At 61.6% G+C, this 54745-nt stretch carries 56 protein-coding genes and 2 pseudogenes (1 of these 58 cut by a window edge); 25 read left to right on the top strand and 33 right to left on the bottom strand.

Features of this window, described 5'->3' with window-relative positions; all coding sequences use genetic code 11:
- Positions 1 to 745: the 3' portion of a LysR family transcriptional regulator gene (locus INQ47_RS22755; protein WP_252459236.1), read on the top strand. 143 nt of this gene lie to the left of the window's left edge; only the last 745 of its 888 coding nucleotides appear in the window; its start codon lies beyond the left edge, outside the window; the stop codon is at positions 743 to 745.
- Positions 746 to 811: 66 nt separating this feature from the next.
- Here INQ47_RS22755 and INQ47_RS22750 read toward each other — a convergent pair whose 3' ends face one another.
- The 4 genes from INQ47_RS22750 to INQ47_RS22735 form a co-directional block, all read right to left on the bottom strand.
- On the bottom strand, positions 812 to 1741 hold the full coding sequence (locus INQ47_RS22750; RefSeq protein WP_404702643.1) for a LysR family transcriptional regulator: 930 nt from the start codon (positions 1739 to 1741) through the stop codon (positions 812 to 814).
- Between the two features lie 98 nt (positions 1742 to 1839).
- Positions 1840 to 2349, bottom strand: coding sequence for a flavin reductase family protein (locus tag INQ47_RS22745; protein ID WP_252459237.1), 510 nt, complete (start codon positions 2347 to 2349; stop codon positions 1840 to 1842).
- A 25-nt stretch (positions 2350 to 2374) separates the two neighbouring features.
- Positions 2375 to 3409 (bottom strand): methionine synthase, encoded by a 1035-nt coding sequence (locus tag INQ47_RS22740; RefSeq protein ID WP_104961955.1) that lies wholly within the window; start codon positions 3407 to 3409, stop codon positions 2375 to 2377.
- Between the two features lie 26 nt (positions 3410 to 3435).
- The gene (locus INQ47_RS22735; RefSeq protein WP_404702642.1) at positions 3436 to 4419 is read right to left on the bottom strand and encodes a DUF1852 domain-containing protein; all 984 of its coding nucleotides are present in this window, start codon (positions 4417 to 4419) and stop codon (positions 3436 to 3438) included.
- Between the two features lie 231 nt (positions 4420 to 4650).
- Between INQ47_RS22735 and INQ47_RS22730 the strand changes: the two genes are divergently transcribed.
- Both INQ47_RS22730 and INQ47_RS22725 read left to right on the top strand, forming a co-directional pair.
- The gene (locus tag INQ47_RS22730; RefSeq protein WP_209966588.1) at positions 4651 to 5151 is read left to right on the top strand and encodes a peroxiredoxin; all 501 of its coding nucleotides are present in this window, start codon (positions 4651 to 4653) and stop codon (positions 5149 to 5151) included.
- A gap of 86 nt (positions 5152 to 5237) precedes the next feature.
- The gene (locus INQ47_RS22725) at positions 5238 to 6176 is read left to right on the top strand and encodes a LysR family transcriptional regulator (RefSeq protein ID WP_176684083.1); all 939 of its coding nucleotides are present in this window, start codon (positions 5238 to 5240) and stop codon (positions 6174 to 6176) included.
- On the opposite strand, the gene INQ47_RS22720 is transcribed toward INQ47_RS22725, so the two are convergent.
- A complete protein-coding gene (locus INQ47_RS22720) occupies positions 6153 to 7283 on the bottom strand; it encodes a porin (protein ID WP_404702641.1) in 1131 nt (376 codons plus the stop codon). The genes INQ47_RS22725 and INQ47_RS22720 overlap by 24 nt on opposite strands.
- 373 nt (positions 7284 to 7656) lie before the next feature.
- Between INQ47_RS22720 and INQ47_RS22715 the strand changes: the two genes are divergently transcribed.
- Together INQ47_RS22715 and INQ47_RS22710 are read left to right on the top strand one after the other, a co-directional pair.
- A complete protein-coding gene (locus INQ47_RS22715; protein WP_103462399.1) occupies positions 7657 to 8958 on the top strand; it encodes an MFS transporter in 1302 nt (433 codons plus the stop codon).
- A gap of 1 nt (position 8959) precedes the next feature.
- Positions 8960 to 10144, top strand: coding sequence for a M20 aminoacylase family protein (locus INQ47_RS22710; protein ID WP_404702640.1), 1185 nt, complete (start codon positions 8960 to 8962; stop codon positions 10142 to 10144).
- 170 nt (positions 10145 to 10314) lie between these two features.
- On the opposite strand, the gene INQ47_RS22705 is transcribed toward INQ47_RS22710, so the two are convergent.
- The gene (locus tag INQ47_RS22705) at positions 10315 to 10866 is read right to left on the bottom strand and encodes a GNAT family N-acetyltransferase (protein ID WP_252459242.1); all 552 of its coding nucleotides are present in this window, start codon (positions 10864 to 10866) and stop codon (positions 10315 to 10317) included.
- Between the two features lie 180 nt (positions 10867 to 11046).
- Between INQ47_RS22705 and INQ47_RS22700 the strand changes: the two genes are divergently transcribed.
- From INQ47_RS22700 to INQ47_RS22665, 8 genes are all read left to right on the top strand, one after another.
- Positions 11047 to 11304: a hypothetical protein gene (locus tag INQ47_RS22700; protein ID WP_404702639.1), complete on the top strand. Its 258-nt coding sequence runs from the start codon at positions 11047 to 11049 to the stop codon at positions 11302 to 11304.
- Positions 11305 to 11523: 219 nt separating this feature from the next.
- Positions 11524 to 12204 (top strand): thermostable hemolysin, encoded by a 681-nt coding sequence (locus tag INQ47_RS22695; protein WP_404702638.1) that lies wholly within the window; start codon positions 11524 to 11526, stop codon positions 12202 to 12204.
- Positions 12194 to 13663 (top strand): AMP-binding protein, encoded by a 1470-nt coding sequence (locus tag INQ47_RS22690; RefSeq protein ID WP_404702637.1) that lies wholly within the window; start codon positions 12194 to 12196, stop codon positions 13661 to 13663. The genes INQ47_RS22695 and INQ47_RS22690 overlap by 11 nt, the downstream gene beginning before the upstream one ends.
- 8 nt (positions 13664 to 13671) lie before the next feature.
- Positions 13672 to 14352, top strand: coding sequence for a TenA family transcriptional regulator (locus tag INQ47_RS22685; protein ID WP_103462401.1), 681 nt, complete (start codon positions 13672 to 13674; stop codon positions 14350 to 14352).
- Positions 14339 to 15145: an SDR family oxidoreductase gene (locus INQ47_RS22680; RefSeq protein WP_404702636.1), complete on the top strand. Its 807-nt coding sequence runs from the start codon at positions 14339 to 14341 to the stop codon at positions 15143 to 15145. Before INQ47_RS22685 ends, INQ47_RS22680 begins: the two co-directional genes overlap by 14 nt.
- Positions 15142 to 15783, top strand: a complete 642-nt coding sequence (locus INQ47_RS22675; protein WP_404702635.1) for a hypothetical protein — start codon at positions 15142 to 15144, stop codon at positions 15781 to 15783. The genes INQ47_RS22680 and INQ47_RS22675 overlap by 4 nt, the downstream gene beginning before the upstream one ends.
- Before the next feature lie 2 nt (positions 15784 to 15785).
- Positions 15786 to 16448, top strand: a complete 663-nt coding sequence (locus tag INQ47_RS22670) for a response regulator (protein ID WP_404702634.1) — start codon at positions 15786 to 15788, stop codon at positions 16446 to 16448.
- Entirely contained in the window at positions 16445 to 17809 is a 1365-nt protein-coding gene (locus INQ47_RS22665; RefSeq protein ID WP_021782269.1) for an ATP-binding protein, read from the top strand. The genes INQ47_RS22670 and INQ47_RS22665 overlap by 4 nt, the downstream gene beginning before the upstream one ends.
- A 12-nt stretch (positions 17810 to 17821) precedes the next feature.
- Here the strand turns inward: INQ47_RS22665 and arsH are convergent, their stop codons facing one another.
- Genes arsH through INQ47_RS22645 form a run of 4 tightly spaced genes read right to left on the bottom strand, consistent with a single transcriptional unit; the run spans position 17822 to position 20688 of the window.
- On the bottom strand, positions 17822 to 18523 hold the full coding sequence (arsH, locus tag INQ47_RS22660) for an arsenical resistance protein ArsH (RefSeq protein ID WP_404702633.1): 702 nt from the start codon (positions 18521 to 18523) through the stop codon (positions 17822 to 17824).
- A 13-nt stretch (positions 18524 to 18536) separates the two neighbouring features.
- A complete protein-coding gene (locus INQ47_RS22655) occupies positions 18537 to 19007 on the bottom strand; it encodes an arsenate reductase ArsC (RefSeq protein ID WP_404702632.1) in 471 nt (156 codons plus the stop codon).
- 28 nt (positions 19008 to 19035) lie between these two features.
- Positions 19036 to 20319 carry an arsenic transporter gene (locus tag INQ47_RS22650; RefSeq protein ID WP_404702631.1) on the bottom strand — a complete coding sequence of 428 codons (1284 nt, stop codon included), beginning with the start codon at positions 20317 to 20319 and terminating at the stop codon, positions 19036 to 19038.
- 21 nt (positions 20320 to 20340) lie between these two features.
- Positions 20341 to 20688, bottom strand: coding sequence for a metalloregulator ArsR/SmtB family transcription factor (locus tag INQ47_RS22645; protein ID WP_021782273.1), 348 nt, complete (start codon positions 20686 to 20688; stop codon positions 20341 to 20343).
- 214 nt (positions 20689 to 20902) lie between these two features.
- Here INQ47_RS22645 and INQ47_RS22640 point away from each other — a divergent pair, with 214 nt between their 5' ends.
- Positions 20903 to 21076, top strand: a complete 174-nt coding sequence (locus INQ47_RS22640) for a hypothetical protein (RefSeq protein WP_021782274.1) — start codon at positions 20903 to 20905, stop codon at positions 21074 to 21076.
- A 119-nt stretch (positions 21077 to 21195) separates the two neighbouring features.
- On the opposite strand, the gene INQ47_RS22635 is transcribed toward INQ47_RS22640, so the two are convergent.
- Both INQ47_RS22635 and INQ47_RS22630 read right to left on the bottom strand, forming a co-directional pair.
- Positions 21196 to 22203 carry a zinc-binding alcohol dehydrogenase family protein gene (locus INQ47_RS22635; protein ID WP_021782275.1) on the bottom strand — a complete coding sequence of 336 codons (1008 nt, stop codon included), beginning with the start codon at positions 22201 to 22203 and terminating at the stop codon, positions 21196 to 21198.
- A 151-nt stretch (positions 22204 to 22354) separates the two neighbouring features.
- On the bottom strand, positions 22355 to 23152 hold the full coding sequence (locus INQ47_RS22630; RefSeq protein ID WP_404702630.1) for an SDR family NAD(P)-dependent oxidoreductase: 798 nt from the start codon (positions 23150 to 23152) through the stop codon (positions 22355 to 22357).
- A 109-nt stretch (positions 23153 to 23261) separates the two neighbouring features.
- Here INQ47_RS22630 and INQ47_RS22625 point away from each other — a divergent pair, with 109 nt between their 5' ends.
- Entirely contained in the window at positions 23262 to 24203 is a 942-nt protein-coding gene (locus INQ47_RS22625) for a GlxA family transcriptional regulator (protein ID WP_404702629.1), read from the top strand.
- Here the strand turns inward: INQ47_RS22625 and INQ47_RS22620 are convergent.
- From INQ47_RS22620 to INQ47_RS22610, 3 genes and pseudogenes are all read right to left on the bottom strand, one after another.
- Complete coding sequence (locus INQ47_RS22620) at positions 24145 to 24453, bottom strand: hypothetical protein (RefSeq protein ID WP_404702628.1); 309 nt, start codon at positions 24451 to 24453, stop codon at positions 24145 to 24147. The genes INQ47_RS22625 and INQ47_RS22620 overlap by 59 nt on opposite strands.
- A gap of 75 nt (positions 24454 to 24528) precedes the next feature.
- Positions 24529 to 24660: pseudogene (locus INQ47_RS22615) on the bottom strand (hemerythrin domain-containing protein); the annotation flags it as partial.
- A gap of 37 nt (positions 24661 to 24697) precedes the next feature.
- Positions 24698 to 25555 carry a glucose 1-dehydrogenase gene (locus tag INQ47_RS22610; protein ID WP_339533774.1) on the bottom strand — a complete coding sequence of 286 codons (858 nt, stop codon included), beginning with the start codon at positions 25553 to 25555 and terminating at the stop codon, positions 24698 to 24700.
- A gap of 193 nt (positions 25556 to 25748) precedes the next feature.
- Between INQ47_RS22610 and INQ47_RS22605 the strand changes: the two genes are divergently transcribed.
- Complete coding sequence (locus INQ47_RS22605; RefSeq protein WP_021782281.1) at positions 25749 to 26273, top strand: hypothetical protein; 525 nt, start codon at positions 25749 to 25751, stop codon at positions 26271 to 26273.
- A gap of 56 nt (positions 26274 to 26329) precedes the next feature.
- Here INQ47_RS22605 and INQ47_RS22600 read toward each other — a convergent pair whose 3' ends face one another.
- The 4 genes and pseudogenes from INQ47_RS22600 to INQ47_RS22585 all read right to left on the bottom strand — a co-directional run bounded on the left by INQ47_RS22600 (position 26330) and on the right by INQ47_RS22585 (position 29089).
- On the bottom strand, positions 26330 to 26869 hold the full coding sequence (locus INQ47_RS22600) for a type 1 glutamine amidotransferase domain-containing protein (protein ID WP_404702627.1): 540 nt from the start codon (positions 26867 to 26869) through the stop codon (positions 26330 to 26332).
- A gap of 92 nt (positions 26870 to 26961) precedes the next feature.
- Positions 26962 to 27653 (bottom strand): annotated as a pseudogene (locus tag INQ47_RS22595) (DUF421 domain-containing protein).
- Positions 27654 to 27748: 95 nt separating this feature from the next.
- Positions 27749 to 28519, bottom strand: coding sequence for an SDR family NAD(P)-dependent oxidoreductase (locus INQ47_RS22590; RefSeq protein ID WP_404702626.1), 771 nt, complete (start codon positions 28517 to 28519; stop codon positions 27749 to 27751).
- A gap of 78 nt (positions 28520 to 28597) precedes the next feature.
- Positions 28598 to 29089: a DUF1543 domain-containing protein gene (locus INQ47_RS22585; RefSeq protein WP_404702625.1), complete on the bottom strand. Its 492-nt coding sequence runs from the start codon at positions 29087 to 29089 to the stop codon at positions 28598 to 28600.
- A 159-nt stretch (positions 29090 to 29248) separates the two neighbouring features.
- Here INQ47_RS22585 and INQ47_RS22580 point away from each other — a divergent pair, with 159 nt between their 5' ends.
- The 5 genes from INQ47_RS22580 to INQ47_RS22560 are packed head-to-tail and all read left to right on the top strand — an operon-like array spanning position 29249 to position 32340.
- Complete coding sequence (locus tag INQ47_RS22580) at positions 29249 to 29785, top strand: chalcone isomerase family protein (protein WP_404702624.1); 537 nt, start codon at positions 29249 to 29251, stop codon at positions 29783 to 29785.
- Between the two features lie 2 nt (positions 29786 to 29787).
- Positions 29788 to 30324 (top strand): DUF3833 domain-containing protein, encoded by a 537-nt coding sequence (locus tag INQ47_RS22575; RefSeq protein WP_019751189.1) that lies wholly within the window; start codon positions 29788 to 29790, stop codon positions 30322 to 30324.
- Positions 30321 to 30626 carry a DUF6482 family protein gene (locus tag INQ47_RS22570; protein ID WP_021782287.1) on the top strand — a complete coding sequence of 102 codons (306 nt, stop codon included), beginning with the start codon at positions 30321 to 30323 and terminating at the stop codon, positions 30624 to 30626. The genes INQ47_RS22575 and INQ47_RS22570 overlap by 4 nt, the downstream gene beginning before the upstream one ends.
- 8 nt (positions 30627 to 30634) lie before the next feature.
- A complete protein-coding gene (locus INQ47_RS22565) occupies positions 30635 to 32161 on the top strand; it encodes a cryptochrome/photolyase family protein (protein ID WP_404702623.1) in 1527 nt (508 codons plus the stop codon).
- Positions 32158 to 32340 (top strand): DUF2256 domain-containing protein, encoded by a 183-nt coding sequence (locus INQ47_RS22560; RefSeq protein WP_404702622.1) that lies wholly within the window; start codon positions 32158 to 32160, stop codon positions 32338 to 32340. The genes INQ47_RS22565 and INQ47_RS22560 overlap by 4 nt, the downstream gene beginning before the upstream one ends.
- Here INQ47_RS22560 and INQ47_RS22555 read toward each other — a convergent pair.
- The 7 genes from INQ47_RS22555 to INQ47_RS22525 all read right to left on the bottom strand — a co-directional run bounded on the left by INQ47_RS22555 (position 32278) and on the right by INQ47_RS22525 (position 37785).
- On the bottom strand, positions 32278 to 32766 hold the full coding sequence (locus tag INQ47_RS22555) for a DUF2878 domain-containing protein (protein ID WP_404702621.1): 489 nt from the start codon (positions 32764 to 32766) through the stop codon (positions 32278 to 32280). The two genes, INQ47_RS22560 and INQ47_RS22555, sit on opposite strands and share 63 nt — an antisense overlap.
- Positions 32766 to 34028, bottom strand: a complete 1263-nt coding sequence (locus INQ47_RS22550) for a class I SAM-dependent methyltransferase (protein WP_404702620.1) — start codon at positions 34026 to 34028, stop codon at positions 32766 to 32768. The genes INQ47_RS22555 and INQ47_RS22550 overlap by 1 nt, the downstream gene beginning before the upstream one ends.
- Positions 34003 to 34812 carry a DUF1365 domain-containing protein gene (locus INQ47_RS22545; protein WP_404702619.1) on the bottom strand — a complete coding sequence of 270 codons (810 nt, stop codon included), beginning with the start codon at positions 34810 to 34812 and terminating at the stop codon, positions 34003 to 34005. The genes INQ47_RS22550 and INQ47_RS22545 overlap by 26 nt, the downstream gene beginning before the upstream one ends.
- Positions 34809 to 36056 carry an NAD(P)/FAD-dependent oxidoreductase gene (locus INQ47_RS22540; protein ID WP_404702618.1) on the bottom strand — a complete coding sequence of 416 codons (1248 nt, stop codon included), beginning with the start codon at positions 36054 to 36056 and terminating at the stop codon, positions 34809 to 34811. Before INQ47_RS22540 ends, INQ47_RS22545 begins: the two co-directional genes overlap by 4 nt.
- Positions 36057 to 36062: 6 nt before the next feature.
- Complete coding sequence (locus tag INQ47_RS22535) at positions 36063 to 36815, bottom strand: SDR family NAD(P)-dependent oxidoreductase (RefSeq protein WP_404702617.1); 753 nt, start codon at positions 36813 to 36815, stop codon at positions 36063 to 36065.
- A complete protein-coding gene (locus tag INQ47_RS22530) occupies positions 36812 to 37234 on the bottom strand; it encodes a nuclear transport factor 2 family protein (protein WP_325950872.1) in 423 nt (140 codons plus the stop codon). Before INQ47_RS22530 ends, INQ47_RS22535 begins: the two co-directional genes overlap by 4 nt.
- Before the next feature lie 104 nt (positions 37235 to 37338).
- Entirely contained in the window at positions 37339 to 37785 is a 447-nt protein-coding gene (locus INQ47_RS22525) for a PAS domain-containing protein (protein WP_274101562.1), read from the bottom strand.
- A 153-nt stretch (positions 37786 to 37938) separates the two neighbouring features.
- Between INQ47_RS22525 and INQ47_RS22520 the strand changes: the two genes are divergently transcribed.
- On the top strand, positions 37939 to 38826 hold the full coding sequence (locus INQ47_RS22520; protein ID WP_404702616.1) for a MerR family transcriptional regulator: 888 nt from the start codon (positions 37939 to 37941) through the stop codon (positions 38824 to 38826).
- A gap of 159 nt (positions 38827 to 38985) precedes the next feature.
- Here INQ47_RS22520 and INQ47_RS22515 read toward each other — a convergent pair whose 3' ends face one another.
- The 3 genes from INQ47_RS22515 to INQ47_RS22505 all read right to left on the bottom strand — a co-directional run bounded on the left by INQ47_RS22515 (position 38986) and on the right by INQ47_RS22505 (position 41640).
- Positions 38986 to 40623: a mechanosensitive ion channel family protein gene (locus INQ47_RS22515; protein ID WP_404702615.1), complete on the bottom strand. Its 1638-nt coding sequence runs from the start codon at positions 40621 to 40623 to the stop codon at positions 38986 to 38988.
- A gap of 67 nt (positions 40624 to 40690) precedes the next feature.
- The gene (locus tag INQ47_RS22510) at positions 40691 to 41050 is read right to left on the bottom strand and encodes a cupin domain-containing protein (RefSeq protein WP_404702614.1); all 360 of its coding nucleotides are present in this window, start codon (positions 41048 to 41050) and stop codon (positions 40691 to 40693) included.
- On the bottom strand, positions 41047 to 41640 hold the full coding sequence (locus INQ47_RS22505) for a GNAT family N-acetyltransferase (protein ID WP_021782299.1): 594 nt from the start codon (positions 41638 to 41640) through the stop codon (positions 41047 to 41049). The genes INQ47_RS22510 and INQ47_RS22505 overlap by 4 nt, the downstream gene beginning before the upstream one ends.
- Before the next feature lie 408 nt (positions 41641 to 42048).
- Here INQ47_RS22505 and INQ47_RS22500 point away from each other — a divergent pair, with 408 nt between their 5' ends.
- A complete protein-coding gene (locus INQ47_RS22500; protein ID WP_021782301.1) occupies positions 42049 to 42366 on the top strand; it encodes a helix-turn-helix domain-containing protein in 318 nt (105 codons plus the stop codon).
- Positions 42359 to 43633 (top strand): type II toxin-antitoxin system HipA family toxin, encoded by a 1275-nt coding sequence (locus INQ47_RS22495; RefSeq protein WP_404702613.1) that lies wholly within the window; start codon positions 42359 to 42361, stop codon positions 43631 to 43633. The genes INQ47_RS22500 and INQ47_RS22495 overlap by 8 nt, the downstream gene beginning before the upstream one ends.
- A 189-nt stretch (positions 43634 to 43822) precedes the next feature.
- Here the strand turns inward: INQ47_RS22495 and INQ47_RS22490 are convergent, their stop codons facing one another.
- Genes INQ47_RS22490 through INQ47_RS22475 form a run of 4 tightly spaced genes read right to left on the bottom strand, consistent with a single transcriptional unit; the run spans position 43823 to position 53956 of the window.
- Positions 43823 to 45175 (bottom strand): hypothetical protein, encoded by a 1353-nt coding sequence (locus INQ47_RS22490; protein WP_404702612.1) that lies wholly within the window; start codon positions 45173 to 45175, stop codon positions 43823 to 43825.
- Positions 45172 to 51471, bottom strand: coding sequence for an AAA domain-containing protein (locus tag INQ47_RS22485; RefSeq protein ID WP_404702611.1), 6300 nt, complete (start codon positions 51469 to 51471; stop codon positions 45172 to 45174). Before INQ47_RS22485 ends, INQ47_RS22490 begins: the two co-directional genes overlap by 4 nt.
- A gap of 14 nt (positions 51472 to 51485) precedes the next feature.
- Positions 51486 to 52121, bottom strand: coding sequence for a 4Fe-4S single cluster domain-containing protein (locus INQ47_RS22480; RefSeq protein WP_404702655.1), 636 nt, complete (start codon positions 52119 to 52121; stop codon positions 51486 to 51488).
- Positions 52122 to 52123: 2 nt separating this feature from the next.
- Positions 52124 to 53956: an AAA family ATPase gene (locus tag INQ47_RS22475; RefSeq protein ID WP_404702610.1), complete on the bottom strand. Its 1833-nt coding sequence runs from the start codon at positions 53954 to 53956 to the stop codon at positions 52124 to 52126.
- 252 nt (positions 53957 to 54208) lie between these two features.
- Here INQ47_RS22475 and arfB point away from each other — a divergent pair, with 252 nt between their 5' ends.
- Positions 54209 to 54622, top strand: coding sequence for an alternative ribosome rescue aminoacyl-tRNA hydrolase ArfB (gene arfB / locus INQ47_RS22470; RefSeq protein ID WP_021782324.1), 414 nt, complete (start codon positions 54209 to 54211; stop codon positions 54620 to 54622).
- Positions 54623 to 54745: the final 123 nt, after the last annotated feature.

Raw genomic sequence — 54745 nt, 5'->3', positions numbered from 1 at the left:
GCAGGCACTGGTCGAAAAGGGCGGTGGTCGGGTAGAACTGACGCCATTTGGCGAGCATTGCCTACCGCTGTTTCGTGGCTTGATGGAGCACCATGACCGTATTGCCCGTGAAGCCATGCTGTTTGCCCGGCATGAAATTGGCCAGGTCAGTATCGCCACCGTGCCTTCTGTGGCCAGCCGAATGCTGCCAGGGCCGCTGGCCCGCTTCGTGGCCGCGCACCCCAATGTGCAGGTCAGCATTCAGGACGGTACGGCCGAACGTGTGCAGCAGTTGCTCGCTCAAGGGCAGGTGGATTTCGGCATCAGCAGCCTGTGGGTGGACGATGACCAGCTCGAATTCGCCCCCATCGTGAATGATCAGGTTGGCGTGGTGTGCCGCAGCGACCACCCACTGGCGCAGGCGGGGGGGCAGCTGCATTGGGCGCAGTTGCTGGGCGTGCCGATGATCCGCAACGGTACCTCGCAATTACTGGCGGGTACCGAGGCCGAGGGTTTGCTGGCCGATAGCCGGCTGTTCATTTCCAACATGATTTCGTTGATCGCCATGCTGGAGGAGGGGGTAGGGATCAGTACCTTGCCGTACCTCGCTTTTCCGCAGGAGAACGAAAAACTGGCGTTCGTACCTCTTGTGGAGCCCAAGGTAGAACGGCATATCGGCATGCTCACCCGCAAAGGGCGCAGCTTGTCACCTGTGGCGGGGGCACTGATGGCGTTTCTGCAAGTGCAATTGGCGAAGGCTAGCTGATTCGTTGGCCGTAGGGGCATGGCGCGCCATGGCCGGCACAGAGGTTCGCAAACGCACGCCCGGCTTTCAGAGAACCGGGCCTGAAGGCACGCTGACACCTGCCAGCGTGGTGAACGAGATGTCCTTGGCCGTCAGCAGAAAATCACTCACGTACGGCACCTCCAGCATGTCACTGCGCAGTGCCGCATAGAGGTTTGCCTGCAGGCCGTGTTCGCCAAGGCGCTTGGCGGTTACATAGCCGCGCGAACTGTATTCGTGCACGGCCCAGTTGGGCAGGCAACAGACGCCGCGCCCGGACGCAACCAGTTGCATCATCATCACGGTAAGTTCTGAGGTACGGACCTGTGCGGGCTCGACGTCGGCGGGGTCGAGGAAGCGGGTGAAGATGTCCAGGCGGGTGCGTTCGATCGGGTAGGTGATCAATGTCTGGCTGGCGATATCGGCGGGCTCCAGGTACGGCTTGTAGCGCATGGCGTGGTGGTTGTCGATGGCCAGCAGCGCCTCGTAGCTGAACAACGGCACATAGCTGATACCCGGCAGTGTCACCGGGTCGGAGGTCACCACCAGGTCCAGGTCGCCGCGCTCCAGGGCTGGCAGTGGCGCGAAGGAAAAACCGGAGGCGAGGTCCAGTTCCACCTCAGGCCAGGCGCTGCGGAACTCATCCACAGAAGGCATCAACCACTGGTAGCAACTGTGGCACTCGATGGCGATGTGCAGCCGTCCGGCGCAGCCCCCGGCCAGTTTGCCCAGGTCCCGTTCGGTATTGCGGATCTGAGGCAGCACCTGATCGGCCAGCTGCAGCAGCTTCAGCCCGGCGCTGGTGAAGCGCACCGGCCTGGATTTGCGCACGAACAGTGGCATGCCGATGCGCTCTTCCATATCGCGGAACTGGTGCGACAGGGCTGATTGTGTCAGGTGCAGGCGCTCGGCGGCCTCGTGCAGGCTGTCGGTTTCACGCAGCGCGTGGAGGGTTCGCAGGTGGCGTAAATCGATCATGAGTAAAATGGCGGATCAACGCAGTAATGGCGGGTTTTCTTCACTGCTGCGTGATCCTGACAATTCCTTTGATGGGTTTTCCGTGAGTGGGGTGAGGCTCAAGCCGCGTGAGGCGCGGCGAGGTTGCAGTACTGCCCCTTGAAATACAGCAGCGGCTGCGTGGCAGCAGTGGCCTGCAGGTTCAACGCTTTGACTTCGCCAATCACGATCAGGTGGTCTCCGGCGGCATGTTCGGCGTGAATTTCGCAATCAAGCCAGTGCAGGCTGCCGGCAATGATCGGGTTGCCCAACGGCGATGCTTGCCATTCGACGCCGTGCCACTTGTTGGCGCCGCGCCGTGCAAACTGGTTGGAAATGCCGACCTGCTCACCTGACAGGATGTTGACCGTGAAGCGCCCAGCCTGGCGAATTTTCGGGTAGCTGGCCGAACTGGACATCACACTGAATGACACCAGCGGCGGGCTCATCGACACGCTGTAGAACGACTGGCAGGTGAAGCCGATCGGCTCGCCCTCAAGGTGCGATGTAATCACCGTGATGCCGGATGCGTAGTGCCCGAGTGCCTGGCGAAAAGTCGACGGCTCGATCGCCGTACCGGAAAGCAACATGGTAGGTCCTGTGGCTGCATTCATTTCAGCGTGCGTTAGCGAGTTCCTGGCGGACAATTGCCGCGCCTGCACTCAATGCCTTGAGCTTGCCGCTGGCTACCTGGCGAGGCAGGGGCGCCATGCCGCAGTTGGTGCAAGGGTAGAGCTTGTCGGCATCGACGAATTGCAGGGCCTTGCGCAGGGTGGCAGCGACCTGTTCGGGTGTTTCAATGACATGGGTGGCCACATCGATGGCGCCGACCATGACTTTCTTGCCACGAATCAGCTCGAGCAAGTCCATCGGAACATGCGAGTTATGGCATTCCAGCGAAATGATATCGATGCTGGACTGCTGCAGTTTGGGGAAGGCCTGTTCATATTGCCGCCATTCTGAACCGAGGGTCTTTTTCCAGTCGGTGTTGGCTTTGATGCCATAGCCATAACAAATATGGACGGCCGTTTCGCACTTGAGGCCCTCGATGGCCCTTTCCAGGGTAGCTACGCCCCAGTCATTCACGTCGTCAAAGAAAACATTGAATGCCGGTTCGTCGAACTGAATGATATCTACGCCCGCAGCTTCCAGTTCTCTGGCTTCCTGATTGAGAATCTTGGCGAACTCCCAGGCCAGCTTTTCGCGGCTTTTGTAGTGATTGTCATACAGTGTGTCGATCATGGTCATGGGGCCGGGCAGCGCCCACTTTATCGGCTGTGTGGTGTGCTGGCGGAGGAACTTGGCATCTTCGACAAACACCGGCTTTTGTCGAGCGACAGCACCCACCACCGTCGGTACGCTCGCATCGTAGCGATCACGGATTCTGACGGTTTTCCGTTGCTCGAAATCAACGCCGCTGAGATGCTCGATAAATGTGGTGACAAAGTGCTGCCGGGTTTGTTCACCGTCACTGACGATGTCGATACCGGCGTGTTGTTGTTCTTGCAAGGCCAGGCGCAAGGCATCCTGTTTGCCTTCGATCAGTTGCTCGTCTTGCAACTTCCACGGTGACCAAAGTGTTTCGGGTTGAGCAAGCCAGGCGGGTTTAGGCAGGCTGCCGGCCGTGGAGGTGGGTAGCAATGTGTTCATGAACAGTGACCTTGTGCTTTGAATGTTCAACGTGCGTATTGAGCGGACCATTGCGCCAGCGTGGCCTGGTAGGGTTTGACAAATTGCTCCTCGGCAAATTTGCCCTGCTCGATTGCCAGGCGGCTGCGCTCTTCCCGGTCGTAGACAATGCGCGTGAGCGAGTAGTCCTGGTTGTTCAGGCTGGGCTGGTAGGCCTTGCCTGCAGGAGAATTGGCGTTGTAGATCTCGGGGCGGTAGATCTTCTGGAAGGTGTCCATGGTGCTGATGGTGCTGATCAGCTCAAGGTCGGTGTAGTCAGCGAGCAAGTCACCGGCAAAATAAAACGCCAGCGGGGCGACGCTGTTCGGCGGCATGAAATAGCGCACCTTCAAGCCCATTTTCTTGAAGTATTCATCCGTCAGCGAGTATTCATCCTGCTGGTATTCAACACCTAGCACAGGGTGCTGATTTTCGGTGCGCAGGTAAGTCCTGCTGCTCGATACGCTCAGGCAGATAACCGGTGGTTTGCTGAAATGCTCCTGGTAGGTTTGCGAGTTGACGAAGCACTTGAACAGGTTGCCATGCAGCTCGCCGAAATGCTCGGGTGTGCTGAAGGTCGACCGATGCTTGTTATGCTCCAGTAACACTACGCTGAAGTCGTAATCGCGTACGTACGAGGAGAAGTTGTTGCCTGCCATGCCTTCGAGGCGAGTATTGTTTTTGCGATCGACAATATAGGTTTTCAAGATTTCGATCAGCGGCAGGGCATTGCCGTGCTGCGCGTTTTCAAGGTTCATTTCCACCGATATGATATCCAGCTCTACGCGGTAGCGATCATGTTCGGGGTTGTCCCAGTGCGCCAGCGCATTGAAACGGTTATTGATCATCGTCAAGGTGTTGCGCAGGTTTTGCTGGCGGTTTGCACCCCGTGCCAAATTGGCGAAGTTGGTCGTGATGCGGGTATTTTCGGCAGGACGATAATGTTCGTCGAACGCAATGCGCTTGACGGTGAATATTGGCGCTTTATTCATGGTGACGGCTTCCAGGTGCCTGAGTGTGAGCAACTCAGTGCTTGTCAGTTGCGTAGGCTGAGTCGTTCACAGCGTAATCTTGATGTGTTTGATTGAGGTGTATCCTAGGCGGGGCGCTGCATGAATGATATTGAAGTTATTTCACAGGTTTTTTAGCCCTGCTCATGATGCGTTGCTTGGTCGACTGCGGCATCATGGCTGCCTGGCCTTCACCTCACCCAGGAGACAGCGATGATCAAAACCGGCGATCAATTGCCCGACGTTACCCTTTATCAATACAACAGCGACGCAGGCGCCTGCGCGATCGGCCCAATGGCCTTTTCCATTCGCGAGCGTTGCAAGCACAAGAAGGTGCTGATCTTCGCGTTGCCGGGCGCGTTCACGCCGACTTGTTCTGAACGTCACGTTCCCGGTTATGTCGCGGCGGCCCCTGCGTTGTTCGCGGCTGGCATTGACGAAATCCTGTGCGTTTCGGTGAACGATGCCTTTGTCATGAACGCCTGGGGCAACAGCTTGCAGGTCGGGGATGCGGTCAAGATGATCGGCGATGGCAATGGCGAATTCAGCGAGGCGCTGGGCCTGACCCAGGACCTTTCGGCACGCGGTTTGGGGCGGCGCTCGCAGCGGTATGCGATGTTGGTCGACGACCAGGTAGTCCAGTACATTGCGGTTGAAAGCCCCGGCAAGTTCGAGGTCAGCGATGCGGCCAGCCTGCTGGCTGTGTTGCGCTAGCCATACCTTTCAGGCCTTGCCGACAACGGTTGTCAGGGCTGCCAGAACACCTTTCGAACCGGCCGCTAACAACAAGGTACAGACGGTTGAAACTTCACCAACTCAGGGCGCTGGTCGCCATTCATAACGCAGGCAGCATCCTCGAAGCCTCCAAGCTCATGCACATTACTCAGCCCGCACTGAGCCGTTCGATCAAGGAGCTGGAGCGAGAGGTGGGGTTTACCTTGTTGCAGCGGTCGCACAAAGGCATGGCCCTTACCGAGGAAGGCAAGCGTGTCATCCGCCATGCCAACCTCGTGGTAGAGAGCATACGTCGCCTGCAGATCGAAGCGGCGAGCATTCAGGATGCGGCGCTGGGCGCCGTGTCGATCGGGGTTACGTCGTTGACGGCGATGCTCGATGGCGTCGATGAAAGCATTCTGGCCTTTCGGCGCAAGTACCCGCGGGTGAAGATCACCATCACCGACTTGCGCCCCAGTCAGATCCTGCAGCGCTTGCGCGATGGCAGCCTGGACTTTGCCATTACTTCGCAGCAACCGCTGAGTCGGCTGAGCCTGGACTGGGAGGCACTGGGCAGTATCAAGGGCACGGTGATTTGCCACGCGTCGAATCGGCAGAAGTTCAGCCAGTCACTGCGCACCTTGCAATACGCCCCCTGGATCAGCCTGGACGAGTTGTCCGATCAGGCTTCGCAGTTTCACCAATTGTTCGAAGCCAACGGCCTTCGGGTGCCACAGAACACCGTTGAATGCACGTCAGTGATGATGGCGCTGAAGCTGTTGAAGAACACGGAATCGTTGATGACCATCAGCGAACTGGCGGTGGACCAAGGGTTTACCTACGGTATCGATTGCGAGTTCGTAGCCATGGCGGTGCAGGAGTTGATTCCGGATTACCCCATCAACCTGGTCTGCATTGACCGCCACAGCCTCACGGCGCCTGCCCAGGAGCTGTTCCACAGCTTGCGCGGGCAGGTGCTCAAGCAGACCCGCCCCGTTGGGTCAGAAGTGGTAGTACATGCCTAGCGAGATGTTGCTCGGGTTATCGCCAGCCTGGTCCACCGGGGTGCCGGCGTAGGTGACCGACGAGGCGCGCTGGTTGGCGATCATGCCGAGGCGTCCATAAATGGCCCAGCGGGGGTTGATGAAGTGGTCATAGCCGATCATCACACCCCACGCGTCCTTGTCGCGGGCACTGACCTGGCGTTGCATTACAGCCAGGCGCAGCACGTCCAGCTCGCCCACCGGCGTCATCATGCCGAATGTGTACAGTGTGGTGCTGGGTGTGCCGGCCTGGTCCACGTCCTGGCGTTGCCAGGTGAGGCTGGTGGCCAGCGGGCCGAAATCGTAGAACGCCGACAGGCTCTTGAAGTCGTTGGCGGTCTGGCGTGAGACGCCGCCGTCGTCCCATGGGTCGCTGTAGTAGCGGTTGTAGGAGGCCAGCGCAATCACCCGGCTGTTGCGGTATTGCAGCCGGGCGCCACCGCCACGCACGGTGCGCCCCGAGCTGGCGGCATCGTCGAAGCCGAAACTTAGCGCGGTACCGAGGCTGAAGCCGCTGAGGGTCGGGCTGGTGTAGGCCAGGGTGTGCTTGGGGCGCAGGTCAAGGTAGAAGGCGCCCTTGCCGGCGGCAGGCAGGGCCAGGTAGGTGTAGGGCGAACCATAGGTGGCCAGGAACGGGTCGGCGTAGGTGGGGGTGGCCATGCCGTAGGTCTTGCCGAACTCGAGCTTGCCCAGGGTGCGCGAGCGTAGGGCGACCGTCGCCAGGCGCAGGGTACCGACGGTGTCCCAGGTGCCCTCCAGGGCCTTGCCATTGAGGTTGAAGCCCTCCTCGACGTCAAGTTCCACGACGGTATCGGGGCCAAGCCCCTTGCGCGCGTACAGCCCGAGCTTGTTGGTCCAGGCGCCGCCACCGGCCAACTTGAAACCCGTGTGGTGCTGCGAATCGTGATAGCTGGCGAATGCATCCACGGTGCCGTAAACCTTGAGCTTGTCATCGAAGCCGTGATCCAGCCCGTAGTAACCAAAGCCCGGTGCTATCCGAGCGATCGTTGGAAAACCCTCTGCCTGTGCCTGCGCAGCAAGGCAAGCCCCTTGGATCATCAACAGCAACGACGTAGTGCGAGTGTTCATTCACGACTCCTGGCCAGCACAGTGATGTGGTGGCGCTAGCGTCGGTGAACAGAACGTTGCAGCGTGATTGCTTATTCGGTCAGGTCATGCCGTTTGGTTAATCAAGGACCGGCGCGGCATGTGGATTGGCGAGCGCATCCGCTTTAGACAGGCTTTGAACAAGCGTCAACGCTGCGCTACGGCTGCTGATTTGTGAGCGTTATTGGGGCCGCGCGCGGAGCGAGGGCGAACTGTGCGCCAGCGCAGGGCAATTTGGCCAACGATCGTTCCGGTTAATTAACTATTGGTTATCCCTATGCCGAAACTGCAAGTGTATTGAGTGCCCGATTGGCTGATATTCGCTGCACGCCGCGATTTGCCAACGGAGATAACAATGATCAGACCGCTCCCCACATCGCCGAGCCTGCAAAAGGGTGCGCATTCAGCCGCGCAGGTATCGTCCTCCCGTAAAACCTTGATCGCCTGCTCGCTGGGCAATGCGCTGGAAATGTACGACTTCACGATCTACAGCTTCTTCGCTGTACTGATCGGCAAGCATTTCTTTCCCTCCGACTCGGCCATGGCGTCGTTGTTGATGTCGCTGGCCACCTTTGGCGTCGGTTTCCTGATGCGGCCGGTTGGGGCGATGGTTATCGGTCGCTATGCTGACCGGCATGGACGCAAGGCAGCACTGAGCCTGACCATCGGGCTGATGACCCTGGGCACCGCAATGATTGCCTTTGCACCCACATATTCACAGATCGGTATTTTCGCCACGCTGTTGCTGGTGACCGGCAGGCTCATCCAGGGCATGTCGGCAGGCGGGGAGGTCGGTACCGCGTCGGTGTTCCTGATGGAATCCAGTGCGGTTGGCAATCGCTGCCAGAGCGTCAGCTGGCAGGCCGCCAGCCAGGGCTATGCCGCCTTGGTGGGGGCCGGCTTTGGCCTGGCCCTCAGCCAACTGCTCGACCCCGCGGCGCTGGAAAGCTGGGGATGGCGCATACCGTTCATCTTCGGCCTGCTGATCGGGCCGGTGGGTTGGTATATACGCACGCGTTTGCCGGAAACCCATGAGGCCGCACCGGCGCAGAAGGGGGAGCAGGGGCTGGATGCCGAGCTGCTCAAACGCATCGCCCAAGGCATAGGTCTGATGGCCAGCTCGACCATTGGCATGTACCTGTTCGTGTTCTACATGCCGACCTACCTGACCACGGCCTTGCATTACCCACCCGGCAGCGCGATGGCGATTGCCTGTATCAGTAGCGGTTGCATGGCAGTCATCTGCCCGTTGGCCGGCAAATTCGCCGACAAGTATCAGCTCAGAAAACGCCTGCTGGTGTGGACGGTCGCCGCGCCGGTGGTGTTGACCCTGCCAGTGTTCTATCTGCTTGGGCACGTGCAGCACATGGGCCTGGCCATGATGGGCGTGGCGATCCTGATCTTGCCGACTTGCATCGGTGCCGGTGCGTTCTTCGCGCTGATCATGGAGGGCTTCCCGAAAGCCAGGCGGTCCTTCGGCACCTCGGTCAGCTACAGCCTGGGTGTGACCTTGTTCGGTGGTTTTTCGCCGCTGGTGGCTACCTGGCTGATTGCAGCGCTGGGCACGCCGTTGGCGCCAGCCTACTTCCTGCTGGCCGGCGGTGTTGTCAGCCTGGCCTGCCTCAGATACTTCCCCGAGAACAAAGGATGCGAGTGATATGGGTATTTTGCAGAGCAATCAACCACGGAGTTCAGCAGCCGAGGTGGATGAGTTCGTCATGCTGCGCCGGCAGATCCACGCTGCGCCGGAAATTGGCGGCGACACCCCCGATACGGCGGCCCTGGTAGCCGATAAGCTGCAAGCGTTGGGCTATGAAGTGCATCGCAATGTGGGCGGGCATGGAGTGGTCGGCGTGCTGAAAGTGGGCGACAGCCCGCGCAGCATCGGTTTACGCGCCGACATGGACGCACTGCCCATGGGCGAAAAGAATGCGTTTGCGCATGCCAGCAAGATCCCCGGCCGCATGCATGCCTGTGGCCATGACGGGCATACCGCGATCCTGCTGGCAGCCGCTGCGCAACTGGCGACTACACGCCAGTTCAATGGGACGTTGAACGTGATATTCCAGCCCGACGAGGAAGGCCTGGCGGGGGCCAAGGCGATGATCGACGACGGCCTGTTCGAGCGCTTTCCGTGCGACTCGGTGTATGCGCTGCATAACATGCCCGGCCTGCCGGTGGGCACTTGCGTGGTGCAGGCGGGGCCTACCATGGCGTCTTCCGAGCGTGTCAGCATTCGGATTACCGGCAAAGGCGGGCATGGGGCGATGCCGGAGCTGTCGGTCGACCCGGTGATGGCGTTGAACAGCCTGATCAGTGGCATCCAGACCATCAAGTCGCGCAACCTCAGCGTCGAGGACTACGCCGTGATCAGCATCGGCATGATCCAGGCCGGCACTGTCTACAACATCATCCCTGACGAGGCCTGCATGTTGCTGAGCGTGCGCACCGACACGGCCCAGACCCAGCAGAAGATCAACAACCGCATTGACGCCCTGGCCAAGGGGCACGCAGAAAGCTATGGCGTGGAGATCGACGTGCAATTCACCCAACTGGCGCCCGCCTTGTGCAACAGCAATGACGAAAGTGCATTGCTGCGTGACAGCCTGAGGCCGTTGTTCACCGACGGCGCGCTGCTGGACAAGATGCCAAAGAAGGTCATGGGCACCGAAGACTTTGCCTACATGTTGCAGGCGCGGCCTGGCTGTTACTTCATGCTGGGCAATGGCACGGGCGAGTTCCATGGTTGCTCGGTGCATAACCCCCACTACGATTTCAATGATGCGTTGGTGAAGATTGGCGCTGATTGTTGGGTGAAGTGGGTTCAGGACTATCTGCGTTGACCCCTTCGTCGGGGCTTGCCGGGGGCTTCCACAGCTGCGGCAAGCGCCGCCTTTGCCGTGGAGGATGCCTTGCGGTGCATGGCACCGGTTTCGCCGGTGTTCGGGGCAAGCCCGCGCCAGCAGGCGGGACTGCCTTTTGACCCTGCATCATCTGCGCAGGCCGAGACAGGTCAGGTTTGCGTCCTGTCGAGCCAGGCACTGCGTGTCATCTCCCATACCTCTACCCGCATCTGGCCAGAGACAAAATGCCCATCTCGCGTTGCCACCTTGCGCATGCCCTCATACTCCGAAACCCTGCGTGAAGCGTGGTTGGCAACCGCTTTGGGAACCTGCATGACCGGACGCGACAATGTCTCGAACCAGTATGCGTTGATGACCCGACATGCTTCGCGCATATAGCCTTGCCCCCACCACTGCGGTGCAAGCCAGAAGCCTCGGTTGTTCCCAGGCTGTTCATACAGGCTGATGCTGCCAATGGTGTTCTCGGTTGCATCGCGCAGCCGGATCATCCAGTGCCACTCGCGGCCCGCCACCATGGCCGGCAGGGCGATATCGCGCACATAGATCAATGCGCCGTCTTCCGGGTAAGGCCACGGCACACGACGGTCCAGATAACGGACGATCTCCCACTGGGGGAACAGTTTCTGAATGGTTGCTGCATCTCCCAACTGAAGGGGGGTGAGAACAAGACGGTCTGTGAACAGCGTTGGAAGGCAATCCATGGCACTCGCTCCTGAGCTTGCGGATAATGCGTCTGAGACTTGTGAAACCTGGTATCCATGCGTCTGCGCCGTAATAGTCTACGCTCTCAGCCGAAGCGCGTCGTTACAGGCTTCATCCCGTTATCGTCGCTCTGGCGATTCACACCGACGGACCAGGCTCGGTCCAAAGAGGGTGCAGCAATGGCGACTATCGAAACCGAGAACCTTGCAAAGGGGCTGCAGCAGGTTGAAGCCTGCTGGCAGGCGTATACCTCGTCACAGCGGCTTGTAGAAGGCCTCGAGGGCAGCGACCTGAGCAGTGCCATTGAAACCGCCAACCGCGATTTCACCAGGTTTCAGAACCAGTGCCAGCTTTTTTATGCCGAAGTGCGCAAGAGGGCAGCGGATGCGGACAAACTGGAGAGCGACATGGCACTGTATCCCCATTATTTTCAGTGACGCCCTGATTGAACGTCGCGCTGTGCCCCGGTTCTGACAAGCAAAAGGTACAGCGAGGACGCTTTCATGAGCATCGAACGCAGCACCCGCAATAGGGTAAAGACCGCTGATTGTCATGCGTGAGCGCCAGGCTGAGGCGTTCCGACGGTAGCAGACTTCAGATTGCATTCAGATTCGGCCCTGATAATTCCCTCCGTCGCACCCAGGCGGGGAAATTTCATGACTCAGTCTCATCAATGGCACAGTTTGCTTCCGTTACCCATCGGTAGCCATGCCGATCATCAGGCGCATCTTTCTCTTCACCTCAGCGGCGATCAAGGGCGCGGCGAACTGGAGCACTTCATACACGAGCGCTTTGCCAGCGTGCACCAGGCGGATGTGCAGCATTACCTGCCGGAACTGCTTGCCTTGCAGGGTAGCCATGGTCGCCTGATCGCGGCGGCAGGCATGCGACCGGCCAGCGAAGGGCCGCTCTTCCTTGAGCGGTATCTGGACGAGCCTCTGGAATCTGCTGTTTCACGGGTAACCGGTGCCTCTCCGGATCGCAACTGCATGGTAGAAGTAGGCAACCTGGCCTCGCTCAGCGCCGGCAGCGCTCGAATAATGATCATCGCCGTGACGTGGTTGCTGGCCATGCGCGGTTTGGAGTGGGTGGCATTCACGGGCGCCGCGACACTGTTCAACAGTTTCCAGCGACTGGGGCTGGTGCCCACTGTTCTGGCCTCAGCGGATCCTGCGCGCCTGCAGGGCCAAGTGGACCAATGGGGGACCTACTACGACCAGCGACCGCAGGTATTTGCCGGCAACATAGGCTTTGGCTTCGATGCCCTGAAGCAGGCGGGCATGTTCGAGCGGCTTGGGTTTCCCATGTTAGCCCTGGAGACCGGCCATGCGGCATGAACTGACAGCCTTTCAGGCACTGTTGCGCCAGCACGCCGTGGAACATCCTGACGCCGTGGCCGTCCAGGGAGATGCGCAGCGTTACACCTACCAGCAACTGCTCGACGAAGTCGAATCTCGCGCGGCCAGCCTGCGCAACCAACCTGCGGGAACCTTCGCCGTGGTGCTGGATAACGGGCCCGAAGCGCTATTCTGGGATCTGGCGGCGCTGTTCGCTGAACGTGCCAGTGTGATAGTGCCGTCGTTTTTCAGCGCAGCCCAGTTCCAGCACTGCTTGCAGCAAAGCGGAGTCACGGCGGTCGTGTGCGAGGCGCAGTGGGCTGATCAGCTCACTGCGCTTGGCTTTGACCGGCAGGCACCAGCTAATGTCTGGCTGCGTGACCGTGTTGTCGCCCCGGCGCTGCCTGAGGGCACTGCCAAGATCACTTACACCTCCGGTAGCACCGGTACGCCCAAAGGCGTGTGCCTGAGCGCTGAAACCATGCTGCGTGTGGCGCATGAGCTGGAGGCTGCCAGCCGCCCAGCCGAGCCGCAGCGATACCTGGCGGTACTGCCACTGGGGGTTTTGCTGGAAAACCTGGGCGTCTACGCCGCGCTCATGGCTGGCGCTTGTGTGCAGCTCTACCCGCAGCAGCAGTTGGGGATGGGAGGGGCAAGCCAGGTCGACTTCAAGCGCCTGCTGGGCGCAATCGCCCTCAGTGGTGCGCAGAGCCTGATCCTGGTGCCGCAACTGCTGATGGGGTTGGTGACAGCGATCGAGCGTGGCCTGATGCGGGTCGGCCCTCTGCGTTTGGTGGCGGTAGGCGGTGCTCGGGTATCGCCAAGCCTGCTCGCGCGGGCCGAGGCGGTCGGTTTGCCGGTGTTCGAAGGTTACGGCTTGTCCGAGTGCGCCTCGGTAGTGGCGCTCAACCGCACAGGGGCTGTACGCCCGGGGAGCGTTGGCAAGCCGTTGCCGCATGTGCAGGTGCGCATCGCCGAGGATGGCGAAGTTCTGGTGGCCGGCTCGATATTGCTGGGCTACCTGGGAGAGCCGCCTGTAACCGGGCAGTGGTGGGCAACAGGCGATGTAGGCCACCTCGATGAGGAGGGCTACCTGTATCTGGATGGCCGCAAGAAGCACCAGTTCATTACCAGCTTCGGGCGCAACGTCAACCCGGAGTGGGTGGAAGCCGAGCTGAGCCAAAGTGGCGTGATCGCCCAGGCTTTCGTGCATGGCGAAGCCCTGCCAAACAACCTTGCCTTGCTCTGGCCACTGGATCCCGGCATCAGCGACGAGGCCATCGAACAGGCCATACAGCAATGCAACGCGCGGTTGCCCGATTACGCCCGGGTGCACGCCTGGCGCCGTTTACCTGTGCCTCTGAGCACGCTTGACGAAACCCTGACTGCCAATGGCCGCCCGCGACGTGAGGCGATCTTGCAGCGTTACCACACCCTGTTATCCGACATCTCGTTGTGAGGTTCACAATGTCCTTTTTCGACACCCTGCAAGTACAAACCGCCCAAGAGCGTCAGGCGCTGTTCGCCGTACCGGTGATCCGCGAGGCCCTGGCCGGCCAGGTCAGCCTGGACAGCTACGTCGCGTTCCTGACTCAGGCTTATTACCATGTGCGCCATACCGTGCCGCTGATGATGGCCTGTGGCGCACGATTGCCGCTACGGCTGGAGTGGCTGCGCGGCGCGGTCTGCGAATACATCGAGGAGGAATACGGCCACGAGCAGTGGATCCTCAACGACATCAAAGCGTGCGGCGGTGACTGGGAGGCCGTGCGCGATGGCCAGCCGGTGCAATCCATCGAGCTGATGGTCGCCTACCTGTACGACCTGATCGCCCGCGGCAACCCGGTCGGGTTGTTCGGCATGGTCAACGTGCTCGAAGGCACCAGCATCGCCCTTGCCACCCAGGCGGCGGGCGTTATCCAGAACACATTGGCACTGCCTGACCAGGCGTTCAGCTACCTTAGCTCGCACGGTGCGCTCGATCAGGACCACATGGTGACCTACAAACAGTTGATGGACCGCCTCGACGATGCCGGTGACCAGCAGGCCGTCCTCCACGCGGCCAAGGTCGTCTACCGCTTGTATACCGAGATGTTCCAGGGCTTGCCGCGTGCCGGGCAGCAAGAGGTGCACCATGCGTTTGGCTGAGTCCGTGGTGATCCTCACCGGCGCCAGTGGGGGCATAGGCCTGGAACTGGCTGAACAGCTCTGCGCTGCCGGTGCCCAAGTGTTGGCGGTCAGCCGGCATATGGGCAAGCTGGCTAGCCTGATGAATCGGTACCCCGACCGGCTGCGCTGGCAGGAAGCCGACCTGCGCAGCCCGTCAGGGCGCGAACACGTCATCGAGCGGGCACGCGAGATGGGGGCTGTCAATGTGCTGATCAACGCGGCTGGCGTGAATCGCTTCGCTCTGCTCGACCAGCTGGATGAGCATGCGCTGGACGAGCTATTGGACATCAATCTGAAGGCGCCCTTGCAACTGACACGCGCCTGCCTGCCGTTGCTGCGCGCTCAGCCCAAGGCGTTGGTGGTGAATGTCGGGTCGACCTATGGGTCGATCGGCTACCCCGGCTACGCCACTTACTGCGCCAGCAAGTTTGCGCTGCGTGGTTTTTCGGAAGCGCTGCGCCGCGAGTTGGCCGATACCACGGTGAACGTGCTGTATGCCGCCCCACGGGCAACCCGTACAACGATGAACAGCAGCGCCGCGACTGCGCTCAATCAAGCGCTGAAAGTTGGCATGGACGACCCTGCGGACGTCGCTCGTGCTGTGCTTCAGGCGGTGCAATCCGAGCGCACCGAGCTTTATCTGGGGTGGCCGGAAAAGCTCTTCGTGCGTATCAACGGCATGTTGCCGGGCATGGTCGATCGTGCACTGCGCAAGCAACTGCCTGTCATTCGCCGCTATATCGGCAGCCATTCCAAGGAGTCGAACAAATGAAGCGTCTGTTCATTGCCAGCTTGCTGGCATTCGCACCCTTCACCTGGGCTTTGGACCAGGCAGGCAGCCAGCGCCTGAGCGATTTGCAGCAGCGCTGGGCGCAGATTCAGTACCAAATGCCCAAGGACACGCGTGCCGACGCCTTCGAAAAGCTGGCAGGCGATGCCGCAACATTTGTTCGTCAGTATCCCGGCACACCTGAACCCTTGATCTGGGAGGGCATCATCAACAGCAGTTGGGCGGGGGCGACGGGTGGCCTCAGTGCACTGGGCAAGGTCAAGGCGGCGAAAGCCAGCCTGGAGCAGGCCATGAAGCTGGAGCCCAACGCGCTGCAAGGTTCGGCCTACACCAGCCTGGGTACGCTGTATGATCAGGTGCCCGGCTGGCCTATCGGTTTCGGTGATGCCGAAATGGCCGACAAGATGCTGCGCAAAGCCTTGCAGATCAACCCCAACGGTATCGACAGCAACTATTTCTGGGCTGATCATCTGTATCGGCAGAAGCGCTACCCTGAAGCTACCGCAGCCCTGCAGAAAGCCTTGCAGGCACCGCCCCGGCCGGGGCGTGAGTTGGCTGACCAGGGCCGGCGTGCCGATATCGATGCTTTACTCAAGGCCATCAAGGACAAACAGGACTGAACATGCGGCTGTTGCTGGTTGAGGATGACATTGCACTGGGGGAAGGGATCTGCGACGGCTTGCGCCTGGAGGGGTACACCCTCGACTGGTTGTGTGACGGTGTCAGTGGCTTGCATGCGCTGCAACACGAGACCTTCGACCTGCTGATCCTGGATCTTGGATTGCCCCGTTTGGATGGCATCGAGCTACTCAGGCGATTACGCGCCGGCGGCGACAGCTTGCCGGTGCTGATCCTCACCGCGCGGGATGCTCTCGATGATCGCATTGCCGGCCTGGATGCCGGTGCCGATGATTACCTGGTCAAGCCTTTCGACCTCAACGAGCTCAAGGCGCGCTTGCGCGCCTTGCTGCGGCGCAGCGTCGGGCGCGCCAAGGTGCTGATCGAGCATGCCGGGGTCAGCCTGGACCCGGCCACCCAGCAAGTGCACTACAATGGCGTCGAAGTTGTGCTCACCCCCAAAGAGTATGTGCTGTTGCATGAATTGCTGGCACATCCCGGCAAGGTATTCACGCGTGAACGCCTGACTCAACTGCTGTATGGCTGGGATGAAGAACCGGAGAGCAACACGCTGGAGGTGAACATCTACCACCTGCGCAAGAAGCTGTTCAACGGCCTGATTCGCACGGTGCGCGGCATTGGCTATCTGGTCGAGGTCAAGGCATGAGCTCGCTACGCCAGCGTACGCTGTGGCGCGTGATGCTCTTGCTGCTACTCGGCACCGGCCTGCTCGCGCTCTATAACTACCATGACAGCAGCCACGAAATTAACGAGGTGTATGACGCGCACCTGGCCCAGAATGCGCGTTTGCTGCAAGGTGTAATGAGCATGCCGGTACAAGAGGGCTCGCGTGAGGCGCTGTATCAGGCCTTCAACGATGCCTTGGGCAAAGCAGGGCGCCATCAGGTGGGCCACCCTTACGAAAGCAAGCTGGCGTTCCAGGTCTGGGGTGAAGGCATGGCGTTGCTGGTACATACACCCAGTGCGCCGTCAATTGACCCACCACCCACTGCTCCAGGGTTCTACGACTTTTCCAGTGGTGGTGAACAATGGCGCGGTTTCGTTTTGCCGGTGCCGGAAAAACACTGGCTTATCTGGGTGGGTGAGCGTGATGATGTGCGCTACGACCTGATCGACCGCATCGTTCGCCACACGCTGTTCCCGTTCCTGCTTGGCAGCCTGGCATTGGCACTGTTGGTGTGGGCTGCGATCGGCTGGGGGCTACGGCCACTGCAGAACATGGCCAATGTCATCCGCAGGCGCCATGCCGATTCGCTGGAGCCGCTGCAACTGGTACCGCTTCCCACTGAACTGGAGCCCATGCAGGCGGCCATCAATCGCCTGCTGGCGCAGATCGACGATCTGCTGCGACGTGAACATCGCTTCATTGCCGATGCTGCCCACGAAATGCGTACGCCTCTGGCCGTACTGCGGCTGCACGCGCAGAACGCGCTGGCCGCCAGCAATGATGCCGAGCGCGAGAAAGCCCTGGGCTTTCTTGTGGGCGGGGTCGATAGGCTGACACGGGTGGTCAACCAGTTGCTGACATTGGCCCGCGTTGAGCCAAAACTGGGGCAGCGAGCCAGCACCCGGGTCGACCTTGCCGAGGTCGTCACCGAAACCCTGGCTGAACTGGCGCCATGGATACTGGACCGTGGCCTGGAACCCTCGCTGGACATCGACGAAGGGGACCACCACCTGCAGATCGACGCTGGCGCGCTGGGCATTGCGCTACAGAACCTTGTGTCCAACGCGGTAGAACACTCACCGCCTGGTGGGCGCATAGCCGTGTCACTGCGGCGCCTGGACAGCAGCGTCGAACTGGTCGTCGAGGATGAAGGGACGGGTATCGATGAGGAGAGCCTGTCCCGTGTATTCGAACGCTTTTATAGCCGCAATAGCCCAAATGGTGCTGGCCTCGGGCTCTCCATCGTCGCGACCATCATCGGCCGCATGGGTGGGCAGGTACGTCTTGAAAACAGATCGGCTGGCGGGCTGGCCGCTACCCTGTCGTTTCCACTGTCTTGAACCGAGGTTGCTTCAGATTGATCGCTGATTGACCCGCTCAGATAGCTGCTCGGCGCTTTCCTTGCGTTCTGAATATCGGTCCACCAGGAATGCCTGACGGTCGCGTAGCAGGACGGTGAACTTCACCAGCTCCTCCATGACATCAACCACCCGATCGTAGTAGGGCGAAGGCTTCATCCGTCCGGCGTCGTCGAACTCCAGATAAGCCTTGGGAACCGAAGACTGGTTCGGGATGGTGAACATCCGCATCCAGCGGCCCAGCACGCGCAACTGGTTGACCACGTTGAACGACTGCGAGCCGCCGCACACCTGCATCACGGCCAGGGTCTTGCCTTGGGTGGGACGCAGCGCACCCAGCGCCAAGGGAATCCAGTCAATCTGTGCCTTGAACACCGCCGACATCGCCCCATGGCGCTCCGGCGAGCACCACACCTGGCCTTCTGACCACTGCACCAGGTCACGCAGCTCCTGCACTTTGGGATGCTCCACGGGTACATCGTCAGGCAGCGGCAGGCCCGACGGGTCGAAGGTGCGGGTTTCGGCACCGAAGTGCTCCAGTAGGCGTGCGGCTTCTTCTACCAGCAAGCGACTGAAGGAGCGTTCTCGGGTTGACCCGTACAGCAGCAGGATGCGTGGTTTGTGTTCGCTGGTCGGGGTTGCCGAAGGCGGCAGATCGAACAGCGTGAGGTCGAGGTTAGGCAGTTGCTCGGACATGTATTTTTCCTGTTCAAAGCGAGCCGATGCGATCCAGCGCGTGCTTGAGCTGCTCGCGGTCGAGTTGATCGAACGGCAGTGCGAAGAAGGCCTGGCAGCGGGATTCGATGCGGGCCAGTGTGGCCCGGAACGCCGCATCGACCAAAGCTTCGTCACCCACGACATCGGACGGGTCTTCCAGCCCCCAATGCGACTTCAGGGCAGGGCCGAAATACACCGGGCAGGCTTCGCCCGCGGCCTTGTCGCAGACGGTGATGACGATGTCTGGCGGGTTGTCCTCGAACGCATCGTTGCCTTTGCTGCTCAGGCCCTTGGTCGAGATATTGGCCTGCTGCAACGTGCTCAGGCTGCGTGGCAACACCTGGCCCTTGGGGAAGCTGCCAGAGCTGACTGCCTCGAAACCGGGCGGTGCCAGGTGGTTGAACATTGCTTCGGAAAGGATGCTGCGGCAGCTGTTGGCCGTGCACATGAACAGGACTCGCATGGAGGGCTCCTCCGCTGGGTGGCGAACTTCAGAGGCTCAGGCGCAGTGCCAGAGCAGAAAGGGTGATCAGCAAAACCGGTACCGTGAGCAGCAGGCCGACCTTGAAGTAGTAACCCCAGGTGATGCGCATGCCTTTACGCGCCAGCACATGCAGCCAAAGCAGCGTGGCGAGGCTGCCGATCGGGGTGATCTTCGGGCCAAGGTCGCAGCCGATGACATTGGCGTAGATCATCGCCTCACGTACCAGGCCCTCTGCGCCACTGGCCTGGATCGACAATGCGCCGATCAGCACGCTGGGCATGTTGTTCATGACTGAGGACAGCAGCGCGGAGATCAACCCGGTGCCAATGGCCGCGCTCCACAGTCCCTGCCCGGCAAGCCAGTCCAGCAGATGGGTGAGCATGTTCGTAAGGCCGGCGTTCTTCAGACCGTACACCACCAGGTACATGCCCAGAGAAAAGATCACCACCTGCCACGGCGCTTCCCGCAGCACGCGACGGGTTGAGATGCGGTGACCACGAGCGGCCACGGCAAAGAGGATTGCGGCGCAGACGGCGGCCACCGCACTGATCGGGATGCCCAGAGGTTCCAGTACGAACAGGCCTGCAAGCAACACCAGCAGCACCCACCAACCGACTTTGAAGGTGGCGGGGTCATGAATTGCCTCGCTCGGCGCCTTCAGCGCATCGAGCGCGTACTGCTTGGGGAGATCACGACGGAAAAACAGGAAAAGCACCAGCAGGGTGGCCGCCACGCTGGCGATATTCACCGGCACCATCACCGATGCGTATTCGGCGAAGCCCAGGCCGAAGTAGTCGGCCGAGACGATGTTGACCAGGTTGGAGACCACCAGCGGCAAGCTTGCCGTGTCGGCAATGAAGCCTGCTGCCATGACAAAGGCCAGTGTCGCTGCAGGTGAGAAGCGCAGCGCGAGCAGCATCGACATGACGATGGGGGTGAGGATCAGCGCCGCACCGTCGTTGGCGAACAGGGCCGATACAGCGGCGCCGAGCAGTACGCAGAAGGCGAACAGGCGGTAGCCGCCGCCGTTGGCCCAGCGCGCCACATGCAATGCGGCCCATTCGAAGAAACCCGCCTCATCCAGCAGCAAGCTGATGATGATGATCGCGATGAACGTGGCGGTGGCGTTCCAGACAATGGCCCATACGGCAGGGATGTCATGCAGCGAAACTACGCCTGTAGCCAGGGCAATGATGGCGCCTAGCGCGGCGCTCCAGCCGACCCCGAGCCCCTTGGGTTGCCAGATGACCAATATGAGGGTGAATACGAAGACAGCAATGGCGGGCAGCATGAATATCTCGCTTGGTGATGATCAGCAGCAGGCCGAATCACGAACGGGGCGGCCGTCCATGTTCTTCAGCCGAAGGGCGTTGTCTGCCAGCCATTGCGAATTGGCTTGCAAGGTGACCTGCAGCATCTCGTGAACCCAGGAAGGCAGCTCCGGATTCAGGCGGTAATACACCCACTGGCCCTGACGGCGGTCCAGCAGCATGCCATTGCTGCGCAGTTGTGCCAGATGGCGACTGATCTTGGGCTGGCTGTCGTCCAGCGCGCACATCAGTTCGCAGACGCACAATTCGCCAAGGCTGGCGATAAGCAGAGTGGCGCGAGCGCGGGTTTCGTCAGAGAGGCTCTTGAAGACATCGGGCGGAGTGATCATGGGTGCGCCTGAACATATGGAAAACCGAATATACGTATTACCATATGTTCAGGCAAGCATTCTTGGGCGTGGGCACATGCAGCCCAGCATAGCCATGGCCCCTCCGGTCGACAAAAGCAGGGTTTTGGCAGGCTTCAGGCCCTGATGGCAATGCAGGGTGTATAGTGCCTGCTCGGGTGACTGTCGTTCAGTGGCTCATAACCGAGATGCCAACATGTCCCAGACGTACCCCAACGCGGCCCAAAAAGCCCATGTGCGCATCTGCGAGCAGGTCGAGGCCTTCCTTCAGCATGGCGGCCGCATTCAGCAGGTAGCGATCGGTGTCACCGGTTACTCTGAAGGTGTCTCCAGGGCGCAATGGAAAAAAGGGCGCACTGCAAAGCCTTGAGAATGCCGGCAGCCGCCGTGAAACGTTCCTTTCAGGTAATCGTTCACGGCTTGTGCATTCGCGAAGCGGAGTACGGGGTGGTCATGAAAGCTGAGCCTTGCCTCGGAACCGGAACGCGATCAGAAACCTTCCAGAACAATCTTGCCGCGTGCTTTCCCGCTCTCGATCAAGGCGTGAGCGCGTTTGAGGTGCTCGGCGTTGATGGTGCCGTAGTGCTCGCCGAGGGTAGTCTTGAGCACCCCATCATCCACCAGCTGTGAAATGCGATCGAGTAGTTGATGCTGCTTGATCATGTCCTCGGTCTGGTACAGCGAACGGGTGAACATGAGCTCCCAGTGCAGGGAAAGGGATTTGCGCTTGAGCGGCATGACATCCAGTTGTGCCGGGTCGTCGATCAGCGCGAGCTTGCCTTGTGGACGAAGCACTTCGACCAGTTGGGGGAGGTAGGTGTCGGTATGGGTCAGGCTGATTACATGATCGACCGGGTTCAGCTTCAGCGCTTCCAGTTGATGGGGGATCGGTTTGGTGTGATCGATGACATGATGTGCCCCCAGTTCCTTGACCCAGGCCTGGGTTTCAGGCCTTGAAGCGGTGCCGATGACAACCAGCTGTGTGAGTTTGCTGGCGAGCTGGACCAGGATCGAGCCCACCCCGCCGGCGGCTCCGATCACCAGAAGGCTTTGGCCTTGGCCCCCGTTTTCCTCAATACCCAGGCGGTCAAACAGTAGCTCCCATGCGGTGATGGAAGTAAGGGGCAGGGCTGCGGCACTGGCGTTGTCCAGGCTGCGGGGCTTGTGTCCGACGATACGCTCGTCCACCACATGGCGCTCGCTGTAGCTGCCAGCACGGTCGATGGCACCGGCGTAGAAAACCTCATCGCCAGGTTGGAACAACGTGACCTCTGGCCCAACCTCGCGAACAACGCCAACCGCATCCCAGCCGAGAACCTGTGGTTGCTCACCGCCGCGGCTCGCGCGGATTTTCGTGTCGACCGGGTTGACAGCAATGGCCTTTACCTCGACCAGCAGATCCCGGGCTCCCGGCTTGGGTTCGGGCAACTGCGCGTCATACAACGACTGCGGGTCCTGGATCGGCAAACCGGGTTGGGTGTAAACGACAGCCTTCATTGGCGCAACCTCTTGGGTAGGGGAAAAGTGAGCTCAGGCTAGTCGTTTCGATTAAGGCGATAAACTGGCCAAATAGCGCAAGACTTTCCCTCCTTCAGTGAAAATGGTGTGAGGCGCTCGTTACCAAGTGTAAGCGCCTCACGCGCAACCGTCAGATGGCGCTGTACCGCGGTGCAAGCTGGTTGCTGGATAATTGGCCGAACAAGGCCTGGCGGGCAGCTTCGTATTGGTCGAAGGCTTGCAGATCTTGCATTGACGGCAAGGAGATCAGCACCCCGTTGTCGAAGTCCTGCAGCGCACCGTCCACCAAGTCCTGGGCCGACATCACGATGCCGGGATCGAGGTTTTCGACCGGTAAGCCGCCGATTTGCCAGAAGTCAGTGGCGGTGGCCCCGGGCAGTACCGCCTGCACCTGCACCCCCTTGCATGCCAGCTCCTTGTTCAAGGACTGGGTGAACGCAGTGACGTACGCCTTGCTGCCGCCGTAGACGCCGTTGAGCAGTTCTGGCGCCAGGCTGACGATGGACGAGATATTGATGATCGCCCCCCGCTCACGCGCCACAAAGCCAGGTACAGCCGCATAGGTCAGGCGGGTGAGGGCGGTCACGTTCAGGCTGATCATTTCGGCCATGCGCTCGACATCGCTTTCCAGCAGGCTGGTATGGGTGCCGATGCCGGCGTTGTTCACCAGCATGCTGATGCTGGCATCTTCGCGCAGCTTGCGTTCTACCTTGGCAAGGTCATCTGTATTGGCCAGGTCGGCCGGGAACACTTCCACATTCTGCCGGGTTTCGGTGGTGAGCCGGCCCGCCAATGCGTTAAGGCGTTCCCGGTTGCGGGCCACCAGTACCAAGTCATAACCGCGGCGTGCCAACTGCTCTGCGTAGAGCGAACCGATGCCGGTGGAAGCGCCGGTGACAAGCGCGGTGCCTTTGAATGCCTGTGCCATGGTGATACTCCGTTGCTTTGAGTGGGTGGAGCCATGATGCAGAAGACGGTTATTGTCTTAAAGGACGTATATGGTAGTGTTTCAGGACATTGCTAAGTGGGGTTCAACCATGCACCGGGTTGGCTATTTGTTAACCGAAGGCTTTCAGATCATGTCCCTGGCAACGCAAACCGTGTTCGAGTTTGCCAACATCGTCGCCGGCAAAGCGGTTTACAGGCTCGAGAACTTTTCTGTCGGTGGCGGCACGGTGCGCTCCTCGTTGGGGATGTCTGTCGAGACGCTGCCTTTGGCCGCCCCTGGTCTGGCTGACACCTGGATGGTGACGGGTACGCTGACGCCGTTGACACCGCCCGGTGAAGAGGTGCTGGCCAGCGTGCGGGGCTTCGTCGACGCTGCGCGGCGCACTGCGGGTCTTTGCACCGGCTGTTTCGTACTGGCGCAGGCCGGGGTGCTGGATGGGCGGCGTGCTACAACCCACTGGGCCTACGCGAACAAGTTGCGTGAGTTGCACCCGGAAATCGACGTCGAGGAAGACCGGATCTTCATCGTCGATGGGTCGATATGGACGTCCGCCGGCATGACCGCCGCCCTGGACATGGCCCTGGGCATGGTGGAAAAGGATCTGGGCAACGAGATAGCCAGGTCGGTGGCGCACAAGATGGTCATGCATCAACGCCGTTCTGGTGGGCAGTCGCAACACTCCGAACTGTTGTCGCTGTCGCCCAGGACTGACCGTATCCAGAGCGCGCTGGATTACGCGCGCGTGCACCTCAGCCGCCCATTGAGCGTGGAAGAGCTGGCCCAGGTGGCGCACCTGAGCCCTCGGCAGTTCACCCGTGTATTCACTGCCGAGACCGGGCAATCACCCGCCAAGGCCATCGAGGGCCTGCGGCTCGAGGCTGCCCGGCTGATGATCGAGCAGAGCCGGCACAGCCTGGAGGTGGTGGCCAAGGAAACCGGGTTCAGGGACCGCCGGCACATGCGCGAGGTGTTCATCCGTGGGTTTGGCGTCCCTCCTCAGGCGGTGCGAAGGGATGCTCGGCAAGTGTGACCTGCGCTTTCGTTGAAGCGCTTTTATTCTTGCGCCATCCCCTCAGGTTCATGCCGCACAACACAAGCTGCAGCACAATCAAAGCCCAGGCCTGAGCATGCCACCCCCAGACTGACCACAGTATGTTGCTGGCGATAAAACAGCAGAAGCCCACCATGCGCCGTCCTGGACGGTGCGATCCGATACACCAGGCTGCCACCACCGTGACCACCATGGCCGGCCACTCCAGCAAGTCGATCCAGCTCTCCATCGAAGCGAGTCCCAAACATTAACCCATGGCGCCAGGCCGGGTCGATCGTGCCCGACCTGGCCTGGCGCCTTTGATTCACGCGGCCCGTTGCTCACCCTTCAGCAGCTTTTTCTGGGCTTGCATGGCGAGCCCCAGCTCTTCCAGTTGGTCTTTTCCGAGCAGTTTTTTCGCGGTGGGGAAGAGCTCTTTTTCCTCTTCCTCGATGTGGCACCGAGGCCCGCGTCAGCAGGCCCCGGCAGCACTTTCACAGGATAGGTTTGCCCCCTGTCACGGCGTAGCGCGAACCCGAGATGTAGCTGGCTTCATCGGACCCCAGCAAGACATAGATTGGCGCCACCTCGACAGGTTGACCCGGCCGCCCCATCGGGTAACCGGAACCGAAATTTTTCACCGCCTCATCAGGCATGGTGGCCGGTATCAGCGGTGTCCAGATCGGGCCGGGCGCGACGCTATTGACGCGAATGCCCTGCTTGCCCAGCAATTGCGCAAGGCCAGCAGTGAAATTGGCAATGGCCCCTTTGGTGGCGGCATAGGCCAACAAGCTGGGTGACGGGTCGTCAGAGTTGACCGAGCTGGTGTTGATGATCGAGCCGCCTTTTGGCATCGAGGGCAAAGCGCGTTGGCAAATGCGGAAAATGGCGGTGATGTTGGTATCGAAGGTCTTTACCCATTCATCGTCGTCAATGTCGTCCAGGCTTTCATGGGCCATCTGGAACGCGGCATTGTTGACCAGGATATCGATGCGACCAAACTGCGCCACGGTCTTGTCGACGATGTCATGGCAATGCTGTTTCTGTGCCAGGTCGCCGGGCAGCAGCAGGCACTGGCGGCCAGCCGCTTTGACCCAGCGCGCTGTTTCCTGCGCATCTTCGTGTTCATTCAGATAGGCAATGGCTACGTCAGCGCCTTCCCGGGCATAGGCAATCGCTACCGCACGGCCGATGCCGCTGTCAGCACCAGTTATCAAAGCAATCTTGCCTTCGAGGCGATTGTTGCCGGTGTAGCTCTGCTCGCCACAGTCCGGATACGGCTCCATCCTGCGCTGGGAACCTGGAACGCTTTGCGGTTGGGAGGCGAATGGAGGGGTAGGGTAGTCGCTCATGCTGGAAGCTCCTGCAGGTTGAAACGCTCATTTCCGTTCGAAAGGCGCGGCAAGCCAGTGTTGAAGTGGATCTTCGTGCTGAGCGACGAGCGGTTGATGCACCCACTTCCAGTGAATTTTTACCAACCGCCTGGCTCTACCGCTGACGGGGCTTGCTGGCATGGGTGAGGCCCACGTTATCAAGGAGCCTGCAGTGCCTCGAATCATCACGCCTTCCACGCCGGAACATGAGATCGACCAGACGAATGAAAGGATGTTCGGTACGCCCAAGGAGCGGCTGGATTTCTATCGGCGCGAAATTCAGTATGAGACCACCATCCTGGCCAACCGCACTGACGCTTATCTTGCTGCCCAGTCGTTCCTGGTGATCGCCTACGTGTCATCAATGGGCAACCTGAACCCAGGCTGGGGCGAGATGTTCACCTTGATGGTGCCGGCTTTTCTCGCACTGCTCGGTGTGCTCAGTACACTGAATGCCTGGCCTGGCATCCGCGCGGCCTTCCGGATTATCGAGCACTGGCAGATGAAGCAGAGCCACCTGCTGCGCAGCGAGCCGATGATGGGCCTTGCCTATGACGAGTCGCCGCTGTTCTGCGAGGCCGAGACCTCTCAGGCAGGGCACCGTAAATCGCTGCTGTTTTCCTTGCGCACGCCCTGGATTTTCCTGTGCTTCTGGGTTTTGCTGGGCAGCTATTCGGTTTTCATCCAGCTGGCGTGATCAGCGCGTGCTGGTCGGTGCCATGGGCGGCCAGCACGCGCTGAAGAGCATCAGGATCAGCCTGCCAATGCCTTGATCAACTGCTCATTGAAAGCGGGGATGTCATCCGGCTGGCGGCTGGTGATGAGGTTGCCATCGACCACCACTTGTTCATCCAGCCACGTACCGCCCGCATTACGAATGTCATCTTGCAAGGTTTTGTAGCTGGTCATTCGCTTGCCTTTGGCCAACCCGCTCGATATCAGCAACCACGCGCCATGGCAGATGACCGCCAGCGGCTTGCCGGCCGCATCGTGGCTTTTAACCAGCTTCTGCGCGCCGGGAATCAAGCGAATCGTGTCCGAATTCTGCACACCGCCGGGCAGCACCAGGGCATCGTAGAGGTCAAGCTGCGCACTGTCGAAAGTCGCATCCACGCTGAACGCGTCGGCGGGTTCGTCATGGTTCCAGCCACGTACCGTGCCTTCTTTTTCGCTCAGGATATCGACCACCGCGCCGCTGTTTTCCAAGGCGTCACGCGGGCCGGTCAGTTCCACCTGTTCAAAGCCATCGGTGACCAGAAAGGCCACGCGCTTGCCGTTCAATTGTGCACTCATCGTTCTCTCCTCGTGCTGATAGGCCTTTCATAAGGGCCTGCAAACAGCGAGCAAAGTTCCTGCTCGATGCTTGGCGGTATAGGGAGAACAGGCTAACGGTTGCGTACGGTATCCAATGCAGGCGACCAGACTGTATGACCGCAACGTGAACACGCCAGGGTGTCGTGAGGCTCATGGTAGGCCGGAAAACCGCAGTTCACGCAGCAATGCAACCCGGCGCCGGGCGGTGATCTGTACTCTGGGCGATGCTCGAACGGCAGCACTGAGAGGCCTGGACGTGTGTCTTGCTGATCGTAGAAATACAAACTGAGATCGCCATCGGTTTCCAGAAGGCCCAGTCGAACCTGGCCCAGGTGCTCGACACCTTGCTGGCGTAGCTCCATGAACAGCTCATTCGGTGAAATGTTCATGTGACGCAGCGAATGGATTTCGTACATGCCATCTTTCACTACCGTGACTGGCAGCCCGTCGATCCAGGCCTCGCAGGTTCTGTTTCGCCTCATGAGGTAGACCGTTCCTCGGTAAAGCATGAACAGGGTGAGGAAAACCACGGCCACCGGAAGCAGCGGTACATCTTCGTAAAAAGTCACATCGCCGGCCGCTGAGCCCAGGGTGAGAATGACCACGAGCTCGAACCGGGACAGCTGTCTGATACCGCGCCGGCCACTGAACTTCAGAAAAAGAACACGGCCAGGAAGGCCGCTGAAACACGCACGGAAACTTCCAGCAGAAAGGTAAAAGGAAAGTCGCCTATCAGCATCCGTTGCAGATCAAACGAAACCATTCGTTCCACCCTTCCCTCTGCCGTTGTCAGATAAAGGGTTGACCGTTCTCGCGCATGCCTGGTTCATCAACTTGGCCGGGCGCTCTCCGCGCGCGTCACCAGGGAATCGGCGTGCCATCCCACGCCCAGAACGTTCCGCTCTGCGCCGGGCCGTGACGGCTCACAAGTGCCAGGATGCAGGTGGCGGCAAACGCGGGCGAGAACAGTTTGTCCGGCGCCACGTTGCCCTGAAAGGGGCGGGAAAGCTGGGTGTCGGTGGTTCCGGGATGCAATGCAAGTACCGTTGAAGCGGGGTTCAGCCGCTTCAGCTCGATGCTTGCAGTGCGCAGAAGCTGGTTGAGCGCGGCTTTGCTGGCACGGTAGCTGTACCAGCCACCCAGGTGATTGTCGCCGATCGACCCAACTCGCGCGGACAAGGCGACGAAGGCCATCGGTTGCCGACGCAGCAGCGGCAGCAAATGCTTGAGCAGCAGAACAGGGGCGAAACAGTTGGTTGTGAAACTGCTCAGCAAACCCGCCATATCAAGCTGGGTCAGCGCTTTTTCAGCCCGTGCCGGGCCTTCTTGCAGCACGCCAAGCGTGCTGAAGACAAGGTTCAGCTGGTCGCAGCAGGCGCCCACCTGCGCGGCCAGTGTTTGCAGTGCCTGCTCGGATCGGGCGTCGCAGTCGAGGCGAACCAACCGTCGTCCGTGCTCTGTGAACAAGGTACCCAGCGCAGGGCTGGTGGTGGCTCGTCGCGAAACGGCGAACACCAGCCCGATGTCATCGCGCGCCAGCAACTGCGTGCACAATGCCAGGCCAATCCCTTGGCTGGCCCCGCAGACCAGCACGTTGGCGGGTGTGTGAAGGTCGTTTATCAGGCTCATCGGCGTGTCCTCTTGGCCGGGCGCTGGCGCCTCGTCCTGTGATGCCTGCCAACGTTCTTGCACATGGCAGGGGTGAGCTCACAGCAGGATATAGTCGCTGTACTGCCGTAAGCCGTCATGGGGCCCTTCGATCAAGTGCACGTAACGGTCGTTCACCCAGTCGATCGGCAGGCAATCGTCGACGTCCAGTACCGCGTCGGTATGCGGCTTGAGCCAGTCTGCCTGCAGGCGCTGTTTGCCCAGTTGCCTGGCCTCGGCCTTGTCCTTCGCCACCACCAGCAGGTAGCGGTGTGCCTCGCCAAACACCCCGGGCTCGTAGCCGCCAAGGTTGATGAAGAACAGCCTGGGATCGTGTGGGCCAGGCGCTACCTGGCTGAACGCAACGCGGTAGAGGTCAATACCGTCGACTTCCATCCATGCGTCGATGTGCAGGCCCGTTCGGCTCCCGAACCAGGCTTGGCGCAAATGTGGGTAGGCCTGTTCAAGTGAGTCCGCCTGCGCGAACACCACGTCGTGGACCTCGATATTGGCCCGTGGGTGGCGTCCACCGAGCATGACGACGTACAGCATGAGCAATTCCTTCTATCTCGACGTTCATGGTTTTTCGATAACGGGGCGCGAGGCTTGCAGAAATGTGCATGCCAGGCATTAAATTCTGTACGCTTCCCATCAAATATCTGTACAAGCGTCTACTATTGTATAGTATTTCTCGAAGTGCTTGAGGTCAGAATGGCGCACCCTGCACGTTGGACCTGTCTGTGCCTGCTGCTAGCCGCAATGTCGTCGGCGGCAGACTGGCGAGCGGAGCTGCCTGCGGCGCAACGGCTGGGCGCCGGTGATTTCACCTGGTTCGGCCTGCGGCTGTATACCGCCCGGTTATGGGCAGTTGGCCCGGTTCAGGACTGGAACCAGCCGTTCGCCCTTGAGCTGCTCTATCACCGGTCATTGTCCAGGGACACGCTGGTCAAGGCCAGCCTCGAGGAAATGCAACGCCTGGATGGCGGCAGCATGACGGCACAGCAACGCGCGGCGTGGACCAGGGCGATAGAGCAGGCATTCGTGGACGTGAGCCCTGGCATGCGCATCACGGGCTTGTACCTGCCGGGGCAGGGTTGCCGCTTTTACGTCGACGGCAAACTGAGCCACGCGATCAACGATCCGGTGTTCGCCCGGGCCTTCTTCGCCATCTGGCTCGACCCGCGGGCCAGAGACCCCCAATTGCGTCAGCGGCTGCTTGGGCTGGCTGGCGATGACCGAGGAGCCTGAACATGTACAAAGCGCTGTTGCTGGCTGCCTGCCTGCTTCTGGGCAGTTGTGGCAATGTCGGTGTCGAGCACTATGCCCAGGAGCAGCCGAAGCTCGACCTGGCGGCATTCTTCTCGCGCCCGGTTCAGGCGTGGGGGATGTTCCAGAAGCGTTCCGGGGAGGTGGTCAAGCGCTTCCATGTGCGCATCGACAGCCGCCGCGAGGGTGAGCGGCTGATCCTCGACGAACATTTTCTCTATAGCGATGGTACACGTCAGCAGCGGACCTGGACGCTGGTGCCGGACGGCCCCGGGCGCTGGCGGGGAACAGCAGGGGACGTGATCGGCGAGGCGCGTGGCGAAGTGGCGGGCAACGCGCTGCGATGGCGTTACCAACTGGACCTGCCGGTCGATGGGCGGCACTGGCAGGTAGACCTGGACGACTGGATGTACCTCATGGATGACGACACCCTGATCAACCGCTCGAGCATGAGCAAACTGGGTGTGGAGATTGGCCAGATAACCTTGTTCTTCCGCCGCCTGCCAGAGGGCACACCATGAATCTGAACGCGCTGACCCAGCTGGTTTCGACCGGCGAAGCCAAGGAACTTGAACTGCTGTCGCTGGAGGGGGGCTTCTACCTCCTGCGTGCCCTGACCGACGCCGGCCCCGTGACATTGAGCGATGCCCAGGGGCAGCCCGTGCGCGTGCGATCCACGACCGAGCTGCGGCAGTTGCTGGCCGACCTGCCGCCGGTGCCGTGCATGCTGGTGCAGCAGGTGGTGCACGATGAGATGTGCGGGCAACGTGACGGCCCCATCGCGCCGCTGCGCGTACCGGTAACGCTCACCAGCCAGTGGTAGCCCGGACGATGCGCCTGGGCCTGGTGCTGGGTGACCAACTGTCGTTCGACCTGGCAAGCCTGGCGTCCCTTGACCCTGCTCGCGATGCGGTCCTGATGGCGGAAGTGGAGGGGGAGGCCCGATACGTACCGCATCATCCGCTGAAGATCGTTCTCATCTTCAGCGCCATGCGCCATTTTGCCCAGGCCCTGCGTGAACGGGGTTGGCAGGTGCACTATGTCGAGCTGGACGCCGAGGGTAACAGCGGCAGCATCGTGGGTGAGTTACGTCGTTGGCAACAAACCTTGGGCGCCACCCACATTCACCTGACCGAGTGCGGGGAGTGGCGCCTGGAGCAGGCCTTGCGTGATGCCGCACTGCCGCTTGTGTGGTTTCGCGACACGCGTTTTCTGTGCTCCCGTGAAGCCTTCGGGCGCTGGGCCACAGAACGTCGCCAGCTGCGTATGGAGCACTTCTACCGTGGCATGCGCAAGCGAACCGGCCTGCTCATGGAGCCTGACGGCAGCCCGGCAGGTGGGGCCTGGAATTTCGATGGCGACAATCGCAAGTCATTGCCACGGCAGCTGCGTGGCCCGTTCGCTGCGCATTTCGCGCAGGACGACATCACGGCAGCGGTGGTGGCCTTGGTGCGTCAGCGCTTCAGCGACCACTACGGGGGCGTCGACGGTTTCAACTACCCCGTGACCCACGCCGAGGCACAACAGCTGTGGCAGCATTTTCTGGATTTCGGCCTGGCGGCTTTCGGTGACTACCAGGACGCGATGGCCGAAGGCGAGCCGTACCTGTTTCATGCGCGCATCAGTGCGGCGCTCAATATCGGGCTTCTGGATGTGCGTCGTCTGTGCGACGACGTCGACAAAGCCTGGCGCGAGGGGCGGGTGCCGCTCAATGCAGCCGAAGGCTTCATTCGCCAGCTGATCGGCTGGCGTGAGTATGTGCATGGCATCTATTGGCAGCGCATGCCGGCGTATGCCGGGCTCAATCACCTGAACAACGACCGGGCGCTGCCAGAATTCTACTGGACAGGGCGCACCCGCATGCGCTGCATGGCGCAAGCCATCGGGCAAACCCTGCGGTTGGGCTACGCTCACCATATTCAGCGGTTGATGGTTACCGGCAACTTCGCCTTGCTGGCCGGTATCGTGCCAACCGCAATTTGTGAGTGGTACCTGGCGGTCTACATGGATGCCTTCGAGTGGGTCGAACTGCCCAACACGCTTGGCATGGTGATGCACGCCGACGGCGGCTACCTGGGGTCCAAGCCGTACTGCGCCAGTGGTCGTTATATCCAGCGCATGTCCGATCATTGCAAGGCTTGCAGTTACAGGGTCGACCAAGTGACCGAAGAGGATGCCTGCCCGTTCAATGCCTTGTATTGGCATTTTCTCATTCGTCATCGCCCCCAGCTCTCGGCTAACCCGCGCCTGGCCCTGGTCTATCGCAGCCTCGATGGCATGCCCCCTGGCCGTCGCGATGCCGTGTGGCTACGTGGCCAGTCATTGTTGGCGCGGCTCGATGCGGGGCAGGCGTTATGAAAAAGGGCTTTCTGCCCAGCAAGGTTTGCGTGGTGTGTGGCCGGCCGTTCAACTGGCGCAAGCGTTGGGCACGTTGCTGGGAGCAGGTGCGCTACTGTTCCGAGCGATGCCGCCGGTCAGCGCCTCGCCGCGACCCGCACCAGCAGCGGCAAGGCCAAAGCCCATATCGGCATCAGTAGCAGGCCGGTTTCCAGCGCGCCCAATGGCAAGGCGACATCTGCCAGCCTGGCGCCGCCTACATAGGCCAGAGGGCCGCCAATCGCCCCCAGCAGTGCACCGATTCGCCAGTGCCTGCCGGCCCATGCCAGGCTGTGACGCATCCCACTGGCAAGCACCAACCACAGCAGCGCTAGCCACAACGGCAGGGGCCTGGCGTCGAAACTGAACACACCCAGTGCTCCCAGCGCGCTGTCGAGCACGCAGCCGATAAAGGTGACGCGCAACAGTGCCTTGACCTCGGCATTGATGTCCGGGCACAGGCGCAGGTGCACAGCCACGCCCGGAATCACCAGCAGCAACAGCAAGGGCCGCTCGGCGCCCAGCACGCAGACCCACCAGCCGGCTTGCAGCCAGAGGGCATTGCCGATCAGCCAGCGGCTGGGCATCAGGCACCGCCAGGCAAGGGCGCGCGGCGTGCCTGGGGCGCTGCCCAGAGCAGGTGTGCTACGCCAATGGCGCGCTCCTCGAAACCGCCTTGGCAGTAGCAAAGGTAAAAGTCCCACAGGCGCTGGAACATGTCGTCGTAGCCAAGGTCCGTCAGCGCGGTGCGAGCCTGACGCAGGTTTTCGCGCCAGTGCCGCAGGGTGTGGGCATAGTCCAGGCCAAAATCTTCCATGTGCACAAGGTTAAGGCCAGTGTGCCGGCTGGCGGTGTCGAGCAACACGCTGAGCGAAGGCAGGGCGCCACCGGGGAAGATGTAGCGCTGGATAAAGTCGACCGAGCGCTGCGCCTGGGCATAGCGCTGGTCGCGGATGGTGATCGCCTGCAGTAGCATCAGGCCTTCAGGCTTGAGTCGCGAGGCACACTGGCGGAAATATACCGGCAGGTAGCGATGGCCAACCGCTTCGATCATCTCGATCGAAACCAGTTTGTCGAACGTGCCTTGAAGGTCGCGGTAGTCTTCGCGGAGCACTTGCACACGCTGCTCCAGCCCCAGGGCCTGAACGCGCTTCAGGGTATGGCTGTACTGCGCCTCGGAGAGCGTCGTGGTGGTGACCCTGCAGCCGTAACGGGTGGCTGCGTGGATAGCGAGGCTGCCCCAGCCGCTGCCTATTTCCAGCAGGTGATCGTCAGGGCTCAGCTCAAGTTTTTGGCAGATGCGCTCCAGCTTGTGCAACTGGGCCTGCTCCAGTGATTGGTCAGGGTGTTCGAACTGCGCAGCCGAATACATCATGGTGGGGTCCAGCAGCCGCTCGAACAGGGCATTGCCCAGGTCGTAGTGCGCCAGAATGTTGCGCCGGGCACCGCGCTTGTCGTTGCGGTTGAGCCGGTGCAGCAGGCGCAGGGCAGGGCGGCCCAAGCGGGCCAGGCCGCCCTCGAGCGCGTCGAGTACTTCGAGGTTGGCGACGAACAGGCGGGTCACCAGCGCCAGGTCGGGGCTGCGCCAATAGCCGTGAATGTAGGCCTCGCCCGCACCGATCGAGCCATTGCCGGCGATCAGGCTCCAGGTGGCGTCATCGAGGATTTCCACCTCGGCCTGCAACGGGCTGTCGGCATCACCGAAACTCCAATGCTGCCCGTGGCTGAGCAGGCGCAGGTGGCCGTGACGCAGCTTGCCCAACTGGGCGAGTACGGCGCTTCGTGCCAGCCCGCCGAGCAGTGGCGCAAGGCCTGCGAACTTGCTAACGCTCAGGGTGGGATTTGACATCATCAAGGTCCTCGCAAGGTTGGCCGAGTGCCAGGTCACCCTGGCAGGCGGTGTGGTCATGCACGGGCGTGCGTTTGAGTAACAGACGGAGCGCTTGCCAGTAGATGGCCGAGACGGTGCGCAGGCTCATCCACGGGAAGTTCAGGACATACCGACGCAGCGCGGTTCCATCCAGTTGCGTGCGGCGCAAGGCGAGGTCGGCTTCGAACACCTTTGTGCCGCCTTGCCAGTTCTGCATGTGAATGCGCACATGGTCCGCGTCCAGGAAAAAGCGCAGGCGATAGTCCATGTCCAGCGGCATGAACGGCGACACATGGAAGGCCTTGCCGACGCTGAAGGGCCTGGCAAGGTTGCCTTGCACCGGTAGCACGTAATGAAAGCGTTCACGCCAGGGCGTGTTGCGCACTTCCATCAGGATCGCGGTCAGGCGCCCGTCTCGGTCATGGCAGAAATAGAAACTCACCGGGTTGAACGACAGCCCCCAGCAACGCAGTTGCGTGAGCAGCTGTACCCGGCCTTCGGGCAGGTGCCCCGTCGCCTGCTCCACCAGCAAGCGTGCAGCCTGGGCCAGCGATTCGCCTTGGCGGGTCTGGGCGGGCAGGTAGTCGGTCTCGCGCCAGCACAATGGCGCCAGGCGCCAGCGCCCCAGCCAGCGTGACAGGCCCATCAGCCAGGTTTGTTCGTCCAGGTCCAGGTAGAACATGCCGATCCGGTAGCGGAACGCGTGGACCCGCGGCGTCAGCCGACGGTGGCTGATCCAGCCCAGGCAGAGGCTGCTGTTCACAGTTGCTCTCCGAAGTGCGCGGCCACCTTCAGTGCGCTGACCACCCCGTCCTCATGAAAGCCATTGCCCCAGTAGGCGCCGCAGAAGTAACTGTGCTGTTGCCCTTGCAGTTGCTCCTGGCACGCCTGCGCGGCGGACGCGGCAACGCTGTACTGGGGATGGGCGTACTGGAAGCGGGCGATGACCTGCGCCGGGTCTATCAGTGCGGTCTGGTTGAGGCTCACGCAGAAGGTTGTCGGTGCCTGGATACCTTGCAGAATGTTCATGTTGTAGGTCAGCGCGGCAGGAGCCTGCTCTGGGCCGCCCAGGCGGTAGTTCCAGCTGGCCCAGGCGCGCTGGCGACGTGGCAGCAGCCGGGTATCGGTGTGCAGCACCACGTCGTTGCTGGCGTAACCGATCGCGCCGAGTACGGCGCGCTCCTGGTTGCTGGGGCTTTCCAGCAGTGCCAGGGCCTGATCGCTGTGGCAGGCGAACACCACATTGTCGAAACGTTCGGTGCCGGCCGCGCTCACAAGGGTCACCCCACCTTCGTCGCGGCCGACCCGGTAAACCTTGCAGTTGAGGCGAATGCGCTCGGCGAACGGTCGGCACAGCGGCGCGACATAGCTGCGCGAGCCGCCTTTGATCACCCGCCACTGTGGGCGTTGGTTGACCGACAGCAAGCCGTGGTTGCGACAGAAGCGCACGAAGAACTCAAGCGGGAAGTGGAGCATGTCTGCGCGAGACATCGACCAGATCGCCGACCCCATCGGCACGATGTAATGATCGATGAAGCGCTGCCCATAGTGATTCGCCTGAAGGTAGGCGCCCAGCGTGGTGCTGGCATCGATACGCTGGCTGTCCAGGTCGGCCAGTGCCTGACGGTTGAAACGCAGAATGTCCCGGATCATCCCCCAGAACCCTGGGGACACCAGGTTGCTGCGTTGGGCGAACAGTGTGTTCACGTCGTGGCCGTTATATTCCAGGCCCGTGATCGGGTCATGCACGGAAAAGCTCATCTCGGTCGGCTGCGAAGGGACCTTGAGCTGGTCGAGCAAGCGGATGAAGTGCGGGTACGTCCAGTCGTTGAAAACAATGAAACCGGTATCTATTGCATGGCGCTGACCTTTCCAGACCACATCAAGGGTGTGTGTGTGCCCCCCAATCCATTGCTCGGCCTCGAAAACCGTGACTTCGTGCTTGCGTGACAGCAAATGGGCGCAGGTCAGCCCCGCGATGCCACTGCCGATGATTGCTATACGCATGGATCATCATTCCTGTTCATGACGGGCGAGGCGTTGGCCCAGCGCCAGGCGCAGGCGCGCGGGCAGCGCCCCGAGCAGGCGCAACACCCAGGTGAAAAGACCGGGGAAGTTGATTTCCAGGGGGCGGCGGGGCAGGCGCCTGGCGATATGCCGGGCGGCACGCTGCGCAGACCACAGCTGTGGCATGGGGAAATCGTTGCGGCGGGTCAGTGGTGTGTCTACGAAGCCTGGGCTTACCAGGGTGACCGCGATGCCTTCGCGAGCCAGGTCGATTCGCTGCGACTCCACCAGATAGCGCACCGCGGCCTTGGACGCGCCATAGGCGCCAGCGCGGGGCAAGGCCAGCCAGGTTACCGAACTGCCCATCACCACCAGGTGGGGGCGTTGGCCGGCGCGAAGCAAGGGCAGTGCCGCCGCCAGGCAGTAGCTGACGCCCAGTAGGTTGGTGCGCATGACGCGCTCGACCAACGCCGGATCGAAATGCCCCGGCTCCAGGTATTCGCAGGTGCCGGCATTGAAAATGGCCATGTCCAGGCCTCCCCAGGCCTGCTCGATATGCGCAGCGATGCCGGCGACCTGCTCCGGGTTGTCAAGATCGCCAATGGCCAGCAATGCCTGCCCGGGAAACCGTTCGGCCAGCGGGGCAAGGCGGTCGGCGTTGCGCCCGCCCAAGGCCACCTGGTGGCCTTGCTCCAGGAGGATTTGCGCGAGCGCGGCACCGATCCCGCTGCTGGCGCCGGTCAGCCAGCAGCGGCTCATGCCAGCCTGCCTTTGAGCCAGCGGATCGCAGTGCCCATGACGGGAAGGTGCTCATAAAGCAGGGCACCGGCGTCGAAATAGTCCTGGTGAAAATGCACACGGTCGCGCCAATGCAGGCAGCTGCACCCCTGCAACGTGATCGGCTGGCCGCCAGCCAGGCGCGGATGGCAAAACTGCAGTGTCCAACGCAGGTAGCCCTGCCCGGGCCTTACCTCGTCAGCGCTGGTGAAGGCGTAGCGGATATCGCTGGCGTTGGCGTACAACTGCTCGAAATAGGCACGCAGGGCCTGCAGCCCCTGTATCTGATGCAGGGGGTCACGAAAGGTGACATCGTCGCTGTACAGTTTATCCAGCGTGTCGAGGCTAGCCCCATCAAGGCGGGCGAAGCGCTCGGCGAATTGCTGTAGGTACGCTGACATACTGGGCTCCAGACAATCCTGTACAAAATCGTATTGCTGTACAGGTATAACTGAAGCCTAAGCCTTAATCTATACAAGTCAACGTTCTTGTATAGGTTTTTTTGTCAGCGCTTGGCCTGGCCCTGTTGCCGGCGCAGTTCCGCCACTTCAGCCTCCAGTTCGCGAACCCTTTCCTCGGCGAATATTTGCGCTGTGACATCGCGCTGGATGCCGATGTAGTAGGTCAACTGGTCCGCCTCGTTGTGCACGGGTGTGATGGACAACTCGTTCCAGAACAGGCTGCCGTCCTTGCGATAGTTACGCAGCACCTGGCAGCAGGGGCGGCCTTCGCGAATCGCTTCGCGGATGGTTGCGATGCCCGGCTGGTCGTGATCCTCGCCCTGAAGAAAACGGCAGTCCTGATAGAGGATATCGTCGGCGCTATAGCCGGTCAGGCGCTCGAAGGCCGGGTTGACGTAGATAAGGATGCTCTCATTGCCTTCCTGTTCGGCGACGACGATGCCATCGTTGGAATGCTCGACCATCAGTTGCAGGAGTTTTGCGTTGATCATGGGGCTCACCTACAGACATTTCGTATGCGATGTGCGCCGAAGGCTTTCGTGCAGAAGCTTTTGGCGCCGTTTGTTGCATGATGAACCAAGGAGGCTCGCCGCAGAAGGTGCATCTGGGTTTAGAATATGCAACCACCTGGATGACCCCTCGTTATGACCGACGCCACCCCACCCGAATTGCTACCCATGCGCGATGTGGTCAGCCTGACCGGCATCAATCCGGTGACCTTGCGTGCCTGGGAGCGGCGTCATGGGTTGATACACCCGCAGCGCACCGAGGGCGGCCATCGCTTGTACACGGCCCAGGATGTGCAGCGCATACGCGACATCTTGCGCTGGACCGCCAACGGCCTGCCCATCAGTAAGGTTGGCGACAGGCTCGCCGGCCAGCCTGTGGCGCCTGTGCAGCAGCCCTCGGCCTTTGACGACTGGCGCGCCGCCGTTGCGCGCGCCTCCAGGGCATTCGATGCGCAGGCGCTGGAAGCTATTCATGGACAGCTGTTCACACTCTTGCCAAAGGCCACGGTGCTGCGGGAAGTGCTGATGCCGGTTTGGCATGAGCTGGCTTCAGGTACTGCGCCAGGCCAGCGTAGCCAATGGTTGTTTCTCGATACGTTCTTGCGCGCCCGGCTGCTGCTGCGCTTGCAGATGAACCAGGCCGACGCCCCACGGGTACTGCTGGCAGGCACCGAGGGGCAAGCCGAATGCCAGGTGTTGTGCGCCGGGCTGCTGTTGAGCAGTGAGCAACAACGCATCGAAGTGCTCGGCTGCGGGCAGCCCCTGGAAGAGCTCCCGCTGCTGTGTGCGGCGATGCAGCCTGCGGCACTGGTGATCGCGCTGCAGCCACCGGTGAGCCCTGCCTTGGCCAAGCGCTTGCGCTCGCTGCAGATGGAAATTGCTTGTCCGCTGGCCTTGACAGGCGAGGGGCTGGCCGGTGTGCAGGCGGCCTTGCACGGGCTGCCGGTGTGCCTGCTGGACGAGCATGGTGCTGACGTCGCGCGCGTGCTTGACGCCTTGCTCCGAGGGGCGCTGGACCTTTGAGTTTGGTTCTGCGCCGTGCTCAAAGTGGTTGGGTGCATAGCGGGTTGGTGATGGGGGGCGCTGCTCGGCACGCTTTGGACCCATATCGGTTTCACCGTCTCCAATGCCCTGGTGGCGCTCTATAGGCCGGTGATCGACCGGCACCCGAGGCCTCATTGCTCACGCGGTGTTTTCAGGTTTGGACGGAGCCGCGTGCCACTGCTCCTTGGGCACCCATTTAGGTTGCTCGGGATCGCCCAGGTAGTGAGGCGACATGATTTGCACGCCATACTCGTTGAACACGTCCTGGATATTGGCGTGCAACAGGCTCAGTAGCTGCGCGCGTGGCCTGGGCTCTGACGGAATGGCCTGGGCCACTAATCGATACTCGGGGTAGAAGTCTGACAGCGCCGTCTGGAATACCTGGGGCGCGGGCGTTTGCAGCACGCCTTCGGTGCGCCGAGCCGCTTCCAGCAACATCGCCTCGACCTGACGCCAGGGGGTGTCGTAGCCGATGGTCACCACGGTATCGACCACATAGCCTGGCCCTTCCACGATACGCGAGTAGTTCTTGGTCACCGAGCCGGTAATCATTGAATTGGGAAGTGTCAGCACTTCGCCAAGCCCGGTGCGTATGGATGTGGTGAAGATGCCCACTTCGGTCACCGTGCCCTCGTAATCGCCCACGCGTACAAACTCGCCGACGCGCATCGTGCGTGTGTAGGTAAGGATCAATCCGGCGGCCCCTTGGCCGATGACACTGGTTGCCCCCAGTGAAATCATCAGACCGAGCAACACCGAGAGCCCCTTGAAGGCATCGGTGCCCGAGCCGGGTAGATAGGGGTAGGCCATCACCAGGGCGAATAGCCATATCGCCAGCGACGTCAGGCGCATGGTCGGTTGCAAGGTTTCGGCGGTCAGCCATTTCAACGTGCCCGGGCGTGCCATGCGCCTTAGCACACGTTTGGAGAAGGCGCTGATACCACGGGCGATGAAGAAGATCGACAGCGCAACTACCAGGCCGGGCATGGCACGTAAAATGCCGCTGACCAGGTAGTTGAGCAGTTCCATCAGGTGGATATTGAGGCTTTCACCCCAAGACCTTGTGTAGGGGAACTGAGACAGCACGAAGCCCAGCCACTGGTAGCAGAACAACAACACGACCAACCAGTACAGCAGCCAGAGTGAGCGGTCGATCAGGTAGTACAGGTTCTGCAGGTCGAACAGTTGCGTGTGGCCGACCTTGAGGCGTTCGGAGTGTTTGCCCATCAGTTTGGGCAGCAGTCCCAAGAGCTTGCGTCGACAGTAGCCTGCGGCCTTTACCAGCATGAAGAACACCAAGGTTGCCGCAGCGCTGTAGCCTATCGCAGTGAGCAAAAAGCGCAGGCTACGCGCCTGACGGGTTTCCTCGACGACAAGGCGCAGGTTCTCGGCGGCCTGCTCGGCAGCTTTGCCTGCTGTAATGCTATCGGCCGCAGCATCCAGTGGCGTCACGATGAATGCACGGCGCCCGCCCAGCAGCACCAGGTAGCTGCGCAGAATAGGGTCTACGCGAACCTCCAGGTCGTTTGTTTCCTGGAGTGTTTCCTCGATGACCTTCTTGGCGCGCTGGGCGCGCACCTTGGGTGTTTCGCCCAGCAGCGTCGCACGAAAGACCAGCACCGTGCGGTTGATGACGGTCAGCGGGGCGGGCTCGGCAATCACACCCTCTACCTCTGGCCCGGACTGAGGGGTGTCCCCAAGGAGCAGGGGCGAGAACAGCAAGTGGGTCAGTAGCATCAGCCAAGCAGCCCGTCCGAACCTGCGCTTCTTGCCCATTTGACAGCCCCTGTGCCGGCGTGTGGATTGCTACCAGCATAGTCGGCTTCAGCCAGCATTCAGTGGCTTAGTTCACGGGCAAGAGGATCACGAAGTTCTTCTTCATGTCTTCCACTACGGTCCATTTGCCCTTGGCGCCTGGTTCGATAATGAACGTGTCGCCAGCCGCCAGTGTGACCGGGGCGCAACCCTCAAGCTCGATGACGCAGCATCCACTCAGGACATGGCAGAACTCCCAGACTTTGTAGTCAATGCGCCACGCCCCGGTGCTGGCTTCCCATTCTCCAGAAATGCGACCTTTCTGTTCATCGTGATAGTACTTGGACGTCAGCGTGTGAGGGGTACCTTCCAAAACTTCTTCAAAGAAGGGCAGGTCGCGCAGCGGTTGGATATCCAGTTCGCGGAACACGGTCAGTTTCTGGTTCATGGCTGTTTCTCGAGCACGTTGTGAGTAGGGCGATACATTAAATAGGCTTCACCGGTTACACCGAGCATCGGGTGCGGAACGATCTGGCAGGTTTTCACGATCTGAAATCCATGACGTTCGTAGAAGCGGCGTGCACCGTGGTTTTCTGCGTAATCGATCAGGCACAACCCATCGAGGCCAGCGTCGTCAGCGCGCTGCTGGGCGTGGCGAAGAAACTGGGCGCCCAGCCCCTGGCTCCGCCAGGCCTCATCCAGTGCCAGGCTGGATATGTACAAGGTATCGGGTATTTCCATGTCGGAATAAGGCGCGAGGACGGGGTCGGTCTCGGCTGGCCTGTCAGGCGTCGCGCGCAAGACATAGCTATGCATCATGCCGATGACGCGCCCTTCGAAAGTGGCCATCAGGCAGTTCTTGTATGAAAAGTCGCCCTGTTCTCTGGCATAGCGAGACGCACCGACACTCAGCAGTGCTTCTCCGGGGGCAGCGAGCTTGCTCCATATGTAATCGGCCATGCCCTCCGATGTCAGTTGAAAGAAGCGCGCAATATCATGCGCGTCCGAGACTCGAGCGGGTCTGAAGTCGATAGACATGTACAGTGCTCCCAAGGGGCCGCGTGGTCAGTTTGCAAGGCTTAAGCCTTTGGCTGCGGGGCAGGGTAGACGGTTTCAGCGGTTTCCATGATGCTCTGCGCGAACACCATCAGCACGGCGTGCGACACTGCCCTCATGCCCTCATGCCCTCATGCCCTCATGCCCTCATGCCCACATGCACGTGGCGCTATAAAAGGTTCGGGATGGCTTGGGTATTGGATCGTGCAAACCATTTCAAACCGCCGACGAAGCCTCTGTGCCGAGCGTTCGTAAATCCACTAAATTGTGGGTAAATGTAGAAACCAAACGATAAGACGCAAATTAAGGGAATTAGCTCGCTTGATAGGGCCGGGCGTTAATTCTATAATTTTGTGGATTAACTGGCGCAGAGCGGGCTAGGTATACACTATGTTGGATTTAAGCTTCAGCAAGCCGAGTGAGGTCGTGAAGCGCCTCTGCGATCGCTTGCGCACAGAGCGCTTGGCGCGGGACATGACACAGGCAGACTTGGCCGGGCGTGCCGGCATCGCTACAAACACAGTGTCCAACCTTGAAGCCGGGCGCAATGTCGGATTCGAGAACGTCGTTCGGGTGGCGATGGCGCTTGGCCGGACCAAGGAACTGGAAGGCCTTTTCCTGCCAAAGCTGGACAGCATCGAGGATATCCGGCGCTACGAAAACAGCGCCAATCGTCTTCGTACCAAGAGGAAGCCCGGCAATGCTTGAGCAGGTGAACGTCTTCTACGAAGGGTGGGGGGAGCGATGGCAATGGGGCACGCTGGTCTCCACGACTGCCCTGACCGGTCGTCCACTGATTGTGTTCGAGTACAGCAATGAAGCCAGGCAAAGGGGCTTGGAGCTGTCGTCCTACACGCTGCCGCTGGAGGGGGCTCAACTGCGCCGAGACTTTCCAGACCACCAACTGTACTTGCCAGGGCCTGTTTACGACGCCTTGCCGGACGGATGGGGCATGTTGCTGATGGACCGTATGTTCAGGCGCCGCGGGCTCACCACAGCGCGCATCGGCTCACTGGAACGGCTGGCCTATATCGGTGGTAATGCCATGGGGGCCATGACGTTTGAACCCGTGGCGCCCGAAGGGCAGGCGTCTGAAGTCCACATCCCGCTGGAGCAGCTAGCCGCCGAAGTGCAGGAAGTGCTCCATGGAGACGGCGGTGAGTTCCTGCAGAGGTTGCTGCTGGTGGGTGGCTCGCCTCAAGGTGCAAGGCCTAAGGCCCTCGTCTATCGTGATCCCGAAACTGGCCGGTTTACAACTGCCGTGACGGCGGGCTTTGAAGCCTGGCTGGTCAAGTTCCCGGCCAAGGAAGAGCGTGCCGAGGTGTGCGCTGTCGAAATGGTCTACGCCGAATGCCTGCGCATGTGCGGTATCGAGACCCCTGACACGCAGTACTTCAGCCTGCCTGATGGGTTGGCGGCGTTTGCCAGCAAGCGATTTGACCGTCAGGGTGGCCTGCGCGTGCCCATGCAAAGCCTCGCGGCCTTCACGGGGGCGAGTTACCGGTCTCCAGGCGTGTTGGACTACGTCAATTTCCTGCGGGCAACCCAGATGTGTACCAACGACGTGCGAGAGATGGCGGTGGCTTTCGAACGTGCCGTCTTCAATGTAGCGTTCAACAACAGAGATGATCATCCCAAGAACTTTGCCTACGTCATGTCGCAGGACGGTCATTGGAGACTGTCGCCGGCCTACGATGTGACCTTTTGCGAGGGGCCAGGTGGATATCACCAGATGGATGTAATGGGGGAGGCCCTGTCGATTACCCGCACACAAATGCTTCGGCTTGCCGAGGAAGCCGAGGTGCCCCCGGAGGTTGCAGGCAGAACGATTGACGGCATTTGTGAGGTGGCTAGCCAGTTTGCAAGCATCGCCGAGAACCTGTACCCACAGGTCATTACGCCAGACACCTTGCGCACGATCCAAGGCCGCATCGATCAGAACGTAGCTCGGTTACAGGGCAGCGGTTGCCATTGAAGCAGGGAGGAGCGGGCGCTCAGTCGGCGCGCCGATTTTTGGCAAGGGAGATCGAAGGGCGGGATGGTGATGCCCTCATGGAGAGACTACCAAGCGGAAAAACGGCTTCAGGATTAGCCCAGGCTAGTTACCCGTTTATTCGGTAACGACTCAGCACATCCTTGAGATCGGCATACAGATCGTGCCCATTCATGATGACTTCGTCCGTAGCTGTCCGGCAGTAGCCATGCCTTTGTCTTCAGCGGCAAGCACTTCTTTGAGTGGCGTCTCTCCCACCCCCATCGCTCGCTCGATCAGCAGTTCGCTTCCATTACCGTGTAGCATCGCCTGCAGGCGCCCGAACTCGTTGCACCAGATCGTCTCGATGTCCTTGTCGCGCTGCGTGTCGCGATCACGGCTCAATGCCACCGCACGCACCTGCATGCGGCCATTCTCGGCCTTGCCGCCCAGCTCCACGCCATAGCCTGGCGTGGCCGACTTGCGCAGTACTATCTTGCCCGCGTCAGCCCAGGCGGTGGTCATGCCTTCGCGCACTTCGTAACCGAGTTCGGCCAGGCCCTTGAGCATGGCCTCGCGACGGGCGAGGGCGGCTTGCGCTTGCACATGCATGGCGAGCAATGCTTCGCAGCGGCTTGTCAGCTCGCTCACCGTGGCTTGCGGGCTGGTGGTCGTGCAAAGGCGGACCTGCTTGAGCAAGGCCTCGTTCCCGGCGCCCAGGCGGGTTTGTACTTCGTTTGCCAGTTCGTGGAGCTTGGCGAGCGAATCGCGACTCAGCTGGAAGTCGCGGCTTTTGTCAGCCAACTCGATCACCAGGCTGTCGAGCAGCAAGTTGCGCTGTTGCGCCTGGGGCTGCGCCTCGGCCCGGGCCAACGCTTGTACGAAGGGCTCAGCACAGGCTGTGCCTTGCAACAGATGCAGCTCGGCGATGTGCCGATCGATCTGCTGCAGGCGTGGGTCGCGGGTCGCTTGTGCTCGCGCGGCCAGCCACGTGGTGAGGTTGGGCGTGGGGGCTTCATCCATGAGCCGTCGAGCCAGCGCGCGTTGCTGTTCGTCCAGGGTTTGCGCTTCGTTGCTGCGGCTCAATTGGGCGAAGCCTTGGGCAAGCAGTTGCTCGGCATTGTCCAGTTGGGCGCCATCGGCCAGTTTTGTCAGGGCTTGCACCACCTGCGGGGCGGTGTCGGTGCGGCTGACCAGGGCCTTGAGCAGAAACGCTGCATTTTCCTTCATGCGGCGTTGATGCTGGCGCTGCTCGGTCGCTTGCTCAATAGCGCGCTCCTCGCGGGTAAGCTGGTCGCGCCGCAGGTGTTCGATTTCGATGGGGACGGCTTTCTGCAATGCCTGGTACTGGTCCTCAGTGAGCAAGGCGCGCAACCGCGCTTGCCGTGCCCGCGTGGCCGCGCGTTCCTGCTCGCTCAGCTGGCCAAGCTTTTCGGCCTGGGCTTCCCAGCGGGCCACAGCCTGATCAAGGCGGCGCAGATGGCCTTCGCAAAGGGCGATGATTTCTTCACGGGTGACGATGCGCACCACCTTTGGGCCACTCATTGGCAGGTCTCCTTGTCGTTGGATGCGGCCACCGGCTGCCCTGCCTGCATGGCGTCCTCGATGGCTGCGCGCAAGCGGGCGCGCTCGTTGTCGCCGTCGTGATACCAAGCCTGGGACGAGACGCGGTGGATCTGCGGGATCGCCCGGCGCAGTACCGAGGGCCGCCAGATTTCCCGGGCCCGGGCGCGCTCGAGCAGGGCGTGGCTGGGCGTGTCGCATTCGATGCCGATGGCATAGGTTCCGGTCTGCGGGCTTGCGATGGCGAAGTCCAGGCCAAACGCGTCGCCTTCGCTGGCCGGGGCGGCATTCCAGCCCAGGGACGCGATGAACGCGCCAACGATCCTGGCGAAGCCGTAGTGGCCCTGGTCGTGCCCATGCACCTGCGTGCTGCGGTCCGTCTGCAGGCGGCCCAGCAGCTTGCCGCTGTAGTCGAACTCGCCGGCACACAGCGCGCGTGCATATTCCAGGTAGCCTTGCAGGTAGTCGCGCGGGCTGGCGGGCGCGCGTTGGGTGTTGAGCATGTCCGAAATGTCGGCGATGGGCATTGAGGTGATCATCACCACCTTGCGCCGAGCACGGGTCACCGCCACGTTCAGGCGGCGTTCGCCACCGGTCTGTCCGAGCACCCCGAAGTGACGGCGGAAGGTGCCCTGGCTATTGCGGCCGAAGGTGGAGGAAAACACGATCACGTCGCGCTCGTCACCCTGCACGTTCTCGACGTTCTTGACGAACACCGACATGTCTTCACCGCCCTCGCTGCGTTCGCGCTCCTGGGCGTACGCGGCGCGGAAGGCTTCGTTTTCGGTGGCGTGGGCTTCCAGGTGCTCCTCGATCAGCTCGGCCTGCTTGCGGTTGAAGGTCACCACACCCACTGACGGGCGCTGAGCGTAAGGCAGCTGCCAGAGCGCCTCCAGGTACTGCACGACACGCGCGGCTTCGGTCGCGTTGCTCTGGTTCTGGTACAGGCCCTCGACCTGGATCAGTTCCAGTGGCTTGAGCTGACGAATGCTCGCCTGGGGGTGGCGCACCGGCACGTTCAGGCGGTTGCCGTAGAACGAGGCATTGGAAAAACCGATCAGTTCGCGGTAGGCCGAGCGGTAGTGGATTTGCAGGGTGGTGCTGGGCAGGGCGTTGCGCGCCAGTTGCAGCAGGTCTGGGCAGTCCTTGATTTCGCGGCGGTTCCAGGTGTCTTCGAAGGCTTCGCGTTGTTCTTCGTCGGCGTCCTCGTCAGGCTCATCGCCATCGAACAGTTCGGCCTCGTCACTTTCGACCCGGCTGGAGAAGAACGCCGTCGGCGGCATCTGCTTCTCGTCGCCACTGACCACGGTGACCTGGCCGCGGAACAGAGTCGGCAGGGCAAACTCCACCGGCATCTGTGATGCCTCGTCGTAGATTACCGTGTCGAACAGACCGTTCTTCAATGGCAGCACCCGACTGGCCACGTCCGGGTTCATCAGCCATACCGGGCGCAATGTCATCAGCCCCAGCGGAGCACCCAGTTCGAGGAATTCACGCAGCCGGCGCGAGCGCTTGCCGGTCAGCCGGGTCACATCCTCCCACTGCTTGCGGCTACCCAGGCGCGTGGGGTCGATACCTGTGGCCAGCAGTTGGCGGTTGAGCTCACGCATCCGTGTATCGGCTTGAGCCAGGCTGGCAACCTTGGCCTGGGCCTCCTCCTGGCTGAACAGCAGCTCCGGGTTGGCCTGTTCGATGCGGTGTTTCCAGCCCAGCCGCGCTTCGCGGTTGAGCAGGCGGCGCACGGCGGCGTCGAGCTGTTCTGAGGGCAACAGGTCGAGTTGCGCCTGGCGCTGGCGCAGCAGGGCGAGCAACTCCAGGTCAGCCTCGGCGAGCTGCCCGGCGCGGGCGCGGAAGCCTTGGTAGGCCGCCAGGTGGGGCAAAGCGTCGTGCAGGCGGCTGAGCACCAGTTCGTTGCTCAGGTTGTGTTCCACGGCATGCCGCAACTGTTGAGCCAGTTCCTTGCCGAGCCAGTCTTCGAGCCGCTTGAGCTGGTCAAGGCTGGACTGGCGCACGCCTTGGCGCAGCAGCGAGGCATCCAGATCTCCGAGCAAGGCCTCCAGGTGTTGTTTGTCGCCGGTAAGCACGGCGTCGTCTGCCTGGTGTGCGCGGGGCGACTGTGCCAATGCCTGCGCCAAAACCTGGACCTCGACGAGCTGATGGATATCAGCCTTTACCAAGGCCGCCAGCTCCAGGCCTGCCTGCGGGGCAACGCTGTCCAGGGCCAGGGCCTGGTGAAGTGCAGCCAGTTCGGCGCGCAGAGGGCGCCATTGCTGTTCCAGGTCGATGGCCGCGCGCAGCCCTGGCAGGGCTTCATCCACACGGTCATTACCCTGAGCTACGAGGAAATCGCGCAGTCGCTTGCGCCTGAGCAGGTGCATGGGGTTCATGCGCGTCAGCCAGGAGCGAGCGGCCATGACCTTGGCGCAATCGCTTTCCAGGCTGCGAAGCGGCTTGCTGTCCACCAGGCTCAAGGCAGGCGACAGTGCTGTCAGGTAATCGCCTTCGGGCAGTTGGTCGAGCTGCTGCTGCAGTTGCCGCAGCTCATTCAGCATCGCTTCGCCACGCGGCAGCTGTTCGCCGTCCTTGCTGCGGAACAGGGGTAGCCAGCGGGCCAGGCGCAGTCGCTGCGCCTGGCTCAGACCGAGCAAGGTCGCCACATGGGTGGCCATCCATGCCCGATACGGCGCAGGGTCGTCGATCTCGAAGCTGGCCGGGTGTGCTTGCAGGGTTGCCTGGCGCTGTAGCTCAGCCTGGCTGAAGGCCTGCAGGCTGTCGGTAAAGGCCAGCAGAGTGGAGCGGTCAGTGGCGAACGGCTGCAACTGCACCAGAGGGCTGCCTTCGTAGCGGGCAGGCAGCCACAGGCGTATCAGCGGCGCACAGTTTTCTTCAAGGCGTGTCAGGCTGGCAACGTCAAGCACGGCCAGGCGCTGGCGCAACGCCGGGAATTCGAGCGGTGCCGGCCCGTCTTCGAGCTCGATCAGTTCGCCCAGCAGGCGCCGGTAGCTCAAACCGGTTGCCGGGTCCGGGCGGTGTAGGCTCTGGTGGAAGCGGTCCAGCTCGCCTTCGAGTGTCTCGATACGCGCCGCCACTTGTTCGCGTTGGCGGAGCAGGCCCTGGCCTTCATCGCCACCGATGAACAGGGTTTCCAGCTGTTCGCGAATACTGCGGATGATCGGTTCGCGGTCGCGATTGACGTCGTTGAGCATGACGATACGCTGCCCCAACCCTTCGGCTACCAGGCGCTTGTACACCACCTCCAGCGCCGCGTGCTTCTGGCAGACGATGAGCAGGCTGCGTTGGCGGCCAATGGCATCGGCGACCATGTTGACGATGGTCTGGCTCTTGCCTGTGCCCGGTGGCCCTTCCACCAGCAAACCCGGGCCTTGGCGCGCTTGCAGCACGGCCGCCTCCTGGGAGGGGTCGCTGGCAACGGTGAAGTAGCGGTGCAGTTCCGCCGGCGGGGCCACGGCCTCGTCTTCCTCGCCGGTCCTGAGCCGCAGTGCGGTCTCGAGCCCGCTGCCGGCAGGCGAGAGTGACTTCAGCTGGCGCAGGTCCTCGCCGATGGCCTGGCCCATGAAGGTGACGTGAAACAACACGCCGGCACATGCCAGTTCGTCCTGGTAAGGCACCACTTCCACGCTGCTGGCCGGCAGTCCGACGATGCTGCGCGAGCGCGCGGTGGCAAGCATGCCGAACGCATCCATCACATCACTGGCGCGGATCGAAGAGCGGCCAAGCAACTCATCGGCCGTCTTGCGCCAGCGCTTGCAGGCCTCGGCCCCGAGGACGCTTTCCAGCGCCGGGTTCAGGCGCACTTCTTCGCGTTCGCTGTCGAAGGCCAGGGCCGCAAGGCCGCGGTTACCCACTTCCAGCAGCAGCTTCACCGGCCACAACAACAGCGGAATGATGCGTGTGCGCGTGGTGCCGCGCGGGTCGCGACTGAGCAGGAAAGGGAAGCCCAGGTACAGGCCGTCGATGCCGGTATCGCGTTTGTACAATGCGCTCTGCCGGTGTAGCGCGTGCAGGCGCGAGGCAATCTGCGGCATGGCCTGGAAGCATTCCGGGTCCAGGTTCACGGGCCGTTCGTTGCGCAGCAGCAGGTGGTCGAGCAAGGCTGCGGCTGGGTGGCGCTCGCTGTGCAGTTCGTTGAGATCGACCCGGGCGGTTGTCTTGCCGATGCTCATGCGCACCAGCGGGCCGCGCATCACTGCGGTTACCACCTTCTTCTCGAAGAACTCGAGGATCTGTGACACATACTGCTGCTTTTGCGGCTCAAGCCACTGGCTTGCCGGAATGGCCAGCAGCACCAAGGCCTGGGCCAGCGGCATGCGTCGTTCCAGGCGGAACTGCTCGGCCCATGCATCCACTTCGGCAACGCCGCAGCGGGCGAACCCGCGTATGCGCTCATCGACGCTGTGGTAAAGATCCTGGCGCGGGTACTGTAGCAGCGCTGTGGCAGCGTCGCTGTCGAACCAGCCGACTTCGACGCTGTTCGCCAGCTCAGCCGCTTCCTGGATGATCGCGTCCACCGAGCGGAATTGGCCGATCGAAGCGCTGAGCAACACGATCAGGTCTTCTTCGGCGATGATCCGTCGTTCCGCCAACGCCAGCAGGCCGGGGTGCGCGGTATCCGGCAGTAGGCGTTGGCGTGCCTGCCATTCGCTGGCCAGCTTTGCCCGCGAGGTTGACAGCAGGTATACCCTCAACGTCTCCTCGACCAGTTCGATCTGCTGATGCAGGGCACGCTGACGCACCTGCTCGGCGCGCAGTTTGAGGCGAGAAAGCCAGTTGTCGGTCTGCAGTTGCTCTAGCAGGTCGGGCACCGAGCCACTGATCAGTCGGTAGCCTTCCAGCGGATGCTCGAGCAACCAGCCCGGGGTGACGATCTCACCGCGGTGGATCAGCGGGATTTCCGGGTTGAGCAGTTTCAGCGCGAGCATCAAACGGAAATCGTCCTCCAGCCCGTCATGCTGCACCACTTGGCGCAGGCCGGCGAGCAATGAAGGGGAAAGGCCGAGCTGCTCGGCCCAGGTGACGATGACGCCGCGCAACAGATGGTCGAGCGCCTGCTGCCAGTGCTCGGCGTGCGCGGCGGCGAGGGCGAAGACCGCCGGCTTGTGGTAGCGCGTATCGCCCAGTTGCAAGGCAGCACCTTCACCGTCGTCGCGTTCGGTGAAGGGTGAAGCCGGCGCCTGCACCGGGCGCCCGTCGAGCCAGGCCTCGACCTCGGGCCATTGCCAGCGCTGGTGCCGGTCGCGTGCCAGCAGGCCGCGCAACAGCAGGTTCAGCTGTGGGTCGAGGTCGTCGGGAATCGGGACACCATTGGCCAGTACATGGATGAGGAAGGCATTGGCATGGATGCCCTCGAAGCAGGCCCCTGCGGTCAGTTGCTCGAGCAGGATCATGCCGAGGCTCCACCAGTCCGAGGCGGCCGCCACACCGCCGGCGATGGCTTCAGGGGCCATGTAGCGGCTGGTTTCCAGGGGCGAGACGATGTCCAGGTCGAATTCCGACAGGCGCGCCGAACCGAAGCCGCTGATCACCAGGTCCAGTGGCTCATGGGCACGTACCAGCAGGCTGGTCGGGCGCAGGTCTCGGTGGCGCAAGCCGGCCTCGTTGAAGGCATGCAGTGCCTGGCCCAGCTCCCGCAGCATATGGCGCACGCTGTGGGCTTCACGGATCACGCCGCCGAGGTCGGCCAGGCTGCCGCCGGTCAGTTCCTCGACCACTTCGAATGCACGGCCATCCCAGCGGCCGGTGGCGATGATTTCAGGCACATGCTCGCGGGGCAGACGGCGGATCACGTCATAGACCGCTGGGTCCGGCTCCGCACCTGGTCGATAGAGGGTGAGCACCGCCTGGCGAGCGGTTTCCTGGTGCACTGCAAGGTAACGCTCGCGGACGCCGTCGGTATTGCTGATCTGGCGGATCAGCGACCAGCCGTCAATCAAGGTTTCGCCGGCTGCGGGCGCATCGTCGACCGGGGCAGCCGGCACACCGTTGGCTGCTGCAGACTGGGCCGGCGAAGCATCGCACTGCAGGCACATCAGGTCGCCGGGGTCCATGGCATGGCCGTTTTCACAGACGAGGCCGGGCGCCGGAGATGTGTCCGTAGGCGGGAGATTGTCCACGGTATGGATGATCTGCGGGCGCCAGCCGTCAGCGTGGATCGGCTCCCCGGCCAGGTCCCAGTTGCACGGGTGCTGGTCGACGGTGCCCTCGCAGAACATTTCCTGTACCGGGCGTGCGGTGTTGCAGTTTGGGCAATAGCGAATCATTGGGCGAATTCCGGTCAGTGGCGGTGCACGCTGGTGCTAACCTGGTGGCCTTGCGCGTTCAAAAGGTCGCGCAGACGCAGTACGTCGTCACGCCGAGGGATCCCTGCCATCCACACGCTGCCGTTCTCGTCGAACATCAGGTCAAGGGCCTGGTCAGCGGGTTGCAGGGGGCGCTGGTAGCTGGCAAGGCGTTCATGGCCGAGCGGGGTCAGCAGGTTCAGGCGCTGATTGTCGCTGCCACGCAAGGCCAGGGATTGGTCGCTGCGCTTGTCGAAGGGGTCGCTGATCAACGCATCAATCAGGCCCTCGGCTTGTTGCAGTTGGGGTTGCAGTTGCTCCAGCGAGTAGCCGCTGTACACCAGAATGTCCAGTGGGCTCGACTGGCGAAGCCCTTGGAGCATGGCGAGCAGGGCAGGGAACTGGTCGAAGGGTTCGCCGCCGGAGACGGTGATGCCCTCAGCCTCGGCCAGCCAGGGTATCAGTTGTTTCAGCAACTGTGCGATGCCCACACGGCGCTTGCCTGGCCCCCAGGTGTCGACGGAAATGCACCCTGCGCAGCGGATGCTGCAGCCCTGAAACCAGATGCCCAGGCGACGACCTGGGCCAAGGGTGGTGACCGGGAAGTGCACACGGGACAGGCTCAGTTCCATGGTCAACGGCGTTCCAGGGTCAATCCGCCGACACCCAGGCGGCTGATGGTGAAATGCTCGCCAGGTTGAGCGTCCTGGTCGAACAAGGCCCGCGCCAGCGGGTTGAGCAGATGCGCCTCGAGCTGGTTGCGGATGCCACGGCCGCCGTTGGACAGGTCGCGCAGACACAAAGCGTGCAATGCCTGGCGCGCCTCAGGGGCGATGGCCACGTGCAGCTTCTGCTGTTGCAGGTCTTTGAAGGTGCCATCGACCATCTGTTCGAAGATCTGCTGGCCGACCTCTTCACGAATAAAGTCGAACACGATGACGTTCTCGCCGATACGGTTGAGGATCTCCGGACGATTGAGCACCTGCTTGAAATGCCGGTCGATCTCGCTGTGGACTTTCTCCCGAACCTGCTCGTAGGGCTCACCCGGCAGCACGTTGGCAACGCGCTCGCCATTCTCGCCCAGGCGGTAGATGCCCAGGTTGGAGGTGAACACGATCAGCGCCTCGGAAAAGTACACCCGGTCACCGCGCCCGGAGGTCAGTACGCCGTCGTCAAGAATTTGCAGGAACTTGTCGAGGATGCGCGGGTGGGCTTTTTCGATTTCGTCGAACAGCACCACACTGAAGGGTTTCTCGCGAATCGCATTGGTCAGTTCGCCACCGACGTCGTAGCCGACATAGCCGGGTGGTGCACCGATGAGGCGCTGGTCGGCATGCTCTGCGCTGAATTCCGACATGTCGAAACGGATATACGCGCTTTCGTCGCCGAACAGCAGGCTGGTCATGGTTTTGGCCAGCTCGGTCTTGCCCACCCCGGTCGGCCCAGCCAGGAAGGCTACGCCACGCGGGCGATTGCCCTTGCGGCTGGCGCCGACGCCGGTCATTGCCCGCTTGACGATGTCGAGCATGTGGGTCACAGCGTGGTCCTGGCCTTTCACTCGCTGGTGCACCAGCTCATCGCCCTGGCGGATGCGCTGGCGATCGATGCGCAGCCAGGGGTCTTCGGTGACACCCACTTTATACCGGCGCACGGCATCAGCGATCTGCACCATGGGCACACCTTCGACCCGTGCGAGTTGCGCGATGGCGCTGAGGTCGAGCAGCAGCAGGCCCTCGGTATTCTGCACGAAGGCGTCCGCAGCCTGAGCGAGCGCGTCCTGACTCGCCTCCAGGCTACCGGCGAGCCCCTTGAGCAGCGCCGGGGCCAGGGCGCGGCGGGCCAGTTGGTCAGGTTTTGAGACGGGAATGTGGCGAATCCGGGGGTTGTCGACCAGCAGCCAGTCCGGCAGGTCGCCTTCTTTCTCCACTAGCCACAGCAGCGTATTGAAGAATGGCTTGCGCGTTTGTGGCTGGGGCCGGCTGCGCGCCTGGTGGGCATGCACCAAGGCCTGAGTGAACAGCTGATGCTCGGCCGCGCTCAAGGAATCGCTACGTACCGCCAGGCGCGAGGCGAAGTCGATGATCAGGGCGACAGGCGTATCGGTGCGGGCCAGCAGCCGCTGCATGGTGGCGGCCAGCAGGTCAATACCCGCAGACGCGGCGCCGTTCACCGGGGTCAGGCCGAGTTCCTGGAGCAGGGCTTGGCCCGGTGCCGGGTCGCTGCCGGGCTTGCCAAGCACACGAAAACCAACCACAGGGTCCCAAGCCAGCACATGGCCATAGCCGGTGTCGAGCAAGGCGTTGCACAGGGTCTGGTTGAAGCTCTGGGCCGTGACCGTGCCAGGAACGACCTCACAAGCCTGGAGGTCGCGGATGTTGCCCGACAGGACGAATTGGCTTTTCAGTGGCAGGAAGCGGACGAGGTCACGCATCCAGCGCGGGGTTTGAAACGGTGTAGTCCCTGACATGATCAACTCGTCTAGGTTGTATCCTTGGCAGGGTATTGGTCCTTGCGCGTATTTTCCAGTATCGCCGTCTGAAAGTTCAGCGTGTTGGAGGGCAGCATTTCAAGAATGCCTCGATAGGTACCGAGGATGGCAACCAGACAAGTGCATGAGGTCAGCAATGGTAGACTTCGGCGCAGATTCAAGGAACTGTGTGTGGTGCTATGGGATAGCGGCGCAGGCTGTAATAATGAGGGCAATTACAAGGGCCATGTCATGCTGACCATCACCAATAACGTGCATCTGCCGGATGCCGACATCGAACTGACATACATTCGCGCGCAAGGCGCGGGTGGGCAGAATGTCAACAAGGTGTCCAGCGCGGTGCACCTGCGCTTCGACATCCCGGCCTCGTCGCTGCCCGAGTTTTACAAGGAGCGGCTGTTAGGGTTGCGTGACAGTCGCATCACCGGTGACGGCGTGTTGATCATCAAGGCCCAGCAGTACCGCACCCAGGAGCAGAACCGCGCTGACGCACTGGCGCGTCTTGCCGAGTTGATCATCGCTGCCGGCAAGACCGAGAAAAAGCGCCGCCCCACCAAGCCGACCCTCGGCTCGAAGACCCGCCGGCTCGAAGGAAAAGCCAGACGCAGCACTATCAAGATGGGGCGGGGCAAGGTGGAGTTCTAGTGTGGTGTTTCACAAATACCACTGAAAATCATTTGCCCAGCGCTCGCGCCGCGCGAGCGACTGAGGCAAGGATGTCCTCGGCCTTCTTGTGCCACCGAAATGGCTTCGGGTTCTGGTTGTAGG

The sequence above is a fragment of the Pseudomonas sp. 3HC3 genome (assembly GCF_044904505.1).
GTDB lineage: Bacteria > Pseudomonadota > Gammaproteobacteria > Pseudomonadales > Pseudomonadaceae > Aquipseudomonas > Aquipseudomonas putida_Y.
This window is presented reverse-complemented; position numbering and strand designations above follow the sequence as displayed.

Coding starts and splice junctions, on each gene's coding strand:
- INQ47_RS22665 (WP_021782269.1), top strand. CDS start 16,445: ATGAGCTCGCTACGCCAGCGTACGCTGTGGCGCGTGATGCTCTTGCTG.
- INQ47_RS22735 (WP_404702642.1), bottom strand. CDS start 4,419: ATGAATAAAGCGCCAATATTCACCGTCAAGCGCATTGCGTTCGACGAA.
- INQ47_RS22555 (WP_404702621.1), bottom strand. CDS start 32,766: ATGCCCAGCCGCTGGCTGATCGGCAATGCCCTCTGGCTGCAAGCCGGC.
- INQ47_RS22640 (WP_021782274.1), top strand. CDS start 20,903: ATGTCCCAGACGTACCCCAACGCGGCCCAAAAAGCCCATGTGCGCATC.
- INQ47_RS22480 (WP_404702655.1), bottom strand. CDS start 52,121: ATGGAACTGAGCCTGTCCCGTGTGCACTTCCCGGTCACCACCCTTGGC.
- INQ47_RS22705 (WP_252459242.1), bottom strand. CDS start 10,866: ATGGATTGCCTTCCAACGCTGTTCACAGACCGTCTTGTTCTCACCCCC.
- INQ47_RS22570 (WP_021782287.1), top strand. CDS start 30,321: ATGAATCTGAACGCGCTGACCCAGCTGGTTTCGACCGGCGAAGCCAAG.
- INQ47_RS22590 (WP_404702626.1), bottom strand. CDS start 28,519: ATGAGCCTGATAAACGACCTTCACACACCCGCCAACGTGCTGGTCTGC.
- INQ47_RS22475 (WP_404702610.1), bottom strand. CDS start 53,956: ATGTCAGGGACTACACCGTTTCAAACCCCGCGCTGGATGCGTGACCTC.
- INQ47_RS22715 (WP_103462399.1), top strand. CDS start 7,657: ATGATCAGACCGCTCCCCACATCGCCGAGCCTGCAAAAGGGTGCGCAT.
- INQ47_RS22675 (WP_404702635.1), top strand. CDS start 15,142: ATGAAGCGTCTGTTCATTGCCAGCTTGCTGGCATTCGCACCCTTCACC.
- INQ47_RS22565 (WP_404702623.1), top strand. CDS start 30,635: ATGCGCCTGGGCCTGGTGCTGGGTGACCAACTGTCGTTCGACCTGGCA.
- INQ47_RS22650 (WP_404702631.1), bottom strand. CDS start 20,319: ATGCTGCCCGCCATTGCTGTCTTCGTATTCACCCTCATATTGGTCATC.
- INQ47_RS22505 (WP_021782299.1), bottom strand. CDS start 41,640: ATGTCTATCGACTTCAGACCCGCTCGAGTCTCGGACGCGCATGATATT.
- INQ47_RS22730 (WP_209966588.1), top strand. CDS start 4,651: ATGATCAAAACCGGCGATCAATTGCCCGACGTTACCCTTTATCAATAC.
- INQ47_RS22700 (WP_404702639.1), top strand. CDS start 11,047: ATGGCGACTATCGAAACCGAGAACCTTGCAAAGGGGCTGCAGCAGGTT.
- INQ47_RS22580 (WP_404702624.1), top strand. CDS start 29,249: ATGGCGCACCCTGCACGTTGGACCTGTCTGTGCCTGCTGCTAGCCGCA.
- INQ47_RS22740 (WP_104961955.1), bottom strand. CDS start 3,409: ATGAACACATTGCTACCCACCTCCACGGCCGGCAGCCTGCCTAAACCC.
- INQ47_RS22600 (WP_404702627.1), bottom strand. CDS start 26,869: ATGAGTGCACAATTGAACGGCAAGCGCGTGGCCTTTCTGGTCACCGAT.
- INQ47_RS22550 (WP_404702620.1), bottom strand. CDS start 34,028: ATGTCAAATCCCACCCTGAGCGTTAGCAAGTTCGCAGGCCTTGCGCCA.
- INQ47_RS22655 (WP_404702632.1), bottom strand. CDS start 19,007: ATGCGAGTCCTGTTCATGTGCACGGCCAACAGCTGCCGCAGCATCCTT.
- INQ47_RS22695 (WP_404702638.1), top strand. CDS start 11,524: ATGACTCAGTCTCATCAATGGCACAGTTTGCTTCCGTTACCCATCGGT.
- INQ47_RS22690 (WP_404702637.1), top strand. CDS start 12,194: ATGCGGCATGAACTGACAGCCTTTCAGGCACTGTTGCGCCAGCACGCC.
- INQ47_RS22645 (WP_021782273.1), bottom strand. CDS start 20,688: ATGATCACTCCGCCCGATGTCTTCAAGAGCCTCTCTGACGAAACCCGC.
- INQ47_RS22495 (WP_404702613.1), top strand. CDS start 42,359: ATGCTTGAGCAGGTGAACGTCTTCTACGAAGGGTGGGGGGAGCGATGG.
- INQ47_RS22620 (WP_404702628.1), bottom strand. CDS start 24,453: ATGGAGAGCTGGATCGACTTGCTGGAGTGGCCGGCCATGGTGGTCACG.
- INQ47_RS22630 (WP_404702630.1), bottom strand. CDS start 23,152: ATGGCACAGGCATTCAAAGGCACCGCGCTTGTCACCGGCGCTTCCACC.
- INQ47_RS22510 (WP_404702614.1), bottom strand. CDS start 41,050: ATGAACCAGAAACTGACCGTGTTCCGCGAACTGGATATCCAACCGCTG.
- INQ47_RS22530 (WP_325950872.1), bottom strand. CDS start 37,234: ATGTCAGCGTACCTACAGCAATTCGCCGAGCGCTTCGCCCGCCTTGAT.
- INQ47_RS22745 (WP_252459237.1), bottom strand. CDS start 2,349: ATGTTGCTTTCCGGTACGGCGATCGAGCCGTCGACTTTTCGCCAGGCA.
- INQ47_RS22750 (WP_404702643.1), bottom strand. CDS start 1,741: ATGATCGATTTACGCCACCTGCGAACCCTCCACGCGCTGCGTGAAACC.
- INQ47_RS22500 (WP_021782301.1), top strand. CDS start 42,049: ATGTTGGATTTAAGCTTCAGCAAGCCGAGTGAGGTCGTGAAGCGCCTC.
- INQ47_RS22520 (WP_404702616.1), top strand. CDS start 37,939: ATGACCGACGCCACCCCACCCGAATTGCTACCCATGCGCGATGTGGTC.
- INQ47_RS22670 (WP_404702634.1), top strand. CDS start 15,786: ATGCGGCTGTTGCTGGTTGAGGATGACATTGCACTGGGGGAAGGGATC.
- INQ47_RS22710 (WP_404702640.1), top strand. CDS start 8,960: ATGGGTATTTTGCAGAGCAATCAACCACGGAGTTCAGCAGCCGAGGTG.
- INQ47_RS22685 (WP_103462401.1), top strand. CDS start 13,672: ATGTCCTTTTTCGACACCCTGCAAGTACAAACCGCCCAAGAGCGTCAG.
- INQ47_RS22560 (WP_404702622.1), top strand. CDS start 32,158: ATGAAAAAGGGCTTTCTGCCCAGCAAGGTTTGCGTGGTGTGTGGCCGG.
- INQ47_RS22635 (WP_021782275.1), bottom strand. CDS start 22,203: ATGAAGGCTGTCGTTTACACCCAACCCGGTTTGCCGATCCAGGACCCG.
- INQ47_RS22525 (WP_274101562.1), bottom strand. CDS start 37,785: ATGATCAACGCAAAACTCCTGCAACTGATGGTCGAGCATTCCAACGAT.
- INQ47_RS22535 (WP_404702617.1), bottom strand. CDS start 36,815: ATGAGCCGCTGCTGGCTGACCGGCGCCAGCAGCGGGATCGGTGCCGCG.
- INQ47_RS22585 (WP_404702625.1), bottom strand. CDS start 29,089: ATGCTGTACGTCGTCATGCTCGGTGGACGCCACCCACGGGCCAATATC.
- INQ47_RS22610 (WP_339533774.1), bottom strand. CDS start 25,555: ATGAGCGACTACCCTACCCCTCCATTCGCCTCCCAACCGCAAAGCGTT.
- INQ47_RS22680 (WP_404702636.1), top strand. CDS start 14,339: ATGCGTTTGGCTGAGTCCGTGGTGATCCTCACCGGCGCCAGTGGGGGC.
- INQ47_RS22490 (WP_404702612.1), bottom strand. CDS start 45,175: ATGAGTGGCCCAAAGGTGGTGCGCATCGTCACCCGTGAAGAAATCATC.
- INQ47_RS22575 (WP_019751189.1), top strand. CDS start 29,788: ATGTACAAAGCGCTGTTGCTGGCTGCCTGCCTGCTTCTGGGCAGTTGT.
- arsH (WP_404702633.1), bottom strand. CDS start 18,523: ATGTCCGAGCAACTGCCTAACCTCGACCTCACGCTGTTCGATCTGCCG.
- INQ47_RS22720 (WP_404702641.1), bottom strand. CDS start 7,283: ATGAACACTCGCACTACGTCGTTGCTGTTGATGATCCAAGGGGCTTGC.
- INQ47_RS22540 (WP_404702618.1), bottom strand. CDS start 36,056: ATGCGTATAGCAATCATCGGCAGTGGCATCGCGGGGCTGACCTGCGCC.
- arfB (WP_021782324.1), top strand. CDS start 54,209: ATGCTGACCATCACCAATAACGTGCATCTGCCGGATGCCGACATCGAA.
- INQ47_RS22485 (WP_404702611.1), bottom strand. CDS start 51,471: ATGATTCGCTATTGCCCAAACTGCAACACCGCACGCCCGGTACAGGAA.
- INQ47_RS22515 (WP_404702615.1), bottom strand. CDS start 40,623: ATGGGCAAGAAGCGCAGGTTCGGACGGGCTGCTTGGCTGATGCTACTG.
- INQ47_RS22625 (WP_404702629.1), top strand. CDS start 23,262: ATGCACCGGGTTGGCTATTTGTTAACCGAAGGCTTTCAGATCATGTCC.